General features: G+C 51.8%; 51 protein-coding genes (2 of these 51 only partly in view). 29 read left to right on the forward strand and 22 right to left on the reverse strand.

Features of this window, described 5'->3' with window-relative positions:
* The 5 genes from ACYVBJ_RS19980 to purQ all read left to right on the forward strand — a co-directional run.
* Positions 1 to 511 carry the end of a hypothetical protein gene (locus tag ACYVBJ_RS19980; RefSeq protein WP_460984073.1) on the forward strand. 638 nt of this gene lie to the left of the window's left edge, so 511 of the gene's 1149 nt are visible here — the last part of the coding sequence; its start codon lies off the left edge, out of view; the stop codon is at positions 509 to 511.
* A gap of 270 nt (positions 512 to 781) precedes the next feature.
* Positions 782 to 2425: a M1 family metallopeptidase gene (locus ACYVBJ_RS19985; protein ID WP_460984074.1), complete on the forward strand. Its 1644-nt coding sequence runs from the start codon at positions 782 to 784 to the stop codon at positions 2423 to 2425.
* Between the two features lie 48 nt (positions 2426 to 2473).
* Positions 2474 to 3214, forward strand: a complete 741-nt coding sequence (locus ACYVBJ_RS19990; protein ID WP_460984075.1) for a 5'-nucleotidase C-terminal domain-containing protein — start codon at positions 2474 to 2476, stop codon at positions 3212 to 3214.
* Positions 3192 to 4130, forward strand: a complete 939-nt coding sequence (locus ACYVBJ_RS19995; protein WP_460984076.1) for a bifunctional metallophosphatase/5'-nucleotidase — start codon at positions 3192 to 3194, stop codon at positions 4128 to 4130. The genes ACYVBJ_RS19990 and ACYVBJ_RS19995 overlap by 23 nt, the downstream gene beginning before the upstream one ends.
* Before the next feature lie 114 nt (positions 4131 to 4244).
* On the forward strand, positions 4245 to 4931 hold the full coding sequence (purQ, locus tag ACYVBJ_RS20000; protein ID WP_460984077.1) for a phosphoribosylformylglycinamidine synthase subunit PurQ: 687 nt from the start codon (positions 4245 to 4247) through the stop codon (positions 4929 to 4931).
* 156 nt (positions 4932 to 5087) lie between these two features.
* Here the strand turns inward: purQ and ACYVBJ_RS20005 are convergent, their stop codons facing one another.
* Positions 5088 to 6185 carry an alkene reductase gene (locus ACYVBJ_RS20005; protein WP_460984078.1) on the reverse strand — a complete coding sequence of 366 codons (1098 nt, stop codon included), beginning with the start codon at positions 6183 to 6185 and terminating at the stop codon, positions 5088 to 5090.
* A 93-nt stretch (positions 6186 to 6278) separates the two neighbouring features.
* Complete coding sequence (locus ACYVBJ_RS20010) at positions 6279 to 6548, reverse strand: ArsR/SmtB family transcription factor (protein WP_460976130.1); 270 nt, start codon at positions 6546 to 6548, stop codon at positions 6279 to 6281.
* A 151-nt stretch (positions 6549 to 6699) separates the two neighbouring features.
* Between ACYVBJ_RS20010 and ACYVBJ_RS20015 the strand changes: the two genes are divergently transcribed.
* From ACYVBJ_RS20015 to ACYVBJ_RS20025, 3 genes are all read left to right on the forward strand, one after another.
* On the forward strand, positions 6700 to 8331 hold the full coding sequence (locus ACYVBJ_RS20015) for a CotH kinase family protein (RefSeq protein ID WP_460984079.1): 1632 nt from the start codon (positions 6700 to 6702) through the stop codon (positions 8329 to 8331).
* Positions 8332 to 8474: 143 nt separating this feature from the next.
* A complete protein-coding gene (locus ACYVBJ_RS20020) occupies positions 8475 to 9632 on the forward strand; it encodes a glycosyltransferase family 87 protein (protein WP_460984080.1) in 1158 nt (385 codons plus the stop codon).
* Between the two features lie 78 nt (positions 9633 to 9710).
* Positions 9711 to 10613 (forward strand): glycosyltransferase family 2 protein, encoded by a 903-nt coding sequence (locus tag ACYVBJ_RS20025; RefSeq protein ID WP_460984081.1) that lies wholly within the window; start codon positions 9711 to 9713, stop codon positions 10611 to 10613.
* 92 nt (positions 10614 to 10705) lie between these two features.
* On the opposite strand, the gene ACYVBJ_RS20030 is transcribed toward ACYVBJ_RS20025, so the two are convergent.
* Positions 10706 to 11578 carry a hydroxypyruvate isomerase family protein gene (locus ACYVBJ_RS20030; RefSeq protein ID WP_460984082.1) on the reverse strand — a complete coding sequence of 291 codons (873 nt, stop codon included), beginning with the start codon at positions 11576 to 11578 and terminating at the stop codon, positions 10706 to 10708.
* 90 nt (positions 11579 to 11668) lie between these two features.
* Positions 11669 to 12424 carry a 3-keto-disaccharide hydrolase gene (locus ACYVBJ_RS20035; RefSeq protein WP_460984083.1) on the reverse strand — a complete coding sequence of 252 codons (756 nt, stop codon included), beginning with the start codon at positions 12422 to 12424 and terminating at the stop codon, positions 11669 to 11671.
* Between the two features lie 164 nt (positions 12425 to 12588).
* On the opposite strand from ACYVBJ_RS20035, the gene moeB reads away from it, so the two are divergent.
* From moeB to ACYVBJ_RS20065, 6 genes are all read left to right on the forward strand, one after another.
* Positions 12589 to 13728, forward strand: a complete 1140-nt coding sequence (gene moeB, locus ACYVBJ_RS20040) for a molybdopterin-synthase adenylyltransferase MoeB (protein ID WP_460984084.1) — start codon at positions 12589 to 12591, stop codon at positions 13726 to 13728.
* Positions 13729 to 13828: 100 nt separating this feature from the next.
* Complete coding sequence (gene panD, locus ACYVBJ_RS20045; RefSeq protein WP_460984085.1) at positions 13829 to 14182, forward strand: aspartate 1-decarboxylase; 354 nt, start codon at positions 13829 to 13831, stop codon at positions 14180 to 14182.
* A 137-nt stretch (positions 14183 to 14319) separates the two neighbouring features.
* On the forward strand, positions 14320 to 15369 hold the full coding sequence (locus ACYVBJ_RS20050; RefSeq protein WP_460984086.1) for a lysylphosphatidylglycerol synthase transmembrane domain-containing protein: 1050 nt from the start codon (positions 14320 to 14322) through the stop codon (positions 15367 to 15369).
* Between the two features lie 8 nt (positions 15370 to 15377).
* Positions 15378 to 15857, forward strand: a complete 480-nt coding sequence (gene rfaE2 / locus ACYVBJ_RS20055; RefSeq protein ID WP_460984087.1) for a D-glycero-beta-D-manno-heptose 1-phosphate adenylyltransferase — start codon at positions 15378 to 15380, stop codon at positions 15855 to 15857.
* Positions 15858 to 16134: 277 nt separating this feature from the next.
* Entirely contained in the window at positions 16135 to 16557 is a 423-nt protein-coding gene (locus tag ACYVBJ_RS20060; RefSeq protein ID WP_460984088.1) for a DUF2147 domain-containing protein, read from the forward strand.
* Between the two features lie 213 nt (positions 16558 to 16770).
* Positions 16771 to 17436 carry a zinc metallopeptidase gene (locus tag ACYVBJ_RS20065; RefSeq protein WP_460984156.1) on the forward strand — a complete coding sequence of 222 codons (666 nt, stop codon included), beginning with the start codon at positions 16771 to 16773 and terminating at the stop codon, positions 17434 to 17436.
* Between the two features lie 69 nt (positions 17437 to 17505).
* Here the strand turns inward: ACYVBJ_RS20065 and ACYVBJ_RS20070 are convergent, their stop codons facing one another.
* The gene (locus ACYVBJ_RS20070; RefSeq protein WP_460984089.1) at positions 17506 to 17904 is read right to left on the reverse strand and encodes a phage holin family protein; all 399 of its coding nucleotides are present in this window, start codon (positions 17902 to 17904) and stop codon (positions 17506 to 17508) included.
* 138 nt (positions 17905 to 18042) lie between these two features.
* Between ACYVBJ_RS20070 and ACYVBJ_RS20075 the strand changes: the two genes are divergently transcribed.
* Complete coding sequence (locus tag ACYVBJ_RS20075; protein ID WP_460984090.1) at positions 18043 to 18774, forward strand: class I SAM-dependent methyltransferase; 732 nt, start codon at positions 18043 to 18045, stop codon at positions 18772 to 18774.
* Between the two features lie 28 nt (positions 18775 to 18802).
* On the opposite strand, the gene ACYVBJ_RS20080 is transcribed toward ACYVBJ_RS20075, so the two are convergent.
* Entirely contained in the window at positions 18803 to 19768 is a 966-nt protein-coding gene (locus tag ACYVBJ_RS20080) for a hypothetical protein (RefSeq protein ID WP_460984091.1), read from the reverse strand.
* 76 nt (positions 19769 to 19844) lie between these two features.
* Positions 19845 to 21515 (reverse strand): amino acid permease, encoded by a 1671-nt coding sequence (locus ACYVBJ_RS20085; RefSeq protein ID WP_460984092.1) that lies wholly within the window; start codon positions 21513 to 21515, stop codon positions 19845 to 19847.
* A gap of 144 nt (positions 21516 to 21659) precedes the next feature.
* Here ACYVBJ_RS20085 and gldA point away from each other — a divergent pair, with 144 nt between their 5' ends.
* Positions 21660 to 22577: a gliding motility-associated ABC transporter ATP-binding subunit GldA gene (gldA, locus tag ACYVBJ_RS20090; RefSeq protein WP_460984093.1), complete on the forward strand. Its 918-nt coding sequence runs from the start codon at positions 21660 to 21662 to the stop codon at positions 22575 to 22577.
* Between the two features lie 87 nt (positions 22578 to 22664).
* Here gldA and ACYVBJ_RS20095 read toward each other — a convergent pair whose 3' ends face one another.
* The 6 genes from ACYVBJ_RS20095 to ACYVBJ_RS20120 form a co-directional block, all read right to left on the reverse strand.
* Complete coding sequence (locus ACYVBJ_RS20095) at positions 22665 to 23198, reverse strand: DUF4136 domain-containing protein (protein WP_460984094.1); 534 nt, start codon at positions 23196 to 23198, stop codon at positions 22665 to 22667.
* A 125-nt stretch (positions 23199 to 23323) separates the two neighbouring features.
* Positions 23324 to 24361: a 3-dehydroquinate synthase gene (gene aroB, locus ACYVBJ_RS20100; RefSeq protein ID WP_460984095.1), complete on the reverse strand. Its 1038-nt coding sequence runs from the start codon at positions 24359 to 24361 to the stop codon at positions 23324 to 23326.
* 240 nt (positions 24362 to 24601) lie between these two features.
* Entirely contained in the window at positions 24602 to 25738 is a 1137-nt protein-coding gene (locus ACYVBJ_RS20105; protein WP_460984096.1) for a pyridoxal phosphate-dependent aminotransferase, read from the reverse strand.
* A gap of 56 nt (positions 25739 to 25794) precedes the next feature.
* A complete protein-coding gene (locus ACYVBJ_RS20110) occupies positions 25795 to 26271 on the reverse strand; it encodes a putative periplasmic lipoprotein (RefSeq protein ID WP_460984097.1) in 477 nt (158 codons plus the stop codon).
* 27 nt (positions 26272 to 26298) lie between these two features.
* Positions 26299 to 27759, reverse strand: a complete 1461-nt coding sequence (locus ACYVBJ_RS20115; RefSeq protein WP_460984098.1) for a SusD/RagB family nutrient-binding outer membrane lipoprotein — start codon at positions 27757 to 27759, stop codon at positions 26299 to 26301.
* Between the two features lie 23 nt (positions 27760 to 27782).
* Complete coding sequence (locus tag ACYVBJ_RS20120) at positions 27783 to 30959, reverse strand: SusC/RagA family TonB-linked outer membrane protein (RefSeq protein ID WP_460984099.1); 3177 nt, start codon at positions 30957 to 30959, stop codon at positions 27783 to 27785.
* A gap of 18 nt (positions 30960 to 30977) precedes the next feature.
* Here ACYVBJ_RS20120 and ACYVBJ_RS20125 point away from each other — a divergent pair, with 18 nt between their 5' ends.
* From ACYVBJ_RS20125 to ACYVBJ_RS20140, 4 genes are all read left to right on the forward strand, one after another.
* Positions 30978 to 31256, forward strand: a complete 279-nt coding sequence (locus ACYVBJ_RS20125) for a hypothetical protein (protein WP_460984100.1) — start codon at positions 30978 to 30980, stop codon at positions 31254 to 31256.
* Positions 31257 to 31589: 333 nt separating this feature from the next.
* Positions 31590 to 34682: a SusC/RagA family TonB-linked outer membrane protein gene (locus ACYVBJ_RS20130; protein WP_460984101.1), complete on the forward strand. Its 3093-nt coding sequence runs from the start codon at positions 31590 to 31592 to the stop codon at positions 34680 to 34682.
* Between the two features lie 58 nt (positions 34683 to 34740).
* Entirely contained in the window at positions 34741 to 36273 is a 1533-nt protein-coding gene (locus ACYVBJ_RS20135) for a SusD/RagB family nutrient-binding outer membrane lipoprotein (protein WP_460984102.1), read from the forward strand.
* 19 nt (positions 36274 to 36292) lie between these two features.
* On the forward strand, positions 36293 to 37072 hold the full coding sequence (locus tag ACYVBJ_RS20140; protein WP_460984103.1) for a DUF4397 domain-containing protein: 780 nt from the start codon (positions 36293 to 36295) through the stop codon (positions 37070 to 37072).
* A 391-nt stretch (positions 37073 to 37463) separates the two neighbouring features.
* Here the strand turns inward: ACYVBJ_RS20140 and ACYVBJ_RS20145 are convergent, their stop codons facing one another.
* Entirely contained in the window at positions 37464 to 38690 is a 1227-nt protein-coding gene (locus ACYVBJ_RS20145) for a serine hydrolase domain-containing protein (RefSeq protein ID WP_460984104.1), read from the reverse strand.
* A 556-nt stretch (positions 38691 to 39246) separates the two neighbouring features.
* Between ACYVBJ_RS20145 and ACYVBJ_RS20150 the strand changes: the two genes are divergently transcribed.
* From ACYVBJ_RS20150 to ACYVBJ_RS20165, 4 genes are all read left to right on the forward strand, one after another.
* Positions 39247 to 40236: an NAD-dependent epimerase/dehydratase family protein gene (locus ACYVBJ_RS20150; protein ID WP_460984105.1), complete on the forward strand. Its 990-nt coding sequence runs from the start codon at positions 39247 to 39249 to the stop codon at positions 40234 to 40236.
* Between the two features lie 456 nt (positions 40237 to 40692).
* On the forward strand, positions 40693 to 41169 hold the full coding sequence (locus tag ACYVBJ_RS20155) for a hypothetical protein (RefSeq protein WP_460975207.1): 477 nt from the start codon (positions 40693 to 40695) through the stop codon (positions 41167 to 41169).
* Between the two features lie 516 nt (positions 41170 to 41685).
* Positions 41686 to 42093 carry a hypothetical protein gene (locus ACYVBJ_RS20160; protein ID WP_460984106.1) on the forward strand — a complete coding sequence of 136 codons (408 nt, stop codon included), beginning with the start codon at positions 41686 to 41688 and terminating at the stop codon, positions 42091 to 42093.
* Positions 42094 to 42518: 425 nt separating this feature from the next.
* Positions 42519 to 44456 (forward strand): alpha/beta fold hydrolase, encoded by a 1938-nt coding sequence (locus ACYVBJ_RS20165; protein WP_460984107.1) that lies wholly within the window; start codon positions 42519 to 42521, stop codon positions 44454 to 44456.
* A 317-nt stretch (positions 44457 to 44773) separates the two neighbouring features.
* Here the strand turns inward: ACYVBJ_RS20165 and ACYVBJ_RS20170 are convergent, their stop codons facing one another.
* Complete coding sequence (locus ACYVBJ_RS20170; protein ID WP_460984108.1) at positions 44774 to 44923, reverse strand: hypothetical protein; 150 nt, start codon at positions 44921 to 44923, stop codon at positions 44774 to 44776.
* A 392-nt stretch (positions 44924 to 45315) separates the two neighbouring features.
* Positions 45316 to 46710 carry a TIGR00341 family protein gene (locus ACYVBJ_RS20175; RefSeq protein ID WP_460984109.1) on the reverse strand — a complete coding sequence of 465 codons (1395 nt, stop codon included), beginning with the start codon at positions 46708 to 46710 and terminating at the stop codon, positions 45316 to 45318.
* A 117-nt stretch (positions 46711 to 46827) separates the two neighbouring features.
* Here ACYVBJ_RS20175 and ACYVBJ_RS20180 point away from each other — a divergent pair, with 117 nt between their 5' ends.
* Complete coding sequence (locus ACYVBJ_RS20180; RefSeq protein WP_460984110.1) at positions 46828 to 48072, forward strand: cation:proton antiporter; 1245 nt, start codon at positions 46828 to 46830, stop codon at positions 48070 to 48072.
* A gap of 13 nt (positions 48073 to 48085) precedes the next feature.
* Here ACYVBJ_RS20180 and ACYVBJ_RS20185 read toward each other — a convergent pair whose 3' ends face one another.
* Positions 48086 to 49471 (reverse strand): chloride channel protein, encoded by a 1386-nt coding sequence (locus tag ACYVBJ_RS20185; protein WP_460984111.1) that lies wholly within the window; start codon positions 49469 to 49471, stop codon positions 48086 to 48088.
* A 301-nt stretch (positions 49472 to 49772) separates the two neighbouring features.
* Between ACYVBJ_RS20185 and ACYVBJ_RS20190 the strand changes: the two genes are divergently transcribed.
* Together ACYVBJ_RS20190 and ACYVBJ_RS20195 are read left to right on the forward strand one after the other, a co-directional pair.
* Positions 49773 to 51497 (forward strand): tetratricopeptide repeat protein, encoded by a 1725-nt coding sequence (locus ACYVBJ_RS20190; RefSeq protein WP_460984112.1) that lies wholly within the window; start codon positions 49773 to 49775, stop codon positions 51495 to 51497.
* A gap of 161 nt (positions 51498 to 51658) precedes the next feature.
* Positions 51659 to 51877 (forward strand): heavy-metal-associated domain-containing protein, encoded by a 219-nt coding sequence (locus ACYVBJ_RS20195; RefSeq protein ID WP_460984113.1) that lies wholly within the window; start codon positions 51659 to 51661, stop codon positions 51875 to 51877.
* 175 nt (positions 51878 to 52052) lie between these two features.
* Here the strand turns inward: ACYVBJ_RS20195 and ACYVBJ_RS20200 are convergent, their stop codons facing one another.
* Positions 52053 to 53099 carry a glycosyltransferase family 9 protein gene (locus ACYVBJ_RS20200; protein WP_460984114.1) on the reverse strand — a complete coding sequence of 349 codons (1047 nt, stop codon included), beginning with the start codon at positions 53097 to 53099 and terminating at the stop codon, positions 52053 to 52055.
* Between the two features lie 29 nt (positions 53100 to 53128).
* On the opposite strand from ACYVBJ_RS20200, the gene ACYVBJ_RS20205 reads away from it, so the two are divergent.
* On the forward strand, positions 53129 to 54364 hold the full coding sequence (locus ACYVBJ_RS20205; protein ID WP_460984157.1) for a M16 family metallopeptidase: 1236 nt from the start codon (positions 53129 to 53131) through the stop codon (positions 54362 to 54364).
* 64 nt (positions 54365 to 54428) lie between these two features.
* Entirely contained in the window at positions 54429 to 54755 is a 327-nt protein-coding gene (locus ACYVBJ_RS20210) for a nucleotide pyrophosphohydrolase (RefSeq protein ID WP_460984115.1), read from the forward strand.
* 304 nt (positions 54756 to 55059) lie between these two features.
* Here the strand turns inward: ACYVBJ_RS20210 and ACYVBJ_RS20215 are convergent, their stop codons facing one another.
* The 4 genes from ACYVBJ_RS20215 to bshA form a co-directional block, all read right to left on the reverse strand.
* Positions 55060 to 55296, reverse strand: a complete 237-nt coding sequence (locus ACYVBJ_RS20215; RefSeq protein WP_460984116.1) for a hypothetical protein — start codon at positions 55294 to 55296, stop codon at positions 55060 to 55062.
* A 146-nt stretch (positions 55297 to 55442) separates the two neighbouring features.
* Positions 55443 to 56090: a sterol desaturase family protein gene (locus tag ACYVBJ_RS20220; RefSeq protein ID WP_460984117.1), complete on the reverse strand. Its 648-nt coding sequence runs from the start codon at positions 56088 to 56090 to the stop codon at positions 55443 to 55445.
* Between the two features lie 86 nt (positions 56091 to 56176).
* Positions 56177 to 57514, reverse strand: coding sequence for an NAD(P)/FAD-dependent oxidoreductase (locus ACYVBJ_RS20225; RefSeq protein ID WP_460984118.1), 1338 nt, complete (start codon positions 57512 to 57514; stop codon positions 56177 to 56179).
* A 90-nt stretch (positions 57515 to 57604) separates the two neighbouring features.
* Positions 57605 to 57671, reverse strand: the final stretch of a protein-coding gene (gene bshA, locus ACYVBJ_RS20230) for an N-acetyl-alpha-D-glucosaminyl L-malate synthase BshA (protein WP_460984119.1). The gene runs 1073 nt beyond the window's last position; only the last 67 of its 1140 coding nucleotides appear in the window; its start codon lies off the right edge, out of view; its stop codon occupies positions 57605 to 57607.

A 57671-nucleotide genomic window follows, 5' to 3' on the forward strand; every position in this document is an offset into this window, starting at 1 on the left:
CGGTCTCGATATTGCGTTTAATCGTACATTTCTGCTATTACATCCTACGTTGTACAACGGCACCATCCGGGCGGGATTTTCGTATCATAACCAGAGTTGGGAACGAGGTATGGGAGCCAGTACGGCCTTATTTGAAGTAGGCGTAGGTCGTGCTGCCCACGACTCGCCCCGCAGTCGGCTGATTCCGTATGTGGGCTACCGGCTCCTGACTATGGTTCCCCGCGACCGGAACGATGAACGCTACAAAGGGTATTCTCTTCTGAGTCATGCTCCAGCCATAGGGCTTATTCTTGACCTTAAGCTAGGCGATAATAGCCGACGGCCCGACCGAACCGAAACCAGCTTCTGGTTCATCCGCACAAAAGTATCGTACAGCCCGATGATTGATACCAAACCCTTCTCGGGTGGCCTGCTCAACGTACAGATTGGCCTGGGTGGTTTCGGGCGCGTCCGGAAAGTGAGCTACCGCCCCGAGCCTACGGTCATTCTCTTACCTGGTAGTCTGATTTAAAGCCGGTAAAGGTAAGGGTTCATAAAGCCCACGAAATCCAGTTACTCGTCTGACTTCTGCTCTAGAAAAATCAGCAGTTCCTCGGCGTTTTTTCGGTGTAGACAACGGAACAGATACGGTAAAAAGTAGACCGTACAGAATCAGCGTATTCTTCAGGACGTGATACGTCTTTCTTTGTCTAAGCGAAGGAAATAGGAACCAACCAGCCGGTTCCGATTGTAACTTTGTTACGTTGCCTGCTTCAGCAAAGCGGCTTCTGCTTACGTCTCTATGCGTCTGTTTAGCCTATTATGTTGCCTGCTCACCGCTTCCGGGTGGGCACAAATCCCTTCACAACCGTTTTCACACGCGGATTCGCTGCGCGGGAGTTTACGCCCCGAACGCACCAGTTATGACGTTACGTTCTACGACCTGAGCCTGAGCGTTGATCCGGCCACCCGACGTATTGAAGGCAGCAACACCATCCGGTATAAAGTTGTGAAGCCGTTTCAGCGGATGCAGGTCGACCTCTTCGCCAATATGCAGGTGAAGTCGATTACGCAGGGGAACAAATCGGTAGCTTACACCCGCGATGGCAACGCCATGTTCATCACCCTGAACGAAGCGCAGCCAACCGGCCAGATTCGCGAACTGACGATCACGTATGCCGGTAGTCCGCAGGTGGCCAAGAATGCGCCCTGGGATGGGGGGTTTGTCTGGCGTAAAGACACCACAACAGCTGCAAACGCCGATTGGGTAACGGTAGCCTGCGAAGGAGCGGGCGCTAGTTTGTGGTGGCCCAACAAAGATCACCTGTCCGACGAGCCCGATTCCATGCGCATTCGCTGCCGGGTACCCAAAGGCCTGACCTGCGTCTCGAACGGGAAGTTTGTGAGCCAGCAACCGGCGAACGGTGGTCGGCAAACGGAGTGGACCTGGTACGTGCAGTACCCCATCAACAACTACAACGTAACGCTCAACATCACCGACTACGCCCATATTCAGGATACATACATCGCGAACGATGGCCAGAAACTAGCGCTTGATTATTTCGTGCTGCCGGGTAATCGGGAAAAAGCAAAAATCCATTTTGAGCAGGTAAAGCCCATGCTGGCCTGCTACGAAACCCACTTCGGCAAATACCCCTTCTGGCAGGACGGCTACAAACTAGTCGAGACGCCGTATTGGGGCATGGAGCACCAGAGTGCAGTAGCGTACGGCAACAGGTACCATAATAATTCGTCCGGGTTCGACTTCATTATCATCCACGAAAGCGGCCACGAATATTTTGGTAACAGCCTGAGCTGCGCTGACCACGCCGAGATGTGGATTCATGAGTCGTTTACTACGTATGCCGAAGCCTTGTTTATAGAGTGCACGCAGGGATTGCCCAAAACCGCCGAGTACCTGCGAGGCCAGCGTAAGCTTATTCAAAACCGATTTCCGATGGTTGGACCGATGGGCGTAAACGCCGATCAGAAAGACACGGATATTTATTACAAGGGCTCCTGGATGCTGCACACCCTTCGCCACGCGGTCAATAATGATGCGAACTGGTTTGCTGCGATTAAAGCCCTGGCGACCGAAAAACGGTTGTCCATCGTTTCAACCGAAGAAGTCGTTACGTTCTTATGCACCAAAACTGGCCTTGACCTCAAGCCATTGTTCAATCAATATCTGTACACGGCTGCCTTGCCCGTTTTAGAGTATAAGGTAAACGCCACAGGCAGCAATGAAGTCGAGATTTCGTACCGCTGGGCTGCCGATGCAGATGGCTTTAATCTGCCGGTTCAGGTACGGGGCGGATCAGGGAGCTGGCAAACCCTTCAGCCTACCCGCCAATGGTCGACGACCAAACTCAAATCGGCAGCCGACGCCGTGACGATCAACCCCGATTATGGCCTGTTCGACCTACGGGCTATGACGGTTAACTAACGATTTGTTGAAGCGGGACCGGACTTATTTTCCGAACTTGCAGTACGTATGAAAAAACACATTTTATGGATAGCTCTGGCGAGTTTAACAGCCTGCCACTCCGGCTATCACCTCACCAACCGAACGGCTACCCGGATTGGGGTTGATTCGGTAACGGCGCAGGCCGACAGCAGCGTGGCCAATTTTCTAAGACCGTACCGGCAGGGCCTCGACAGGACCATGAATGAGGTGCTGACACGCTCCACAGCCAGTATTGAAAAAGCCCAGCCCGAAGGTCCGCTGAATGATCTGCTGACGGATGCGCTATTGCAACAGGCCGCTAAACGCTACGGCAAACCCCTCGACTGCGCCCATTTGAACTACGGCGGCATTCGGAATAACTTACCGGCGGGGAACATTACAACGGGCTCAATCTTTGAAGTGATGCCGTTCGACAATCAGCTCGTTATTCTGACCGTTAAAGGCGATATGCTGCTGCAACTGCTGAACCACTTCGCCAACGGCAACAAACTGGTGATTGGTGGGCTACGTGCCAAAGTCCACAACGAGCAGGTGCAGTCGGTTCAGTTTACGAACGGCCGGACGCTTCAGCCCAATGAGACGTATACCGTCGCCATGAGCGACTACGTAGCCGACGGGGGCGATAACGCCGGTTTTCTGAAGAATCCTGTCAAGCGCGAAACCATTAATTACCTCATCCGCGATGCCTTGATCGATTATTTCCGCGAACAGGGCAAGAGTGGTCAACCTCTTACTCCAGCTTCCGATGGACGCATCAGCATCGAATAGACGCCAGTTTTTGAAACTCATCGGCACCGCAGCCGTTGTCGGCTCGGTTACGCCCGATCTACTGGCAAATTCCCATGTCGCCAGATCAACATCGCTGACGATTCTGCACACCAATGACGTACACAGTCGGTTGGATCCGTTCCCGATGGACGGCAGCCGCAACGCCGGTAAAGGGGGCATCGCCCGCCGTGCTACGCTTATTAGGCAGATACGTAACGAACAGGTAAACGGCAGTCCGCGTCAGGTGCTGCTGTTCGACGCGGGCGACATGTTTCAGGGCACGCCGTACTTTAACCTCTACAAAGGCGAGCCCGAAATTCTGGCCATGAACCAGCTCAGCTACGATGCCGGTACGATTGGGAACCACGACTTCGACGGCGGTATCGACAATATGGTTACGCAGTTTGGCAAAGCCAGTTTCCCGATCCTGATCGCGAATTACGACTTTAAAAACACCGTACTCGACGGGCGAACAACCCCGTTCAAAATCTTTGTCAAAGACGGCATCCGGATTGGTGTGTTTGGGCTGGGGATTCAGCCAAACGGCCTAATCCCGAAGGACGCCTACCGGGAAACGAAGTACCTCGATCCGATCGAGGTCGGAAATGATATGGCAGCCCGGTTGCGGAACGAGAAAAAATGTGATTACGTTATTTGCTTGTCGCACCTTGGTTTCAAGTACGAAGAACCCACCGTTTCCGATAACGTACTGGCGGCTAAGACCCGTAATATCGACCTCATCATTGGAGGTCATACGCATACGTTCCTGAATGCCCCCGTTGCCGTGAATAACCTCGATGGCCAGCCCGTCTGGATCAATCAGGTGGGGTTTGCGGGCATTAACCTTGGTCGACTTGACCTGACGTTTGAGCGGGGTAAGGCCAGCGTATCGGGGCAGTCGGTAGAAGTGAAATAAACTCAGTACCTTTGTAATAGCTTAAAGAGCGAAAGAGATAAAGGGTGAAAGAGCGATTGGTTCTTTTTTCGCTCTTTCGCTCTTTCACCCTTTCATTCTTTATCTCGTTCTCCCATGAAATTTGGCGTTGTAGTTTTTCCCGGCTCTAACTGCGATCAGGATGCAGTGGACACGCTGGAACTGATGGACCAGGAGGTCGTTAAACTTTGGCATAAAGACCATGACCTGCAGGGCTGTGATTTTATCATCCTGCCCGGCGGTTTCTCGTACGGCGATTACCTGCGCACGGGGGCTGTAGCGCGGTTTTCGCCCATTATGAACGAGGTAATTGCCCACGCCAACCGGGGAGGTTATCTGATGGGGATCTGCAACGGCTTTCAGATTCTGGCCGAAGCCCGACTCGTGCCGGGCGTGTTGCTGCAGAATGCCAATCAGCAGTACATCTGCAAAAATATTTACCTGACGCCCCAATCCCCCGACGCCCTGCTGACGGCTGGTCTGGATCGCCCCGCTTATAAAATTCCGATGGCGCACGGCGACGGTCGGTATTTCGCTGATGCCGATACGCTTAAAGAGTTGAATGATAACGGCCAGGTCCTGTTCCGCTACTGCGACGAAACCGGTGCCATCACCAAATCGGCGAACCCCAATGGCAGTCTGGAAAATATTGCGGGCGTCACCAATAAAGGCAAGAACGTATTCGGCATGATGCCGCACCCCGAGCGGGCCGCTGACCCGGCGCTCGGCAATACCGATGGCCGACTCATTCTGGAGCAGGTACTGAAAACTGTGTTAGTATAGATTATTTCGTACAATCAGAAAGCCCCAACCTGAACAGGCTGGGGCTTTCTGGTATCAGGACGTTACGTTCTAAACAAACGTGGATTACGGACAAATAGCTGACGTGTGATCCCGCCACGGCGGACCACACGTCAGCAACCTCTACTTAGTAGTAAATTAAACCTGAGCCGGAGTCGTTTCCAGCACCGGATAATCGGTATAACCTTTTTCGCCGGGGGTGTAAAACGTCGAGAAATCGGGTTGGTTCAGCTCAGCAGCCGTTTTTAAGCGCTCAACCAGGTCAGGGTTGGCAATAAACGGACGGCCAAAGGCAACCAAATCGGCCCGTCCACTTTGCAGGGCGTCTTCGGCCCGATCTGCATCGTAGCCGCCACTCAAAATAACAGTGCCATTAAAGGTACTGCGGATGGCTTCCACAATAGCCGGATCAACGGCCGGAGCACCCATCGACGCGTGATCGACCAGGTGTACGTACACGACATAATCCGACAGCTTCTCCGCTACGTAATGATAAATAACATCGTCTTCGGGTGAGTACGGCATGTCGTTGAAAACACCATAAGGCGACAGGCGAATGCCGGTCCGATCCTTTCCAATAGCGTTGCTAACGGCTTCGGCTACTTCGAGGGCGAAACGGGCGTTGTTTTCAGCCGAGCCACCGTATTCATCGGTGCGTTGGTTCGAACTCGGCCGCAGGAACTGCTCAATCAGATAGCCATTGGCTCCGTGCAGCTCGACGCCGTCGAATCCGGCTGCAATGGCATTCTTTGCCGCCTGTACAAACTCCTGAATCACTTCTTTAACCTCTTCGGTCGACAAAGCGCGTGGTTCGGCATGGTCCTGCATACCGTGCGTATCGGTATAAATCTGCCCGCTGGCCGTAATGGCCGAAGGAGCGATCACCTGGCTGTTTTCGTGCATATTCACGGGGTGGCTGATACGTCCCGTGTGCATTAGCTGCGCAAAAATCTGTCCATGTTTCGCGTGTACGGCGTCGGTTACCTTCTTCCAGCCTGCTACCTGCTCAGGAGTATAAAGGCCCGGCACCCGTGCGTATCCGTTACCATTGGGCGAAGGAGCAATTCCTTCAGAAATGATCAACCCGGCCGAAGCACGTTGTTCGTAGTAGGTTGCCATGATGTCAGTTACGCTGTGATCCGTGGTCGCCCGGTTCCGGGTCATTGGGGCCATCACGATGTGGTTCTGGAGCGTTAGGCTGCCCAGTTTTGCTTCCGAAAACAGTTTTTGTGCCATGAGCTGTGTGCTGTGTTGTCGAGATTTGTATTGTGAGATCGAGCAGAGAACGCAGCCATTTATTTAAAAGTTTAAATGTATTGAAGAAAAAACTCAGGCGAGTTTTTCCAAAAAGCCCGAAAGCTGCTGAAGCGATTCTTTGTTCAGCGATAGGTGCAGGTTTCGTCCTTCTTTCTGAGCGTTCACTAATCCACTCTCTGTCAACTGCTTAACATGGTGCGAAACGCAGGGCTGCGACAATCCGGTCATCTCCTGAATATCCGTGCAGGTCAACGTACCTTTGCGCGACAACTCCATTAAAATTGATAATCTATATTTATCAGCAATAGCACCGGTAGCTTTTTCAACGAAGCGATGTTCCATACAAGTGGTGAGTTAGCCGCCGAAGCGACCGATCTGTTTACGGTTCCGTTCACAAACCTAACAAAAGTTGGCGATTGAAGGTGCCAGGTCTGTTTCTGTCTTGTTTTAATGGTATTTTTATGTAAAACCTGAAATCTGTCTAATTCTACCTATGCGATTTCGTTTTGTGTGGTTATTGCTCGGCATCAGTACGTTCCCATTATCGTCCTCTGGTCAGTCGTTTACGGCATCTGCTCTGCCCATTATTCTGATCAACACAAATGGCCGGAACATTCCCGACGAGCCCAAAATTGTAGCCGACTTACAGATCATTGACAACGGCGCTGGCAAAGTCAACAACCTCACCGATAAACCCGCCTTTACTTGCCGAATCGGCATTGAAATGCGGGGCGCTTCGTCCCAAGATTTGTTTCCGAAAAAACCATACGGCATCGAACTGCGCGACAGCACGGGCGTAAATTCGGTGAACGTATCGCTGCTGGGTATGCCCGCCGAAGCCGACTGGGTATTGAACGCTACGTACAGCGACAAGACACTTATCCGGGAAACGCTAACGTATGACCTGAACCGGCAGATGAGTCCGTATTACACGCCCCGATACCGCTACTGCGAAGTCGTGTTGAATGGCCGTTACGACGGCATCTATATCCTGTTTGAGAAAATTAAACGGGACAAAAACCGCGTCAACATCAGCAGCATCAAGAAAACGGACGTGGCGGGTGACGCGCTGACGGGTGGCTATATTTTCAAAATTGACAAGACAGAGGGGTCCCCCTCGCGGAGCTGGCTATCGCCCTATACCGGTCCAAGGGGTCAACCTATCCTGATTCAGATTGACCGGCCAAAACCGGAAGATTTGGCGGAAGAGCAGTTTCAGTACGTAAAAAAATACATAACTGATTTTGAAAATGCCCTTCGGGGCGATCAGTTTCAGGATTCGGCGGTTGGGTATCGCAAGTACATCAACGTCGATTCCTTTGTCGATTACATGCTGCTGAATGAGGTTAGTAAAAACCAGGATGGCATGCGCTTGAGCGCGTTTTTCTACAAAGACCGGGCGTCGAAAGGCGGTAAACTGACGATGGGCCCCATCTGGGATTTTAATATCACCTACGGCAATGCTGACTATTGCAATGGCAACTCACCACAGGGCTGGGTCCACGATTATAATACGATCTGCCCCGCCGATTCCTATCAGATGCCATTCTGGTGGAATCGACTGCTGAACGATAAAGCCTTTGCCAATGCCGTTCGGACCAAATACCAGACACTGCGCAAAACGGTGCTCAACACCGAACGCATTCAACGCTACGTCGATTCGGTAGCCGTCGTCCTGACCGAACCGCGCACCCGTAATTTTCAGCGGTGGCCGGTCATTGGTACGTATGTCTGGCCGAACGGCTACGTTGGCCAAACGTATCAGCAGGAGGTCGACTACCTGAAAGAGTGGGTTCGCCAGCGGCTAAACTGGCTGGACACGGCCATGCTCTCGCTGGGAGCAATGCCCTTAGCCAATGAACCACAGGCTCAGTTCGAGTTGATCATTCGTCCAAACCCCTCCTCCGGTGACGTTACGTTACAATACCGTTTACCCCGTCCAACCAGCCTGCGGCTAACCCTGACCGATGAAACCGGGCGCATAGTCCGTCAGTTCGACTGGCCAAACCAGCCAGCCGGTGAACATCAGCAAACGCTTCGCGACCTACCCGCCGAACCCGGTGCCTATATCCTACAGATTGAGTCAGAGGGCCAACTGCTCAGCCGCAAAGTGCTTCGGCTGTAAGGTCAGCTTATTCAGTTAAGACGTAATACACAGATACGCTCTCAGCCAACGTACGGCGCAACGACCATAGCTTACGTAACGCAGTACGCTATATTCTTGACGCCGACGCTTATTTTTGCTTTTTCTACCTGATCTCTTGCCCCGTGACGTTAAACTTTACCAGGTCGATTTTCAGCAATTTAAAATTTATAGTGGGCGTTTATGCCGCGCTGGCTCTGCTGGCGAGTATTAAACTTGTCTTTTTTGAAGGTTCGGGTGTTTACAGCATCTTTTATTATTCCCTCTACCATCTGATCGACGGAAAAAGTCTGTATGCCAGTTACCCCGCTGAATACGTTGACCACTACCATTACGCCCCTACGTTTGCGGCTCTCTTCGCGCCGGTGTTCGCCCTCCCCTACTCAGTTGGTCTTTTTCTGTGGCAGCCCATGTTTGCAGCCGTCTGGGTGTACGCGATCTACCGAATGCCGTTGACACATTCGCAGAAAGTGGTTGCTTACTGGTTTTGCCTCCACGAATTGTTTACGTCCCTCGTCAACAGCCAGACAAATCCGCTTATCGCGGCTATCTCGCTATTTACGTTTTTATGTCTGGAGAAAAAGCAACCGCTATGGGCAGCTTTTTTTATCATATTGGGTGCCAATATCAAGATCTACAGCCTGGTAGCCGGTGGCTTGTTTCTTCTGTATCCGCAGAAGGTCCGCTTTTTACTATATGCCGTATTGTGGGCGGTTGTCTTTGCCTTAACTCCGCTCCTGTTCACGCCTGCCGACAAGTTAATCTGGCAGTACGGCCAGTGGGTTAATCAACTGCTGATCAAATCCGATGTCGATAAGTGGGTCAATACGTCGATTCACCGCCTTGTTCACCAGACTATCTCACCCGACATTTCGACCTCCGCGATTATTGGCGCGGGTGTGCTGCTGTTCTGCACGGTTTATGTTCGTATCAACCGGTACAAAGAACAGACCTTTAGGCTGCTGATGGTGGCCTCGGTCCTTTTGTTTCAGGTTATTTTTAATCCCGTGTCTGAATCACCGACGTACATTACGGCGGTCACGGGCGTGATGTGCTGGTGGGTCTGTAGCCCGCAAAACTGGCTGGACCGCCTGCTGCTGGCGAGTTGCTTTGTGTTTACGGTCATGTCGCCGAGTGATGTGTTTCCGGCTGTGTTACGGGAGCAGTTTGTCAAACCATACGTACTAAAAGCGCTCCCCTGCGTGCTGATCTGGTTTCGCCTTATCTACCTGATGCATGTACCCTCCCAGTCTCAGTTGGTGTTACGTTCTGCCCAATCGTAGCTAAAAGTTTCGGGATTACATCGACCTTTGCAACGGCTTATACCCGTAACACGGGCTTATTATCTGTTTTCAGTCACCATGACAATCAGCGGTTTTTCATACGTACGTAACGGAATTCAATACCAATATCCGTTTTTAGAATCGATTCAGTCAATCCTGCCGATCTGCGACGAATTCGTTATTGCGGTGGGCGACTCGCACGACGGAACTCGTGAAGCGATCGAAGCGCTCAACAGCCCGAAGATCAAAATTATAGATACTGTCTGGGACGATGAATTGAGGCAGGGCGGGAAAATCTTTGCCCAACAGTCGAACCTTGCTTTAGCCGCTTGCCAGGGTGACTGGCTCTTTCATATCCAAGCCGACGAAATCATTCACGAAAACGATTTGCCGACCATTAAAGCAGCCATTGAAGAAGCTGACGGTGATCCGCAAGTTGAGGGCATCCTCTTTGACTTCTTCAATTTCTACGGAAGTTATAAGTACCTCAACGGAAGCCGCTACCAGCATACGAAAGAGATTCGCATATTCCGGAATGGGCTGGATGCGTTTTCGTACCGCGACTCACAGGGGTTTCGACGTTATAAAAACGCAACTCAGCGGGCGAGCGGCCATAAAGGCGAAAAACTGCATGTGCGCTACATCGGCGTGCCAGTGTACCATTACAGCTACGTTCGGCATCCAGAAGCTATGCTTCAGAAGACCCAAATCTTCGCCCATTACTACATGGACGATCAACAGTATGCCAAGGTATTTGAGGGCAGTAAGGCGTTCGATTATTATCACATCGAGCGAATTATTCCGTTTACGGGCACGCACCCGGCCGTTATGTCGGAACTTGTCAAGCACGGCAACTACGATTTCGATCCTAACAAAATCAACAAGGATATGCCGCTAAAAAAACGCGTCGCCTATTGGTTGGATAACCTCTTAGGCCGACGCGTTGGCGAATACAAAAACTATAAACTTATAAGGGGTTAGAAGCGAGGAGACAGGAGCGAGAATTTATCAAGCTGGTCTTTTTTGCGCCAGTCTTCTCACTCCTGTCTGCTCGCTCCTATCTACGCTAAAAGCTATACATCACACAGCAGTACCGCTTCTTTAAGGCTGGTTAGCGGATCACGTTTCGGAATAAACTCCTGCGATACGTAGCCTTTGAAGCCGGTATCGACAATGGCTTTCATAATGGCGGGGTAATTCAGTTCCTGCGTCTCGTCGATCTCGTTGCGACCGGGATTACCGCCCGTATGGTAGTGACCAATGTATTTATTGTGGGCGCGGATGGTCCGGATGATATCGCCCTCCATGATCTGCATGTGGTAGATGTCGTACAGCAGCTTGAAGTTCTCGGAACCAACGCGTTTGCACAGGTCTACGCCCCAGGCCGTGTGATCGCACATGTAATCTTTGTGATCCACTTTGCTGTTGAGCAACTCCATAATCATCGTGATTCCGTACTTCTCAGCGCTGGGCATCAGTCGTTTGAGGCCTTTCGCACAGTTTTCGAGCCCCTGCTCGTCGCTCATCCCCCGCCGATTTCCCGAAAAGCAGATAACGGAAGTAAGACCCGCTTCTTTCAGTTTTGGGAAAATGGCTTCGTAGCTGGCGACCAGTTCGTCGTGGAACTTCGGGTCGTTGAACCCATCGTTAATACCTTTGCCCGCACCCTGGGGCAGCGCACTGGTCAGGCCATATTTCTTTAAAACAGGCCATTCGTCGGGACCGGTTAGCTCAATGGATTTGATGCCAATGTCTTTAGCAGCTTTGCAAAGGTCTTCCAGCGGTATTTTACTATAACACCACCGACAAACCGAGTGATTGATGCGCCCCTTCAACATAGGAGCGCCCGATTCAGTGTGCATCATAGAGCGGGCAAAGGAGTCAGTGAGCACCGGCAGTGTGAGTGCAGTGCCCGTCAGGGTTTTTAGAACGTTTCGACGTATCATAATGAGTGAAAGAGTGAATGAGTGAAAGAGCGAATGAATAGATGAAGACTAAATTCGCTCTTTCACTCATTCACTCTTTCACTCTATTAATCATAGTTCGCGGATCCGGATGTTACGGTACCAGACTTTATCGCCGTGATCCTGCAATGCCAGATGACCGGTTGTGTACTTGTTAAAGCCTTCCCACCCCTTAAATTTACTCTGAGCGACCATGGCATCCCATTCCGGACCGCTGGCGGTGTATTCCGCGATCTTCTTGCCGTTCAGGTAATGCTCTACTTTGCCGTTGTTGATTACCAGACGCGCCTTGTTCCACTCCCCGGCGGGTTTGGCCGCGTTCGGCGTAATTGGCTTTTGCAGATCATAGAGCGCCCCAGCCGTCCGGTTGCCATCGCGGCCCTGCTTGGCGTCCGGGTGGCGTTCGTTATCGAGCACCTGCATTTCGGGGCCGGTCTGATACGTGGCTTTGTACTTCGGATCTTCGTGCACGTGATAAATAACACCGCTATTACCTCCCTCAGCAATTTTCCACTCCAGTTCCAGCTCAAAATTACCGTATTCTTTGTCGGTCACCAGATCACCGGCTCCACCAGACGCCAAATGAATAGCTCCGTTATCAACTGTCCACTTATCGGAAACGGGCTGGCCACTTTTCAGATACGTATGCCAGCCGCTTAGTGATTTCCCATCGAACAGCGATTCCCACTTCCCTTTTTTGGGCTTAACGGCCGACCCGTCCGATCCATCAGTGCGGGTTACTTTTCCCGGATTAGCGTAAGTAAGGCTGAGGTTGCAAGTCAGTGCGAGGGCCAAAAGTCCGGCCACGGAAAGACGTTGGTAGTTCATTGTCGAGAAACGTTAGGATTTTGTCGGGACAATACTAACGAAAAAACCGATAGGCAGTGCGTTCACAAAATATTTAAGCGCTTCTGTAAATTCAGGCAATTTTAGAGACTATTATTCTGTTGGATTATTGCAACATCGATTTGGGTTGCTCAACGAAGACCAGTATGGAAGCGACGACCTTGATACCCGCCGAAAAACAACGCTATCAGAAACACCTGAATCTGCCGGAAATTGGTACAGAAGGCCAATTGCGGCTCAAAAATGCCCGTGTGCTGGTGGTGGGTGCGGGTGGATTGGGCTGTCCCGTTCTGTTGTACCTCACGGCCGCTGGGGTGGGCACCATTGGCCTTATTGACCCGGATGTTGTCGACCTCAGTAATCTTCAGCGGCAGGTGCTGTATACGACGGACGAAGTAGGCAAGCCCAAAGCGAAAGTCGCCGTTAGCCACCTGAATCGGCTGAATCCTGATCTGACGTTTGATACGTATACCATGGCGCTGGAGATCGGAAATGCCCGCGCCATCATTGAGGCTTATGACATTGTCGTCGACTGTACCGACAACTTCAAGGTTCGGTACCTGGTCAATGACGTGTGCGTACTGCTCAACAAGCCGTTTGTGTACGGTGCTATCCATCGTTTTGAAGGGCAGGTGGCCGTCCTGAACGCTGACCTGGGCGATGGCCGTCGCGGGCCTACGTATCGCTGCCTGTTTCCGGAACACCCCAACGAGATCGAAATTCCAAACTGCAACGACACGGGCGTGCTGGGCGTGCTTCCCGGTGTTATCGGTACGTATCAGGCCAACGAAGTCATTAAACTCATCACCGGAATTGGCCAGTCGCTGAGCGAACACTTATTTATGGTCGATCTGCTGGCGATGAGTCAGCAAAAAATTAAGATTAAACGCCAGGCCGACGCGCACGAACTGGCCCAACAGGGGCTGGCATCGGCCGGTACCCAATCGGCGCGGGTTAACACCGCTCCTCAAAAGATGTCGGTTCACGAGCTGGCTGACCGGCTGGCACAGGGCGAAAACTTATTCCTGCTGGACGTTCGTGAGCGGCCTGAATACGAACTTTGCCACCTGACGGATGCCGTGCTGATTCCAGTCGGTATGATTCCCAACAACCGCAAACGGATTCCCACCGACCGGCCCGTGGTTGTGTACTGCCACCACGGAATTCGGTCGGCGAACGTCGTGCAGTATCTGTACACGCAGGACGGGCTAACGAATCTGTTCAACCTCGACGGGGGCATTAATGCGTGGGCGCGTGACATTGAGCCCGAAATGGCCGTGTATTAATCCCGGAACCAAGCCTTGCCCCGCACTGTTCTGAGGGCAATCACGGATCAATGAGCCGCCCGTAAACCGGTTCTGAACCGTGCGTTCCACCTATCTTATCATGTTCGTCAACGTACTTAAATCGAAACTCCACCGCGTCAGAGTTACGCAGGCAGAACTCAATTACGTCGGAAGCATCACCATCGATGAAGACCTTATGGATGCGGCTGGCCTGTTTGAAAATGAACAGGTTCACGTCGTCAACAATAACAACGGAGAGCGACTCATCACGTACGTCATTAAAGGCGAGCGGGGGTCAGGCATTATCTGTTTGAATGGAGCCGCGGCCCGACGCGCTCAGGTCGGCGATATTGTTATTATCATTTCGTACGCCATGATGACGCCCGAGGAAGCAAAGAGCTTTAAACCAACCGTTGTGTTTCCGGACGATGCCAACCAGCTCGTGCGCGTTTAGCCGATTCATCAATTGATAACCCCGGTATCATGGAAACTCCGTTACTTTGTGGCGGAGTTTTTTGCTTGGGTTCGTTCAGGGCATTCCAGTATCCTGTTCGAGCGCTACCAAAGACGGCTTACGGGCTGCGACTGTGTATGAATCTGAAAAATATCGTTAAATACCTCGTTTCATTAGCCATTGCGGGTGGGCTGCTTTGGTTTACGTTTCAGCAGAGTCACCTTGATGCCGCCGACTTATGGGCCAGGATCAGCGCGGCCGATTACCGCTGGGTACTCGTGTCAGCGGTGTTAACCATTGTCGCTCACTGGAGCCGGGCCGAGCGCTGGCGAATTTTACTGGAGCCCGTGGTGCCCCAGCGGCCAACCGCAGTCGATGCCACCACCAGCGTACTGACCGGCTATCTGGCGAATCTTGCCTTACCCCGCGCCGGTGAAGTAGCCCGCTGCGGTACGTTGTACCGACTAGCCAACGTACCGGTTAACGTAAGTTTTGGGACCGTGGTCGCCGAGCGTTTATTCGACGTACTCATGCTGCTGATCTTACTGGCGGCTACGTTTATTTTGGAGTTCGACCGGCTGAGCCAGTTCTTCATGGAGTTTTTAGGTGGTAAGCTGCCCAAGGGGTCAAGCGGATCGGGCTTACTGATTCTGGCGGGTGCTGTCGTATTGGGAGTTGGCCTATTAGCCTGGTTCCTGTTCAACCGGTACCGCGACGCCCTGGGCCGACATCCGCTTTATCAGAAAGTCAGTGCGTTTCTAACCGGTTTACTCGCAGGGCTGCTGAGCGTCCGGAAACTACGTCGGCCCGGTGCCTTCCTGGCCCATACAGTCCTGATCTGGACTTTGTATTACCTGATGTCCTATACCTTGTTCTTTGCCATGCCCGCCACCGCGAACCTGGGCCCATTGGCCGGGTTGACCATTTTAGTGGTGGGATCGTTAGGCATGGCCGCTCCTACACCGGGCGGCATCGGATCGTTTCACCTGCTGGTGGGCCAGGTTGCCCTGCTATATGGCCTGACCAGCCAGGACGGTCAGGTGCTGGCTACGTTCATCCACGGCGTGTCTACGCTCATGATCATCATTCTGGGAATAATCAGCTTACTGGTTGTGCTGCTCCGACGGAATAAAGCCACCCAGGAAGCCGACGTCTTAAACGACCCCAAAGCCATTAAACTAGGGTAACGTAACGTATGACCGAGTCAAAGATTCTTTCCCGCGCCGAGGCCATTCGTCAGGCAGATCAGTGGCGAGCCGAAGGCCAGCGCATTGTGTTCACCAATGGCTGCTTCGACATTGTTCACCTCGGCCACATCGATTACCTGGAGAAAGCGCGCAGCCTGGGCGACCGGATGATTTTGGGGCTCAACACCGATGCTTCCGTTAGCTGCATCAAAGGACCACTGCGGCCCGTTGTCAACGAATATGCCCGTGCCCGGCTCATGGCTGCTCTTCAATTTGTCGACGCCGTTACGCTGTTTAGCGAATCTACTCCGCTGGAACTGATTGAAGCCGTTCGGCCCGATATTCTCGTTAAAGGTAATGACTATACAATTGACACCATCGTTGGAGCTGATTTTGTGCTGGCACGCGGTGGTAAAGTCGAAACTGTGGCGCTCATACCTGGCTACTCGACCACCAGGCTAATCGAACGTATCAAACAAAGTTACTAGCTCCGGTTGACGCTACGACCTCGTTTATTGCTGATCGGTCGTTTGCAACCGGTCTCGGAAAAACAATGGAAAATTTATGCAGTATGGCCGTTTAAAAAGTTTAGCCTACAACTTCAATAGGATTTAACAATTACGCTTCTTATTTTTAAGTCCCTGTTAGGCAACTCAGCTCATGTTGCAGTGGGGTACCCATTGAATTAAGTTTAACTATTACGTCGATAATCCAGTTTTGAGTAGTAGTAAATATAGTGTTATCCTGTAAACCGGCAACGTAACAATGATTAGGCAACTACACCGAAGTCACATATGGGCGTCTCTGTTCTTCCTGATCCTGTGGCCAGTATCTGGACGATCATCAGCTGACCGCACGGGCGACCAGATTCTGGGTCGATGGCTGTTTCCTTCCAAGGGCTCAAGCGTAGATGTTTACCGGCTGGGTAGTCATTACTTTGCCCGGGTCGCGGAGGTTGACCAGGCAGGTCAGAGGAACTATGGCCTGGCCAAAGATAAAGTCTTGATCAGCAATCTGGCGTTCAATGGTCGGGTGTGGACCGATGGTGAACTGATTCATCCGAAAACGGGCACGGCACTGGATGTTGAACTGCGTATGTCGGATCAGCAGACCATGACAGTAACCTTGTACAAGGGCATCAAACTTCTGCATAAGAAATTTGACATGACTCGAAAATCGACCTTATAACCATCCTCTTTTCTTACCAAAAACTGTCTAGCCTGATCTATTTATATAGGTCAGGCTAGACGATTTTTGACATGTCAAGTGGTTTCCAGACTTGATAAATGGTACATACAGCGGGAGACTTTTTCGATTGAATAGTTGTTTTACTAGTAACCGGGCTCTAAGTTGCCCACTTTACGCAAACTATTAACCTGACCAACGATGATTTGGATTATCATGATTGTGATCTTCGGCGCCAGCGCTTTTGTGAGCTGGCGATTGCGAAGTAAGTTTAACGAATACTCTCAGGTTGGCTTAAGCAACGGCATGAGCGGTGCGGAAGTAGCCCAGACGATGTTACGTCAGAATGGCATTTACGACGTACGGGTTATGTCCGTTGAAGGAATGCTGACTGACCACTATAACCCGCAGGATAAAACGGTTAATCTGAGTGCCGATGTGTACTATGGCCGGAGCGTAGCCGCTGCCGCCGTAGCCGCCCACGAATGTGGTCACGCCGTTCAGCATCAGGTAGCCTACGGCCCTTTACAGTTCCGTTCGGCAATGGTGCCTGTATTAACCGTATCATCGCGTTATATGCAATGGGTGCTGCTGGCGGGTGTACTGCTGCTGAACTCTACGCCCATTCCGTTAGCTGTCGGCGTAGCGTTATTCGCGCTGACAACCTTGTTCAGTTTTGTTACGTTACCGGTCGAGTTTGACGCCAGCCGCCGGGCGCTGGCCTGGATTCAGACGAACGGGGTCGTTAACCAACGCGAATATGGACTTGCCAAAGACGCGCTCTGGTGGGCGGCTATGACCTATGTCGTTGCTGCATTGGGTTCCTTAGCTACGTTGCTGTACTACGCCAGCCTATTGATGGGTGGCCGTCGGAGCGACTAAGAAGATTAACGTATAAGCCAAAAAGCCCCATCGGTGTCGGTGGGGCTTTTTTAGTTTGGGGTAACCCGGTCAACTGAGCCGCAGCGATGAAAGCATATTCACTACGTACCCTGATTCGACCATCTCCTGGGTTGGTGCCGAGCGGTCAATCAGTGTGCCTGCAACGGCTACCGCCAGGGCAATGACCAGAGCTGGCCAGAAGCCAACAATTGTGAAACTATCCAGAAAGCTGTCGATCAGTTTGAGCAGAATTGCCGTCACGACAACCCGAATTACGCCCGTCAGCAGAAAGAACGTAATCAGATTCAAGGGAAACCGGATAATCCAGCCGATGAAAAAGTTCAGTAAACCCAGCAGTACCGCAATCAGCAGAGCGGTACCAAAGTTTTTTACATCAATTTGGGGCATCAGGTAGGCCAGCCCGAAAATAACGGCGGCATCCAGCAGCAAGTGCAAAATAAGGTTCATACAGTCGTAATACGTAGTCAGTTCGTTTGAACAACTGTTTCAGCGATGGATGGTTTATAAAGTTGTTACCGAAACGGTAGTATAACCTTATGGCTCAACAAACTATTTACGACGGATACACACTAACGAACTGCTCTTATGCACCGGATCTGCATTGTTTTTTTGGTATTACTCACAGCTTGCGGCCAGAGCGCATCGCAGCAACAGGCAGTACGTTCGTCTCCTGCGGATTCCGCCAAGGTTTATCGGTTTGGTGAGGCCAGCCGCGATGGCATTGGCAAAATCTATCAGGGACGGGAAATTGCGCAGGTCATGGGTCATCTCGGCGCTTCCTGGCTCGACCGGCCCGAACGGGAACGCGAAGAACGTACCGACCTACTGCTGGACGCGCTAGACCTGAAGCCCACGGATGTAGTGGCCGATATCGGCGCGGGGACCGGTTTTTTTACCTTTCTGATGGCGCCCAAGGTGCCGCAGGGCAAGGTACTTGCCGTTGATATTCAGCCTGAAATGATCGACTACCTGAACGCGGGAAAGACGAAACGAAACCTTACGAACGTACAACCCGTGCTGGGTACCGAATCGGACCCCAAACTAGCCGCCAACCGCATCGATCTGGCCATACTAATTGATGCGTACCATGAATTCTCATATCCGCAGGAGATGATGAAACACATTGCCTCGGCGCTGAAGCCAGGCGGCCGAATCGTTCTGGTCGAGTACCGGGCTGAAGACCCGAACGTACCCATCAAGGAACTGCATAAATTAAGCGTAGCGCAGGCCACCAAAGAAATGAAGGCCATTGGCCTCCGACTTCTCAAAAACGACAAGCGCTTACCTCAGCAGCACATCATGTTCTTTGGAAAATAACCAAGTGCAGCTAGTCCGTGCCTGCCTGTCATTTCCGTTTATAGAAATACAAAACCTGTGGTGTCCACCAATTCAACGCTTCCGAAGTGGTGTAATATCCGGCTTTATGGGCGGACCAGGTGATTGCCTCGCCCTGGGGCTCTTCAGCTAAGGGTTCAAACACCGGAGGGCGTTTTAAGGCATCCACCACCGACTCGTCCTGATTCCGCGTGTAATAAAACGCGGCTGTGTATGTCCGAATCAAAAGTTCGCTCCCGTCGGGCGAAAAATCAGCCGCCGTTACGCTTCTGAACGGAATTGCCAGTACACGCTCCGGCCTGGTTGGCGTTGATACCGATTGTGGATAAGCCGCTTTGTACACAACGCACTGCTCGTCTTTGGAGAGGATATACAGGTCGCGCGACCGTGGGTCTACCAGTATGGCTTCGGCATTTTTAGGTCCGTCGGGCAGTTGAAAGCTCAGCCTGTCGGCTCCGGTAATACGTCCGACGAATGGTAGTTCACGCCCCTTCAGCGTCGGCTCCGGAAAGCGGTAGATGATTTTTTCGGAATAACGTAATCGATTGTCGCCGATGTCAGCTACGTAGATGTACGACTGCCCGGCAACCGGTCCCGGTCCCACGGCTATATCCTCCCAGTCGCGGTTGGTGGCTCCTTCAATGATGAACCGGGCCACAATGGTCCCGTCCTCGCTCAGCAGAAAAATCGTGTTGGTGTTGCCGGAATCAGCATGCGTCCATAAATAACCGGGATTCTGCTGGCTGGGGGCTAGTCCCGAAGTTTCTTCTAAGTCACTGTCGTCCAGAATAGCTATGGGTTCCGGCTCGGCAAAGTGCATGGTATCTGTCCGAACGTCGGCCAGTGAGTAACTCACCCACGGCAGCTGGGGCTGATTGGCCACCACCGCAGGCTCCGTAGCTGGCGAGTCCGGTGCCTGATGACAGTTTATCAGCAGAGTCGCCAGACCTGCCAGGATAAATCGGGTACAGTTCATGATGGGTAGCGCACGCAAATCCCGCTCCAGCTTTTAGCGTAACGTAATAAAGGCGGCTATATCGTCAGCGAATCGGTTAGGGGGTGACTAGTTCTTTAGGTGCCAGCTTACTCTTACGAAATCCGTACGAGAAATAGATAACCAGCCCGATTGCTAACCAGACCAGAAAAATGGCCCAGTTCGTGATGCCCAGCTCGGTCATCAAATACAGGTTTGTCAGGATACCCAACACGGGCAGTAGAGAAAAATTACGCTGAAAACCCAGTACCGACAGCACCGCCCAGGTTGTCCAGAACACGAACAGCAGCGGCTTTTCTTCGGCAGCGTGTAGCATTCCGCCCGCGTAGACCGCATAACTGAATACCAGCAGAAACCCGATACCAATCAGGTACTTGCCATTGACGTACGGCACCCGAAACTTCGACTGTTCGGATATTCCTTTCGCATCCAGATAAAGAATGCCCCCGCAAACCAGAATAAAGGCAAAGAACGTACCTACGCTGGTGAGGTCGATAAAGAACTGCATATCCAGAAACAGCGACGGTACTGCCACCAATACGCCCGTGATAATGGTCGCGAACGATGGGGTACGATATTTTGGGTGAATTTGCGAGAACTTAGGCCAGAGTAACCCATCGCGACTCATCGTCATCCAGATGCGCGGCTGACCCAGTTGATACGCCAACAAGGCGCTGGTAATGGCCACAACGGCACTCACCGAAATGATACCAGCCATAAAATTCAGATTCAGTTTCTGGAATACGTAGGCCAGCGGATCGTCGACACCGAGTTCCTTGAAATTGACCATACCCGTCAGCACGAGCGTAATCAAAACGTAGAGAACCGTGCAGATGACCAGACAGTAGATCATGGCGCGGGGCAGATCGCGCTGCGGGTTCCGGCACTCCTCGGCCGTCGTTGAAATGGAGTCGAAACCGATAAACGCAAAAAACACCGATGCTACCCCGCTTAGTACGCCCCCTACCCCGTTCGGTGCAAACGGCGACCAGTTAGCGGGTTTTACGTAGAAAGCGCCAACGGCAATGACAACCCCGATCACCACCAGTTTGAGCACCACCAGCAGGTTACTGGCGTTACGTGATTCTTTAATACCGATATACACCAGGGCCGTAATCAACACCGTGATCATACCGGCGGGTAAATCCAGAATCAGCCGTAGGCCACCCAAATCAGGGGCAACTTCATAGGCGCTGGCCAGTGCCTTTACGTTTTCGGGCAGTGAGGAAGCTCCCACCCCGGCGGCCTGTACCTGCTCGTAGGCCCGATGCGCTGACCCATAATCCGTTGATAGCCAGCCGGGGAATTTAACCCCAAAGCCAGCAAGCATTGACGTGAAGTATTCGGACCAGGAGATGGCGACCACCATGTTCGAAACCGCATATTCCAATATCAGGGCCCAGCCGATCACCCAGGCAAAAATCTCTCCGAACGCTACGTAGGCGTAGGTATAGGCACTACCACTTACCGGAACGGTACTGGCAAACTGGGCGTAGCTAAGGGCGGTAAATACACAGGCAATCGCCGTAAACACGAACAGTAACGACACTGCCGGTCCGCCATTGAAACTAGCCCGGCCAATCGTACTGAAAATTCCAGCGCCAATAATGGCGGCAATGCCCAATGAAGTCAGATCCCGAACGCCCAGCACTTTCATTAGATTCGATGCGTTGTGTTTGTCCGCATCAGTGACCGCCTGCGTCACGGTTTTTCTACGAAATATTGACATGTATAAATGGCGAAAAGCAGTGTCTATTGATGTTAAACCGCTAAAAATAGGGATACTTTCCCATACTTTGTGTGTTACTTTCGCATTCGCAATACGCCAATTAGCGATCGTTACGCGTTACTGATTTACTATCCTTCGTACAGCATGTCTATTCGGGTACAAAACCTGACTAAAGAATACGGGAATCAACGGGCTGTCAATCAGATTTCCCTGACGGTACAGCCGGGCGAAATCGTCGGCTTTCTGGGCCCCAACGGCGCGGGCAAATCGACGACGATGAAAATCGCGACGGGCTATCTGCCGCCCACCGACGGTACGGTTGAGGTCAACGGTTTCGATGTGCGGACGCAGCCAATGGCCGTTCGCCGGAGCGTTGGCTACCTGCCCGAGCACAACCCCCTGTATCTGGACCTGTACGTTAAGGAATACCTGCGATTTGCCGGTTCGTTGCATGATCTACGGGGTACTAACCTCACCCAGCGGATCGCTGCGATGATTGACCTCGTTGGTTTAGAGCGTGAGCAGCACAAACGTATCGGGCAGCTATCCAAAGGCTACCGGCAACGGGTGGGATTGGCCCAGGCGTTACTGCACGATCCGCCGGTGTTGATTCTCGATGAACCCACAACGGGCCTGGACCCGAATCAACTCGCCGAAATCCGGCAGGTAATTCGGGAGGCTGGCCGTAACAAGACCGTTCTGTTCTCTACCCATATCATGCAGGAAGTCGAGGCCATCTGCGACCGGGTGATCATCATCAATCGCGGTCAGATTGTGGCCGACAGTCCGTTGAGCCAGCTACGTAGTACGTCGGCGGAAGAACGCGTGGTGGTGGTGGCTGAATTTGAAAGTGAGCTAATGGCTCCTGAGCTTTTATCAACCGTACCCGGTGTCGAACGGGTTGAATCATTGGGTAATGCTCAGTATCGCATCACGGCGAGCCCGAATACAGACCTACGAGCCGCTATTTTCCGGCTGGCGGCCGACCAACGCCTTACACTGGTGGGCTTACGCCAGCAGGAAAGCTCCCTGGAAGGTATATTTAAAGAGCTGACGAAGTAAATACAGCAAAAACTGGTGAATAGCTAAGGAGCTGCTCGTTGGCCTTCCCTTATCTATTCACCAGTTTTATACTCGGGACCAGAAAATCTACCGCGCCGTCGCCATGAGCGGATACTGGTCGAAGATCGATCGGACGATTCCTTTGAAGTAATTATTCTTGAAGTTCTGATTCCGCATCATCTTGGAGGCATATCCTTTCCAGATAACCTGATACGACTCGGCATCGATCAGCGAGATCATCAGCGTGCCTTCATCCAGATTGTAGTCAATGCGCTTGTAGGTCGCATCATCGTCTTCGCGGACAACCCAATCCTTGATAACTGGCTGCTGATAGCCCCGGAACCGCAGGTCAGACCGGAAGATGTTGTATGAAATGAGCAGATTGGGATTTCGGTTACTTACGCGATACCCCCGCGCTTCCATCTGATGCCGGATGGCATCCTGAATATCGGAGCAGAGCAACGTCGAGTCGACAAACTCGCACTCTAAAAAGTTAAACGATTCGTAATTCTTGAAGTGCCCTTCGTAACTATAATCATGCTCGACAAATAACCGACTGGGCGAGCAGCCAGCCATGGCAATGACCGCTACCGTAAACAGAATTCCAATGCACTTTTTCATACTCCAGTTCGTAAAAGTTTTCAATGAATAACTTATCGTTTAAATGAATAGTAGTGCTAAGCTTCCCGTCGAACTCAAATATAAACGCAAATGTTTGGCAAACAATAGTGTAGCGCCAAATTTTATTACTTATTGAGGCCCCGGTAGAACTCCAGTCCACGGCGCATTTCGGCGGCTGTTACGGGCACATCGAACGCGCAGTTTCCGGCCCCTTCCAGCAACGCCATCCGCACCTGATTTCCCCGGTTTTTTTTATCCTGTAGGGTTAAAGCCAGAATGGGTTCCAGGTCCGAATCGGTTAGTCGTACATTTCCATATACGGAAAACAAATACTCTTCGATTTGTGCCAGCAAGATTTCGTCAATCATCTTTTTATGGTAAGCGATAAACGCTTCGGCAACCATCCCGACGGCAATGGCTTCGCCATGCAGGAGCCGCTTGCGGGGCTGGGTTAAAAAGTAAGTTTCGACTGCGTGACCCAGCGTATGACCGAAATTAAGAATCTTCCGCAGTCCTTTTTCGGTTGGGTCCTGCTCAACTACCCGTTGTTTCACGGCGACCGAGTGGGCAACCAGTTCGCGCCAGTCCTGCTCGTCCAGGTCGCGTCGGCGAATTTCTTCCCACATGGCGGCATCGGCAATCAGGCAATGTTTAATCACCTCAGCAAAGCCCGAGCGGAGTTCGCGTTCGGGAAGCGTTTGCAGGAAAACGGGGTCGATCAGTACGGCGTCTGGATGCCGGAACACGCCGATGTGATTCTTGAACCCTCGAAAATCGATGCCTAATTTACCACCCACGCTGGCGTCGACCTGCGACAGTAACGTTGTCGGTAGTTGCGCGAAGGCGATACCCCGTTTGTACGTAGCGGCACAGAACCCGCCCATATCTCCAATGACCCCCCCACCCAGGTTCAGCACCAACGCATGCCGGTCGAAATTAGCCCGCGTGAGCGCATCCCAGATCAGTTCACAGGTAGCCAGGTGTTTCTGTTCTTCACCGGCTTTGATGCGCACCAGCGTATGCTTGGGCAGCAAGGATTTAAGCTCAGGGTAGCAAAACCGAAGCGTGTGGTTATCGGCAATGACGGCAATAGCCGAAAAATCATGGGTAGCCAGAAAAGTAGGCAGGCTCTCGGCCAGCGGGGCAATGTGAAGGGTAGACATGCAACAAAGTTACGGAACGCGGCCGGTTCACCGATAGTGGATGAAGCGGGTTTGCCCAACTCCGTGCAACAATGTTTATCTGATCAATCGCGATGCCTAAGTTCACGATTGAACCGCTTATCTGTAAATCAATAAATGCTGACAGGTAATATATAGAAGCGGGGAAGTTAGCGTGCGAAAGCCTGCGAAAATGAATTAGCAAACCTCATCACGTCAACCTCCCCGCTTCTGATAACGGGTTTAAGAAACTATTTTCAGCCCTTCGGCGAAAGCCTGCATCTGCGGCATAGTACCGAGGCTGACGCGGCACCAGTATTGTCCGTCGAACTTCCACTGCCGGATGCTTACACCCTGGCTCATCATCTTACTGACGAAATCTTCGCCTTTCATCCGGATCGGGAACAGCACAAAGTTTGTACCCGACGGCAGATACGTATAGCCGTTGGTCTTCAGCGTTTCGTATAGATATTCGCGGGATTCGAGGCCCTTCGACAGCGAGTACTTGATAAACTCTTCATCTTTATAACAGGCTAAGCCCGCCCGCAGCGTAGTCATGGTCAGTCCGCCGGGGCCACCGCCCCACTTGCTGATGGCTGCCAGCGTATCGGGTTGTCCAACCAGATAACCCAGCCGCAACCCCGCCATGCCGTAGATTTTGGAGAAGGTGCGGGCCACCAGGACGTTCTGACCTTTTTTCACGTTTTCCAGTACGGTAAACTTCGCCGGATCACTCGTGTAGTGAATATACGCTTCGTCGACAAACACGGGTTTCTTCGCCGATACGCGATCTACGAACGCCCGCAAAGCCACCGGATCAATCGTTACGCCGGTCGGGTTGTTGGGGTTGTTTACGTACACCAGGCTGGTGTTGTCACCCATGCGTTTTTCCATCTCGGCGAGGTTATGGTCGTAGCTGCCAGCCGTCAGCGGCACTTTCTCCCACTTGGCCCCGTGCTGAACAGCTGCCCGCATGAGCTGTTCGTAGGTCGGATCAGCCGAAATGATTGTGCCCCCCGGTTTCGCGTAGCTGTAGTGCATGGCAGCGGCTACGAGCAGCGAACCGGAGCCGGGAGCTAGCAGAATCTGCTCTTCGGCAACGCCTTCCTGCTCGGCAATCAGTTTGCGCAACTGCGCCCCGTACTGCATCGGGTACAGATACCCGTCCTGCGCAGCTTCCGTAATGGCTTTCAAGGCCTTTGGCGACGGGCCATACGGATTTTCGTTTGCTGATAACCGGGCTTTCAGCATGCCTTTCGGTGGGTCAACCGGAGCCGCTGACGCATCCAGCCAGGGTTCACAGTAGCCAGCCTGCGCAGTGGCCAGACCTAATCCAGATAACACGCTGGCCCGTAGCCAGTCACGACGATTGATAGACATTTCGTTGCTTATTGATTGGTTATTAACACGAATAGACGTAATGAATTGAATAGCCACTAGTTAACGGCCTGCACCCGCGACAGTCGGCTGAATGCCTGCCCTTTGTATTCGCCTGTCCAGGTGAGCAGTACGCTGCTTCCTGCTTGCGGGGACGTAATACCCAGCTCAGCCCAGCTTTTGGAGATACTGGCTTTGCCAGCGCCATCCGTTTTCAGTTCGGCCAGGGCGGTTCCGTCGCGTTTGGTCAGTTTGATCGCCAGCGACGTAACGGGTATGGAGTCGATACCTATTTTGTTATTGAGGATACCACTCTTGTCGAGTTCGTAAATTCGCACGGCCAGCGTAACTGGACCGCTGCTTTTCTGGGAAACGACCGGTTCGGCATTTTGACCACCGCCATCGCCGGTTGCATTGTCAATTACCACTAGAACCGGAGCCGCCACCCGGTCGACGAAGGGGTCGGCTACTTTGGTGCAGCCGGCCAGGCTCGCCAGTACCGCTGCACTGCTGATTAATAGCTTATATCGTTTCATCACTTGCGTTTCGGTTAATGGAACAGGTTACTTTTCAGCCCACCACAGTTTGGTTTTCATGCTATCGTCGCCCCCGTTCAGGGTTACGCCTTTCCGAACGTTAGCGTCGTTGAGCGAATACTCCGAGGTGGGATACTTAATGCGGGTGGGTAGCACACCATCATTCTCGAAAATGGATCGGGGGTCTTTGGCGGGGAATACGGGCAGGCCGGTTCGGCGGTACTCGGTCCAGGCTTCAATCCCCTGTCCGAATAGGGCCAGCCACTTCTGCTCCATAATTTTCTCCTTGGAAGCTTTGCCTACCGTCTTCAGGTAATCATCTGTGACTTTCAGGCCGTACTGATCGAACGAAGCCGCAATGCCTTTTTCGAAATACCCCTGCGCGTCGCTGGTAATGTCGCCATCGAAGGCCGCTTCGGCCAGTGTCAGATTCAATTCCGCGTAAGTCATCAGCACGCTGGGCGTAGTTGGCTGCATGAAATAGGTACCCAGCATCGAACTCGTGCCGAGATACGTGGTCGCAATGGCATCGGGCAACCCATTGGCGTGACCCACATATTTGCCGTCTTTGTTGGGCTGGGCGTAGACCGTTACGCGGGCATCACCCAGTTCATTCAGCTTGTCGATCAACGTCTTGCTCACGTTCCAGTCTGTCCGGCTGCCGAATACCATCACCTCATTCCACTCATTGTTGCTGGGTCGGGTGGCAGTATGCTTAAGCGTCGCATTATCGGCGTTGCTGGTGAAGATGGGATACGTAGCGGCATCGGCCAGAATTTCGGCCAGGATGGCTTTCGACTCCGCCGGTTTTTTTGCAGCCTGTCGATTCGCCAGTCGGATACGTAGTGAATTGGCAAACTTTTTCCACTTCAGAATATCCCCTCCGTACAGAATATCACCCGAAACGGCCGGTCCCGTTACGCTTAGTTTCTCGTTAGCCGTTTTCAGATCCGCCAGCATACCGGCGTACACCTTGTCCATCGTATCGTAAGCCGGGGTGTAAATGGGCGCATCGGCGGTTCCTTTAATGGCTTCTCCATAGGGTACAGCTCCGTATACGTCCGTCAGCAGCGAATACACCCAGGTGCGCATCACCAGACCGATCCCTTCGTAGTTCGGGTTGGGGTACTTGCCACCTGCTGCGGAGAGCGTAATGATCCGCTGGAAATTCACCAGCCCATCGTTGTAAAAGCCTTTCCAGTTGTTGTTGTACAAAGCCACCGATACGCCGTAATTATCGCCCTCATTCGAGTAGATGTTCCGGGTCAGGTACTGCATCCAGAGCATAGCTCCATCGAGGTTTAGTCGCTCGAAGCGGATATTGCTGCCCCAGTAGCGGTCAATGGACGCTTCCAGCGCGTACGGCAGCAGGTACTGCGGTCCTACGGCAGTAGGGTTATTGGGGTCCACATTCATCGTGTCGAATTCCTTTGTGCAGGACCCAACCGTCAGAAGTGTGGCTATAGAGAGAAGAATGATTCGTTTCATACGGAATGCGATAGAATGACGCGTTAGAATCCCAGATTCAGGTTAACACCCAGGCTGCGGCTACTGGGCAACTCGCCGTACGCGAACCCTTGCGAGTTGGCTCCGAACCGGTCGGCTTCGGGGTCGATGTGAGTTGTATTCTTGAACAACATGAGCACGTTACGTCCCACTAGTGAAATCTTTGCCGAGCGGATCTTAACCCGATTCAGCAACGTAGCGGGCAATTGATACCCCAGTGTTACCTCGCGGAGCTTTACATAGCTCGCGTCAAAAATGGCGGCTTCGTGGTACCGGCGGGGGTTGTTATAGCCATAGAGTGCGCTGGCGGGTACAATCGTGGTGTTGGGAACGTAACGGGGCTGCTCGGCACTACCGACGTTAACGACGCCTTTCCCGATAATACCTTCCTCGCGGCCAACGGCGGTTTCAGCATATTGACCTGTCCAGCGGGCCGTACCCGTCCCCTCATCGAACAGGCTCCCACCCGACCGTATGTCGACCAGCGCCGACAGCATAATGCCTTTGAGGCTGAAGGTATTCTGCCAGCCGCCCGTCCAGTTCGGCTGAATGTTGCCCAGCACGCGGGGAGTTGACGACACGACCGGATAGCCGTTGGCCCCGTAGATGACTTGCCCGTCGGGCGCGTGTTCGAACCCGATGCCAAACAACGTACCGTAGGGCTGACCGACACGGGCTTCCGAGTTCAGGCCCTGGCGACTGTAGAGGACGTAGGTAGTCAGCCCCTCGGCCAGTTCAAGCACTTTGTTGCGGTTGCGGGCAAAGTTCAGCGCCGTTTCCCACGTAAAGCCGTTGGGCAGGCGAACCGGCGAGCCAGTCAAAACAATTTCAACCCCGGTGTTCGCGATTTTTCCGGCGTTCAGGATGCGGGAATCGTAGCCGCTGGCTTTCGAGATTTCGACGCCCAGAATCTGGTTCCGCGACACCTGATTGTAATACGTTACGTCAAGCCCAATCCGGCCTTTCAGAAATCGCAGATCCAGCCCCAGCTCAGTACCGGTTGTGATTTCGGGCTTGAGCGTCGAATTGGAAATCTTTTTGTTCTCGAAGAACTCAGGCACGGAGCCGTTCCAGGAGCCGTTCGCCCGGAAGGTTTGCAGCAGCTGATACGGATCGGCATCGTTTCCGACCTGTGCCCAGCTAGCGCGTACCTTGGCAAACGACAATACCCGGCTTTGCAGGTTCAGCAGCTCGCTCAGCACTCCGCTCACCGATACCGACGGATAAAAATACGAGCGTGCTTCGGCGGGTAGTGTACTCGACCAGTCGTTGCGGGCTGTTGCGTTCAGGAACAGCGAATTCCGCCAGCCAAACTCAGCCGACCCGAACAGGCTGTTCACCTGCGACTTCTCGATGGCGCTCTCGGCCGTGTTCTGACTCGGGTTGGCGTTCCCCGCGTTATACACCCCATCGACAACCAACTGACCAACTTTCAGGTAATTCCGCTTGTAATAATTGGTCCGCTGAATGCCCCCCGCCTGAGCGTTGATCGTCAAATCGCTCGTAATCGCTTTGTTGAACGTATACATGAAATCGCTGTTCGTTTCCTGCCGACGTAACACTTCTTCCGAATAGGAACCGGGCGTACTGTTTCCGTTACGTACCCGCTCGAAGTTTAGCACATTGATCCGCGTATCGGTCCAGACATCCGTTCCCGAACGCAGCATCAGGCTCAGAGACGGCAGAATCCTGTAGTTCAGCGCAATGTTGCCAACCAGCCGATCTTTATCGTTCCCATACGGCAGTTTCAACTGGGAGAAATACGGGTTGGTGAAGAAGGTGTGCTGCCAGTTCGGCGGATCGGTGTCGGCGGGTTTACCCGGCAAAGCCCGGTTGATGCTGATGTTCTGATACGCTTCGTAGTCGCGCAACCGGGCCCACGATACGTGCCGGTGCGACCAGATAAACTGCTGCCCTTCGGTATATCCCCGGTTGTCGGAGCCCGACTTGATGTATTCAGTCGACAGACTTACGTTCAGCTTCGGAGTGAAGTTATAGCCGGAGTTAAATTTGAAATTATTCCGGTGAAAATCGTTGTAGTACATGATTCCCTGCTGGTCTAACCGCCCGATACTCAGCCGAAAATTGCCTTTGTCGTTCGCGCCCGAGATCGCAATGTTGTTGGTAAACGTTTTGCCCGTTGCCCAGTATTCGTCGTAGTTGTTAGGTTGTGGAGTCAGCGGGGCCACCCCGGTACCGGTCCACCACTGGCGTACCAGCCGCCCATCCAGGGGAGCGCCCCAGCTTTCGTCGGTCCCTTCGGTGCCACTTAGTGGTGCATTCGGTCCGTAGGCCGCGCGGTACTGGCTCACTTCGAGTGGATCAGTTATGGCTCCGCTCCATCCGTCCGTATACCAGGTTCGGTAGCCGTTGCCTCCGCCGTAGGTATTCTGAAAATTGGGTTTTATCCAGGGCCGCTCGAACGTAGTGTTCGAATTGATTTCGACCCCAATGCCTTTAGTACCTGACCCGTTTTTGGTAGTCACCAGAATAACCCCGTTGGCCGCCCGCGACCCGTACAGCGCAGCCGCATTCGGTCCTTTCAAGACGGTTAGTTCCTGAATATTATCGGGATTAATTTCCGATAAGCCCGAGCCGAACTGCTTATCGAACGTCTGCTGAATGGGCACGCCATCAATGACCACCAGCGGCTGGTTGTTACCCGATACCGACGACGCCCCCCGAATCTGCACCGTTGAGCCACTGCCTGGCCCACCATTGCTGCTGATGCGCAGTCCGGCCACTTTACCCGACAAGCCGTTCACTACGTTCGTGGCGCGGGCTTCGGTTAGCTGCTGCCCTTTGATCTCCTGCACGCCGTAGCCCAGCGATTTTACTTCTTTTTTGACCCCAAATGCGGTTACAACCACTTCCGAAAGCGCCCGCACATCGGGCCGGAGTGTAAAATCGAGTACGCCCCGACTGCCTACGTTAACTTCTTCGGTGGTGAACCCAATTGAGCTAAACGTCACAACGGCTCCGTCGCCGGGCACACTGAGCGTATACTTTCCTTTTGCGTCGGTGGTTGTTCCCAGGGTTGTCCCCTTCAGAACTACGTTCACCCCCGGCAAAGGGCCCTCTTCGGCCGAAACGACCGTACCGGTCAGCAGCCGGTTTTGTGCCTGAGCCGCCAGCCCTACACAACACCAGACGAACGCATAAATCAGTAGCCTTTTTCGCATGATACGTTAGATTAGGTTATGACAAATACGTTGCTCCCGGTTGCCGGAACAGTGCCGAATACTGGCCGCCCGATCCGAACCGCCCGAACGAACCGGGCGCAACGCAACTGCCCTCGCAGGCTTTATGGCCTACGGGTGAACTACAGAAATAAATGCAGACAAAGAAGACGTACTCTGATTGCTCCGGCGGATAAACTCCAGCCAGGCAATCGATTCAGGGTGGGTTACCAACCGGGTGTCGCCTATAGGGCGCTGACCAGCTATGAACCCATTCTTCAGGCCGTTGATGATGGATAACGGTGCTGAAGAGCGACTACCTACTCCACAAGTGCGGCCAGTGAGCAGGTAGATTATGAAGTTTGTTCTGTTGTACTATTTTAGTGAATCAAATATAAGTAGTTTTATCAAATGCCAAATACTATTTTGAAGAATTTCCATTGAACATTCTAAAAATTTTACTTAACTATAAATAATCAAAATATAATACTATTCGATGCGTAAATTAAATCTTGATTAAGTACAAACGAAAATTGTTTCTATAGTTCAGGTCGATTAGTTGCTTCTTTACTCGTTTCGGGGCAATTTTGAATTTATTTTCGTCTACTTTTTAACTAAACCACTCCTCTGCTTATGCAATTAGTTTTACGAAGTATGTTTCTGGTGCTGTTCAGTCTGGCAATGCACCTGGCAACATACGCTCAGAATCGCACAATCACGGGTAAAGTCATCGCTGTAGAAGACAATGTCGCCATTCCGGGAGCCAGTGTAGTGGTTCGGGGTACCACCCGCGGTACCACTACCGATGCAAACGGGAACTTCCGCATCCAGGCCGATAAAGGTCAGGTCTTGCGGGTTAGCTTCATCGGCACCACCACGCAGGACGTAACGATCGGCAACGCCGACGTCATAAACGTGTCCCTGAAGCAGGAAGCCAACGCCCTGAACGAAGTGGTCGTAACGGCACTCGGTATCAAGCGGGAAAAACGTCAGCTTGGCTATGCCGTAACCGAAGTAGGCGGGCAGGAGCTAGCCCAGACCCAGCGCGACAATTTCCTGAATGCCCTGCAGGGCCGCGTACCAGGCGTACAGGTGGCGACCACCAGCGGTCTGCCGGGTTCGTCGTCGCAGGTCGTTATCCGGGGGATCAACTCCATCAGCGGTAACAACCAGCCCCTGTTCGTCATCGACGGAATGCCCATCAGCAACCGCACGGCGGAGAGCAATAACTTTGTGGCCTCGAAAAACTCCAGTACGTCGTTTGAAAACCGGACGGTTGATTTCAGCAACCGCGCTGCCGACCTGAACCCGAACGATATTGAAAGCATCACCGTCCTGAAAGGTCCCGAAGCCGCTGCGCTCTACGGCGTTGAAGCCGCTAATGGTGCCATTTTAATCACGACCAAGAAAGGACGTAACGGGCAGGGCCGCGTGAGCTATACCAACAGCTTTACCTGGCAGCAGATTACCCAGAACCGCCTGCCGCAGGTACAGCAGGTGTATTCGCAGGGAACGAACGGTACCGCGCAGAACAACACATTCAACTACTTCGGACCGGCGTACCCCGAAGGCACGCAGTTCTACGACAACGTCAACAACTTCCTGCAAACGGGTTTCGGTCAGCGGCACAACCTGTCGTTCGACGGCGGAACGGATCGCTACACCTACCGGCTGTCGGCGGGGTACACCAGCACGAAGGGCGTTATTCCGACCACGCAGTACGACCGGCTGAACCTGACGCTGGCCGGAACGGCGAAGATCAGCGACAAACTGACGGCTGAATCGACTATCCAGTACATCAACACCGCGAATACGAAAGTGTCGAAGGGCCAGAACAGCTTTCTGCTGGGTATGCTGCAGTGGCCGGCGAACAACGACATGAGCAACTACCTGAACGTAGACGGGACGCGCCGACGCATTACGGGCAGCGCTGAAATCGAGAACCCGTATTTCGACGTAAACAAAAATCAGCTCACCGACCGGGGCGACCGGGCCATCACGAACATCGGCCTCAACTACGCAGCGACCGACTGGCTGACGTTCAACGGCCGGGTGGGTCTGGACGTGTACTCGACCCAATACCTGATTAAGTACCATCCCGAATCGAACCGGGCGGGCGGCACCATCGGCGGCTCGCTGGACCAGTCGACGGATAACAATCGGACGCTGACCGTGCAGTATTTTGCTACGGCGAAAAAGCAGTTCAACAAACTAAGCACCTCGTTCCGGGTTGGGCAGGCCATCTACGATTACCGCTACAACGCCCTCTCAACGCGCGGTGAGAAGTTCCTCGACCCGAATTTCACGAGCATCAACAACACCGACCCGCTCACCCAGAAATCGCTGTCGGCTCTCCAGCAACGGCGGCTCATCGGCGTGTTTGGCGACCTGACACTGGGCTATAACGACCTCTTCTTCCTGACCGTAACCGGCCGCAATGACTGGTCGAGTACGTTCCCGAAAGAAAGCCGCTCGTTCTTCTACCCCTCGGCTTCGGCCAGCTTTGTCTTCACTGAACTGGTACCCGAAGGCCGTTTCCGCAACGCACTGAGTTACGGTAAATTCCGGATTTCGGCGGCTCAGGTCGGGAAAGAAGCACCCGTTTATGCTACGTCGCAGGCCTACGAAAGCCAGACAACTACGGGCGGTGGTTTCAGCTACGGCTTTACGGCTCCCAATCCGTTCCTGGTGCCGGAAAAAGTAAACTCGTTTGAAACGGGTATCGAACTGAAGTTCTTCAACGGCCGGCTGGGCCTCGACGCGGCTTATTACTGCACCAAGAGTACGAACCAGATCATTAAAGACCTGCGCATCAGCTACGGCACCGGGTTTATCCTGAAAACCATCAACACGGGCGATCTCTGGAACGATGGGGTTGAGATTTCGCTGAACGCCGAGCCGGTTCGGAGCGGTAACTTCAACTGGAACACCACCCTGAATTTTACCAAAACAAACAGCCGACTCCTGAGCCTGCCTGTGGGTCTGACCGAATTCTACAACTCGGATACGTGGGTGTATCGGAACATCCGCAACGGCGTTCGCGTGGGTGGGCCGCTGACATCGCTCACTGGCGATACCTACGTGCGTAATAACCAGGGCCAGATTCTGATTAACCCCCTGACGGGCCTGCCATATATCGAAACCGCCTGGAAACAGGTCGCCAACCGGAATCCGGATTTCGTGCTGGGTTTCCTGAATACGTTCACCATCAAGAACAACCTGTCGCTGAGCTTCCTGCTGGACATCCGCAAAGGTGGCGACGTATACAACGCGACGGAAGAATTCATGTTCCGCCAGGGGCTGAGCAAAAACACCCTCGACCGGACAACGCCCCGTGTGATCAACGGTGTGCTGAAAGACGGGCTGGAAAATACGGCTACGCCAACCAAAAACACGGTTCAGCTTATTCCGTATTACAACAGCGAATACTACACCGCCTTTGCGGATGAGGACTTCATTGAGCGGAATATAAACTGGATGCGCGTGAAAGACGTAACGCTGCGGTATAACCTGCCCGCTTCCCTGCTGAACCGGTCGCGGGCGTTCAAGACCGCCAGCGTGTTCTTTACCGGCACCGATCTGCTGCTGCTGACGAACTACACGGGTGGCGACCCCGGCGTAAACGCGAGCAACTCCGTAACGGGCGGCTCGGGCGGTTTTGGTATCGACTTTGGCAACCTGCCCCTGCCCCGAACCTACAACGTCGGGTTGACGATTGGACTTTAATACAGTAAACAACGTTGGCCGGGGTACCCGGTACCGTGGCAAAAAGCGAACTCTTAAAATGAATTATAAAAAACTTTCCGGCCTGGTGTTGACCGGGCTCGCCCTGACGCTGAGCAGTTGCGACAAGTATTTAGACATCAACAAAAACCCGAATAACCCCGATCAGGTAGAAGCCGCCCTGCTGCTGGCGCCCATTGAGGTGAACTACGCGCTGGGTGTTCAGTTCGACGCCCGCGTGATTGGCCGTTACGTACAGAACTGGCAGTCGTACCTGGCCAACGATGTGTGGGATTTGCACGGTTACGCCAGCGCATCTGACGTTGGGGGCGAAATCTGGCGGGATGTCTACTGGAAAGGCGGACGCAACCTCGTTAATCTTATCAATGATGCTCGCGCGAACGAAAAATGGGATTATCTCGGCGTTGGCTTAATTATGAAAGCCTGGGGATGGCAGATGCTGACGGACATTCACGGCGAGATTATCCTCAATCAGGCATTTGATCTGGACCCGCAGAAAAACCAGTTCGATTACGACACGCAGGAAGCTGCCTACGCCGAAGTAGTCCGGCTGCTGAATGAGGCCATTCCGTACCTGAACCGCACCGATGGCAAAGTATCGCAGGCGCAGCTATCGCGGGGTGACATCATGTACAAGGGCGACCGGGCCAAATGGAAGAAGTTTGCCTACGGCCTACTGGCGATGAACGCACACCATCTGTCGAAAAAGGCGTCGTATGATCCCAACAAGGTAATCGCTTATGTCGACAGCTCGTTCGCCAGCAATGCCGATGACGCCCTGATGCCGTTCAACGGAAACAGCACCGCCGATGCCAGCTTCTTTGGCCCCACGCGGCAGAACCTCCAGGTGTTTGGCCAGTCGGATTTTATCCTACGCTTAATGGACGGCCGAGTATTTAATGGGGTAAAAGATCCACGTACCTCTCTCATGCTGACGCCAAGCGGTGACGGTACGTACCGGGGCCTGGCACCAGGTACCGGCCAATCGACGGCCGCCAGTATTCCCGAAGCGGCCCGGGTGCTGAGCCCCTGGGGTACGCCACTGAACAGCGTTCCGGCAGCGGGCACAACGGGTAAGTACGTCTTTACCGACAAAGGGCCGTTCCCGATGATGACCTACGCCCAGTTGCAGTTCATCAAAGCCGAAGCCGCCTTCATCAAGGGCGATAAGGCTACGGCGCTGGCGGCTTACCGCAAAGGTATCGAGGCCCACATGACTTTCACCGGCGTACCGGCCGCTGACCGCGCTACGTATCTGGCTAATCCGGTGGTTGTTCCGGCCGATGCGGCTGCGCTGACGCTGAACCAGATCATGCTGCAAAAATACATTGCGCAGTGGGGCTGGGGTTTCCTGGAGCAGTGGTCCGACCTGCGCCGGTACAACTACAGCAGCGACGTATTTACGAGCTTCCAGCTGCCGCAGACGTTTTCCAGCAACAACAACGGCAAACCGGCTCAGCGGCTGCGCCCCCGCTACAACTCGGAATATGTCTGGAACATCGACGCCCTGAACAAGATCGGCGGTCTGGCCCTCGATTACAACACGAAACCGGTCTGGTTTACGCAGCCCTAATCACGAACTCATTCTTACCATGACATACCGACATTTTTCAGTTTTTCTGCTGGTTATGGCCAGCCTGCTTGGCTGGTCGTGCGAGCGCAATACCTTGACCGTTCCCTCCACACCAGTGCCCGCGGGAGCGCGGATCAAGCTCGTTCATGCCGCACCCGACGCGCCGGGGGTGAACCTGTTTATCAATAACGAGAAAATCAGCGCGGCCATCCCGACCGGAGCCATCAGCACCAGCGCGGGCACCGGCACCCCGGCTCCCATTACGTTTGGCAGTACGTTTCCGGGCGTATCGGCCAACTATGCCATCGTTACGTCGGGTCAGGTATCTGTTTCGCTGACAGCACCCGCTACCACGACAGCCACCAGCCCCACGACGGTGTACGCCCAGTCGCTGACCCTGGACGACAACAAGTATTATTCGCTGTTGCTGATGGGTACCGGACCGCAGCCGGAAGTGCAGTTGCTGAACGACGATTTCAGCAGCGCTACCGACCCCAACAAGTTCTACGTCCGGTTCGTTAACCTGATTCCCGGTGCCACCGCCTACGATTTACTGTTGTCGGATGGGACAAAACTGGTCTCGAACGTTACGTATAAAACGGTGTCACCGTTTGTGGGTGTTGACATCAAAAACAACGCATCGTTCCTGTTCCGGGTAGCGGGCGCGACAGCCAACGTAACAACCGCCCTTACCTATACCGGCACCACCTCGGGTCGGGTGCTGACGGTCTTTGCGCAGGGAGTAGTCGGCAAAACCGGCACGCAGGCCCCTAAGCTGACGGCCTACGTAAACCGGTAATGCGTACTACTTTTTCCGAATAAAAGTCCCTCGGTGAATAAATCGCCGAGGGACTTTTTGTACGTGGCGCACCATTTCAGCCAACTAACACTCGTTCAAGGTAGCTACTGCGGACTCCCTGCACTTTCTTCCCCAGACGTACCTCTATTGAACCTCGCTCTCCTCAAAGGTGAGGGGTAATTAAACGCAATACGTACCTCAAACCGGTATAATACTGAATTTGACTTGCGATTGCGTCTCTACACACTGATGTGCCCCGGTGATCGTCGAGGTTTATAAAGCTACAACTGACGAACAGCCCGGTCAGCCCACCCAGCAGGAACAGCGTGTAAAAACGAACCCGTTCATTGTACGAGGTTTGAAAGATAGTTGTCCAGAACGAAGACACCCTTTATTTAGAATTGACGATCTGAGCGGCTTTAAGAGCTGTTTTCTGCAACCCAAACCCCAGCTCCAGAAAATCAGCATTGCTTTCGTCGGGTGTGCTGCCTATTTTGAAAAACGTGGCGACCACCAGCGTCGTTGTCTTCGTATCCGGATTGTAGCGCAGGTTCGACAGGTAACTCAAATGAGCACCGTCATGACCGTAGCCCAGCCCCTCAGTATAGGTCAACCCAAGTCCGTACACGCCGTGCAATGCGTCGGCTACCTCCATCTGTTTCATCTGCGCTACCGTTTGGGCAGTAAGTCCCGCCCGACCCGTTAACAGCAATTCCATCCAGCGGGTGACATCAGCGGGGGTCGATACAAGGCTGCCTTCACTGACGTGGGTCGACATGTTGTCTTCCGACGTATTGATCGGACTCTGGCCCGGTACGTACAGATACGACTCTACAGAAGGGTCTTTCATGCGCGTTTCGGCTCCCTGCCACACGTTATACGTATCGGTTAGGCGTAAGGGCTCCAGAAATCGGGTTCTGATAAAATCACTGTAGGTCATGCCCGAGGCCTGTTCAATGATTTTGCCCAGCAGATTATAGCCTGTATTGGAGTAGCCAAACGTAGTACCCGGCGTAAAATTCGATAATCCGTTTTGAGCCACCACGCCAATCAGTTCGTCGAAGGTGAAGGTATGCGTATCCTGCTTGAGGTCTTCGCGGACATAATCAACGTAGCGTTTGCCAGCGTAGGGTTGCTTTCCGGTCGAAGGAATGTCCTGATTGGTAACGTCGAACACGCCCGCCCGGTGCTGAAGCAGTTGTTTGATGGTAATCTGACTTTTATATGGAATAGCATAAGCCGGAGAATTCGGCAGGTGGGTCGAAATAAAGTCAGTAATGGCCAGTTTACCCTCCTGCTGAAGAAGCATAATGGCGGCTGCAGTAAAGGTTTTGGAAATACTGGCAATCCGGAAGTGGGTAGTTGGCTGAACCGGCGATTCTAGGTTGCTGGATACCAGGTACGAACCCCCGGGGCTGTTGACCATCAGAAAAAATCCGCCTTTGTTTGGCTGGAGCGGCCATTTCTGCCCCAGGCTATGATAAAGGCTATCGGTGAGTTGCTGAAGCTGCGCCTGGGCGTTAGTTGGAGCCAGATGATCCGCTATAAAACAGGACTGAAGCGTGGAACCGACCAGGACGAGAATGGCAACCAGCGCAGAATATAACGGACGTTTCATAATAATATGATTTAATAAAAAGACGAAAAACCGCTCCCGAATAAGCCTCAGAAAGCGATTCAGGCGGCTTCACTATTACCCTTACTGAATTGGAGTCGCCGAAATTTTTACTAAAAAGCAGGTACAGCCCTCCTTCGAACGGATCGAAAATGGCCTGGATTTATAAGAATTGGCCTTTGAATGATGCGTAGCTCAGCCTGAACGGTCAGGCTGAGCTACGAGTTAACTAGCAGATTCCGCAAGCTTTTTTATCCTTACGCCACTAGTTGCAAGTAAGGTATCTACCCCCTCTTCGAAGAATACGCTGGGATTATATTCTGGATACGACTCTTATTCATCGATTGACGCGGTTAAATATTCCTCTGAATTACAACTGGTTATAAATCTATGACGATTAGTTACATATACTACACAAATACTTTTTAATTTTAGTAAAACTTGCGCCAACTTACTTTCGTACGTATACAACCTACTACTACATGCTCGGAATTTGGCCCGGTTTGGCAACCAGGCCTTCGCGATTCCGATCTTAGTAGCTACTCCTGGTTATGCATTGATGAAAACGGTCTTGTTAACGGGTGCCAATGGTTTTCTAGGTGGGCATCTGTGTCGTCAGTTGCTTAGTCGGGGTTATGCCGTGCGTGCGTTTGTTCGGCCAAAGAGCGACCTACGGGCTTTGGCCGGCTTACCTTTAGATATTTGGCTGGGCGATCTCCGCGATACAGACCATGTACGGGCGGCAACCTACGGCTGCGATCTGGTGGTCCACGCGGGGGCCTTAGCGCAGGTGAACCCAGCTCGGTCTAAAGACGTAGTAGCGGTTAATATTGGTGGTACGGCCGCTGTCCTGGCCGCGGCTATCGAAGCCGGTGTAGAACGGTTTGTCTTTGTGGGAACGGCCAACGTATTTGGTTTTGGAACAAAAGAGTGTCCGGGCAATGAGCAGCGCCCATATATGGGCAACCGGTACGGTCTGGATTATATGGATAGCAAACGAGCGGCTACCGATTTGGTATTGCAAGCGGTTCGAGATTATCAACTGCCCGCCGTTCTGGTGCATCCTACGTTCATGCTGGGACCTCTTGATTACAAAATCACCTCCAACGCGCTGCTGCTGGCGCTGTGTCGGCGACAAATCAAGGGCATTCCCGCTGGCGGCAAGAACTACGTACATGTGGCCGACGTAGCAACGGCTACCGTCAATGCGCTGACCATGGGACGTATTGGTGAGTCGTATATTCTGGGTAATGCGAATCTGAGCTACCGCGAAGCGTTTGCCCTGATGGCGGAGGTTACTCACACTCGTCCGCCCACCCTTTCCATTCCTCCGGTTTTGACATCGGCAGTCGGCCAACTACTGGACTGGAAAACCAAGTTAATTGGCCAACCCGCCCAACTTAATTCAGCAATGGTAGCCGTAGCGAACGACGGCCATTATTTCAGCGTCAGTAAAGCTGTCAGTGAACTCAATTTACCGCAAACGCCCATTCGGGTCGCTGTTCAGGAAGCGTTTACCTGGTTTCAGCAGCACGATCTTTTAAGGTAGCCTGGGCGGTTATGCTAAACGTCTGTTTTTTTTGTAGATTACGTCTATACACCGCTTAGTCAATTAAAGCGTTTTGCCTTGTTTGTGTTATCAGCTTCCAACTGCTTTGCTACAAATTCCCTGGTAGATGGTTGCTTTGAGGGTAGTTACGTAACTACATATAGTTGGTTTTCAGCAAGATATAATTCCGTGAAGCTGCGCCCTTTACAATGTTGGGCGGGATGCTGTTCTGGCTACGCGCTCCCTTTCCTGTTCTGGCACGGCTTGCAGTAGCGTAGTGGGTCGGCTTGGTGCTGGCGCTAGTTGTGGACACGGCAGAAACAAGCCCGTGGGGTGCTAGGCAAAGTCGGCACGAGCGTCCTGTTCGATGGCGACAAACACGCCGGGCGGTAAGGAAAGGGCGACAATTCGGACTTGGTGGGCATATATACTTTAAAGCAATCAGATGAATAGAGCATGGACCTATCAGAACGAATTGATAAATTGTTAAATGATACCGCCAATGAAGACTACTGGCTTCTTACCTTGGAAGACCCCGACAATCAATATCCCGTTTTACAACGGGCCGCAGCTTACGGTCTGATTATTATCAATGAGCATACATACGAACTTACCCAAAAGGGACACGAAGCCTTAAGGGCGGGAGGCTTTGAAAAGTGGCTAAAGCTGATCGAACACCAGAATAAACCAAACCAAAATATTCACGTCGGCGGCCCCGTAATTGGTTCGCAGATTGGTCATGGCTCCTCTTTGCGAGATTTGAACAGCCAATCCCCCGCAATAAACGCAGCTCCACAACAAGCCCAGCCAAGAGAAAACCCTATCAAAAAATCAGACCATTCCATTTGGGACAAGATTAAGTATGTTTCGGTAATTGTTGGGGGTGTGAGTGCTTTAATTGTGGGGTTAGCGAAAGTATTTGGGTGGTGGTGATATTCGACTCACTACCATTAAGTACATCGCCAATTACACGCTCGTAGATTGCATAGTTCTGACTCTCGTTCATAGGCGGCATAGCCTGAATCTGTTTCATCATTTGCCGTTCCTGTTTCGTTGGCGGCTTTTTCGTTCGTTTACGGGGGTCATTCGGGCGACTTTCGGCAGTTTCCATTGTCGTGAATTTTTGGTTTCTTGTGAGTCATTCAGGCACGGTCAGCAGTGGGCTTGGTCGTGCTCTTTGCGAAGGCACCCAACAACTGAAGTGTGTCAAGGCTCGCTACGCTCACCAGACAGCACTTCACGGCGTTGGGTGAACTCAACAGCCAATAACGTAGTGGTCGGCTTGCGTGCGACAGGCTGCGCGTCCCAACGGGGTAGCTTTTTGGCTCTTGGGTCGGCTTCGGTCGACACGAGAAACGCCCCACTTAGTCAGCTTTTAAAAAGTGGATTTTTGACGTAGCGTTCGACAGAGGTGAACGCCGACTCTAATTACCATTTATCCGACAAAGAATGAATAATAAACTTGATGAATGGATAACTGAAATTCAAGCAACCACTGATCCAGAGAAAGCCTATATTAACTTTTTCATGTATGGTGGAGGAACTGATGAATCAGCAATTAGAGCAAACAAGGATGGACTTCTTCTTTTCGCTCAGCGCCTTATCAAAGCGGCTAATGAAATGGACAAGGTTGCAGAAGGGCAGACTGTCCCAATTAGCGATGATTATGCGGAGTGGATTGACTCAGGAAGTGAAATTGGATTTCATTATGTTCAAAAAGTAAGTGGTTATATTAACACTGACGACCAAGAAACTTGGAAGGATAGAATTGAAAAGTATTTCATTTTTGCCATGTTTGTTGGCGCTATAGGCATTTTCGTTTTGGGACTATGGACACTTGTTAATTTTTTTCGATAGCCTTTTCAATCATTATAGGCAGCTTCCCGTTGACAGGAAGCACGTCCCGCAGGCGAGTTTGCAGCCCAACATGATGAGTGTGTAAAGGTTTAGGTATGTTCGTTTCAGTGAGTGACTCGCCCACCATCAACACTCATGGTCGTTGGGTGGCCCGTCCATGCGTGGCTTCCATTTCGGGGTTCCGTGTGACAGGTTGCACGTCTCGCGGGGCAAGTTTAGTGCTTCAAAATCCAGCTTTCGGGCGACAATTTGAACGCCCCGCATGGGCTAGTTTGGGCTTCCATTTCGGCGTTTCGGTCGACACGAGAAACGCCCCGGCTAGGTTAGTTGGACAAAGATTGTTTAGTATGTCCATCCCTTAAATTTTCTTAAGCAGGCAACCCCAAACAGGAATTTGGCATTATGAGAGTAAACAAGCTCAAACGATGAATAAGATTTGCGTCTGGTTAGTCCTATTAGTCAATCTGTCGGTAAGCGCACAAAGTAGGTTGTCAACTGCACAACCAGTCAAGGTAGGTTTTCGGACAATAAAAGCGTATGACACTACCCGGAGTTTTGACACAACCCACACGGACAGCCTACGCTTTCGCCCCGTTAAGATTGATCTATTTTACCCGGCAATAGTACAGCATAATCAAAAACCACTGCCTTACGGTTTCTTTTTCAATCTTTATGGCTTGCGGGTGAATTTTAAATCTTCGGCTGATTCCTGCCGAAAAGAAGGGTATGAGTTAGCAAAATACTGGAGTTATGGGGCTGGGCTTGATTCTGTATCTTATCTTTTAGAAGCGACCACCAATAGTTATGAATTGGCACCACAATTAACGGGACGATTTCCGCTCGTTTTATACTGTCCGGGTTATAATGGTATGAGTTATGAAAACATTGCTTTACTCGAACAGTTGGCCGCATCGGGGTATTTGGTTGCCTCAGTTAGTTCAGTAGGAAAGTTTCCGGGGGTTATGACAATGGATTCAACTGATATTATTGAGCAAGTACAGGATGCCCGCTTTGCTCGTCAATACCTACAAAACGTATTCTCTACTATTCCTGAAAAAGTGGCGGTTGTTGGCTACAGTTGGGGAGGACTGGCCGCCAGTATTGTAGCCATGAGGGAACCAGATATTCGGGCCGTTATTTCCTTAGATGGTTCAGAAAATTATATATACGGAACCGATAAAGCTGACGACGAACATTTCAACTTGATTAGGCAAGCTGATTATTTTACGCCCAGTAAGCTGTACGCTCCGTACTTATACATTAGTAGCGGACGTGAAGGTACAGAGGAGCCGGAAGACTCAGTTTTTGTCATGGCAGCAGGGATAACGGCTCCGATTAAACAATACGTCCGTTTGTTGGCTACAGCTCATGAAGATTTCTCGTATGTGCCTTATTTAGCTACGCAATTAAAAAAAGACAGGGCCATTGCTCTAACTGCCTATCCATTAATAAAACGCTTAGTAACTAACTGGTTAGGCGAATTTATTCAATCAAAACCTTCTTTTAACGATAGTTTACAGCGATTGTTGGTACAACAGTCTACTTTGCTTACTTTGTCCCGCCCTGAAAGAAGACCCCTGAACCGCCTTCCGCCTTTCACCTTATCCGGCAACCTTACCGATACAATAGGTAAGCCGCTTTCTTACGCCAACATTGGTATAGTACGAGGCAGTCAGGGTACAGTTAGCCGTGAAAATGGCTCTTTCTATTGGCAGACCCAAGGAGCTACCCAAACCGACACCGTTCGGTTTTCGTTAGTCGGCTATCAATCTCAGGACTGGCCGGTTCTTAAATTAATACAAATGGCAAAGACTGGTCCATTGACTATAAAATTAAGCCACCAAATACGAACCTTGTCAGACGTGATTGTAAAGGCTAACCGGCCTATCAGAAAGATATTAGGCAATTCTACCGAATCAAAGTTTTTAAATGCCGGTTTTGACGGGGGGCAGTTAGGCACTCAGATAGGAATTCGTGTTAGTGCTCGTAAAAATCCAACGTACATCGAGAAGGTTGATTTCCATATTTCCTACAATCGGTACGACAGTTTAACTGTTCGCTTAAATATCTACCAAATAGAAAAAAATACACCAGTAAACAACTTGATGAATAGGCCCGCTATTATCAAGCTCGGTAAACAAACTGGTCGAATTACTTTTGATTTGACTGACCAGCCAATAGAGATTAATGGTGATGTATTAGTAGCCGTTGAATTGCTGGATGGAAAGGGAGGGTCAGATCGAGGGCTTTATCTATCAGCGGGTGTACTGAATGGCTCTACTTATTATAGGCGTTCCAGTCAAGGCAACTGGCGACAAGGTAAAGGAATGGGTGTAGGGATGCGAGTAGCAGTACAGTACTGATGAGTGGTGCCAGACATTTACGAAAATGCTCGTGTGCCGTGTCGCGGGCGACAGGCAACTTTTTGGCTCGTTAGTCAGGTTGCGGTCGACATCAGAATCGCCGGAGTCAGTTAATGCCTTAACAATAAAGACCGCTAAGGGAATACTGATCTTTATTTCTTTTGGTTTAGATTCAATCAGTTGAGCAATTTCGATAAGTGAAATGGCACTGATGTAGCGGACATTGTTTCCACTCAGAATTTTGGTGATTCTTGGGTCGTTATTTTCTGGTTTTATATAAGCATTGAGAAAAATATGGGTGTCCAGAATATAGGCTTTCATTGCTTCAAATCCTCATCAAATAAGGTATCCGACATGAAGGCTAAATGCCGCCCCGTGCCGAGTTTCACTTTAGGACGCCCATCAGGTTTTGTAATGGGTACCGTATTTTTAATAGGCTTTGGCTTCGATTTAGTTTCTGCCTTCATGTAAAGAGCGGTTTGTCAGCTAAAATTACAATAAAAAAGGGATAAATCAGTGTAGTCACTGGGAATAGGCGAAAATGTATGTAGCTCACTAACAGCAAGTTATAGGCACCTCCTGAAAAACTTGACGAATTCAACACGAAGCAGGCCTTTTATAATTCCTGCACGTTCATGACAAAACACACCCCAGACAAAACTCTACACAGCCAGATTATAAGGAGGCCTGCTTTCCGCTCTAAGTGGGCTTAAACATTACGTTGTTCTGGATTATCCAGCAAGCCTATTTTGCATAAGCAGGTTAACAATTCTCATAGGGTCGGTATTTTAATCTTGCTAACTCTGACGGCTACATAATTGATAGACATACTGTAACGAAGAAAGGCTGGTGAAACCGCTTATTCCACAATCAGCTTAATCCGTTTGCTTTTAGTGCGGGTCTGCAGCCAACGCTCAATCCGCCTACGTTCGGCGGGAGTGTGTCGACGCAGAAATTTAGCGTAAACCAGCATCACCGTATCGGGCGTAGAGCGGTTAGCATTTATCACTAACGAACGGGCAGCAGTAAACGTCTGCACATCAGGCATCAGCGTTTTTAGTTCGTTACGTAAGTCGGCTACAGGTAGCCGCGAGGTCTGAGTCAGTTCGATGTACCGGCGCAACGAGTCGATGGTTTGGTCCTTGCGGGCAATCGACGACTGACTGTACTGGATCACCTGGTCGGCAATGGTCGTTTTGAGCGCATCTACGTCGATATCTTCGGTTTTAAAATTTCCCTGTTTCACTACCAGTCGCGTATCGTCCAGACCGTAGGGAAGCATTTTTGAACGAAGTAAGTTAATAGAGTCCGACGGTAAAGGTTCGCCTACCATCGTCAGCTCGAGTCTGGACTGATGGCGGTTGTAATGCGCGGTGAAACTAACCACCTGCCGGTAAGCAAATGTGCATTCGTTGGTAACGAACCGTTTGGCTGCCTGTTCAAAAATGGTTTTACGGACGATCTGGTAAGCAAGATACGTACTGGGCAGCAGCACAATTAGCACAGCCACCCAGATGGTCGTGCGTACCCGCCGTTCTACCTCCCGCGTCGGATACGCTTTCTGATGGTACCCCAGAAACCGCACAATCAGATACGTAGCTAAGCTGATGCAGATGCTGTTGATGAGAAACAAATAAAAGGCACCAGCGAAATAGTAGCCGTTGAGGGTGGCGATGCCGTAGCCCGCTGTGCAAAGGGGTGGCATGAGGGCCGTGGCAATGGCGACACCCGGCACGACGTTCGTTATTTTCTCCCGGCGCGAACCGGCCACAATGCCCGCCAGACCGCCAAAAAAAGCGATGAAAGCGTCCCAGACCGACGGTGATGTGCGGGCTAGTAATTCGGACTGCGCGATGTGCAGTGGACTGATAAGAAAGTAAACGGTAGAGGTTAACAGGCTGATGAATACGGCGATGCTGAGGTTTTTTAACGCCCGACCAATCATGTCCAGGTCATTGACGCCGATGCCCAGCCCAATACCCATGATTGGCCCCATCAGGGGCGAAATAAGCATAGCCCCGATAATGACGGCCGTTGAATTAACGTTCAGGCCTATAGAGGCAATGAAAATAGCGAAGATGAGCGTCCAGAGGTTGATGCCCCGAAATTCGATGCCCCGGCTAATGGACTGCGTGATGGCCTCTTCGTCGTCTTTGTCTTCTTCCAAACTGAAGCGGTCCCGAAGGAACCGGCCGAAGCGAGTCAGCGCATCGGTCTTTTGGGTACGAGGTACATTAGGGTCACCAACCAGCATATTCGGTAAATGCGTTAAATAAAGCGATATTTGCCGCTTGCCGAACCCCGTTCGGCAAAACGGTATTGCCCTTTCTTAAACGGAAAATAAACGTTTTCGATGTAATTCTTTATGTCCATGGACTTATTTACCCTGATTACCCTGCTGATTGTGGTGGCAGCCGGGTTTTCCTATCTCAATACCCGCTTTCTAAAACTTCCCGACGCCATCGGCGTCATGACGCTGTCTTTGCTGTTTTCCCTGCTACTGATCAGCCTGAACGCCGTTTACCCGGTCTGGTTCCGGGTAGTTCGGCAAACGGTGGAACAAGTTGATTTTGGTCGGGTATTGTTCGACGTCATGCTTAGTTTCCTTTTGTTTGCCGGAGCGTTTCATACCGATGCGGCTCAGCTTCGGGTTGAGCGCCGGTCTGTGATGCTGTTTGCCCTGGTAGGGGTGCTGATTAGTGCCTTCCTCGTCGGTACGGGTTTATACTACCTGACCGGGTGGATGGGATTTTCACTGTCGTATCCGCTTTGTTTGTTGTTTGGCACGCTTATTTCACCTACTGACCCCATTGCTGTGCTGGGTATACTGGCCAAATTCAAGCTGCCCGAAAACGTCAAGCTTAACATCGTCGGCGAGTCATTGTTTAACGACGGGGTAGGCGTCGTGCTATTTGCCACCATCTACCGGATCGTCGTTGAAGGAACCGATAGTATCAGTGTAGGTGCAATTGGTCTGACTTTTCTCGAAGAAGCCGGGGGGGGACTGTTGTTTGGGTTAGCACTCGGTTATGGCATGTTTCGACTGCTGCGTTCCATAAACCACTACCAAACCGAAGTTATCATTACTATAGCAGGCGTGATGGGCGGCTACCTCCTGGCGCAACGGCTCCATATTTCCGGACCACTGGCAATGGTGGTGGCGGGTCTCTTCGTAGGCGACCATGCCCGCGAACACGCCATGAGTCGCCAGACCGAGGATTATATCGACAAATTCTGGGAATTGATGGATAGCATTCTAAACGCACTACTTTTCGTACTTATTGGCCTGGAACTCCTTATTATTGATTTTCGATCATCATACTGGCCCATTTGTGTATCCGTGATCGGTTTAGTACTGGGGGCCAGGTTTCTTTCCATCTGGGTACCGTATCGGCTGGCCCGCCCCTGGCTCGACCTCGACGACAAAGCTCCCGTAATGCTGACCTGGGGTGGGCTGCGCGGAGGCCTCTCTATCGCAATGGCCCTCTCCATTCCGGGCACCCTGCCTCAAAAAGACTTAATTGTTACCATCACCTACGCCGTAGTGCTATTTTCGGTCATTGGGCAGGGGCTGACGATGGAGAGGCTCATCCGGCGGTTGTATCCCGACGGTTAACGCCAAATCGCATTTATCGGCTGATTTGATCCGTCTTGTCTGCTTGCGCGATGGCCTCCCGCACAAAGCCTTCTTTCAGGTGTTCGTAGAACGAAACAGGATCCAGCAGCGAGGCCGCACCCTGCGCCATTAGTCCGCCTAATAATAACTGAAAGATGGCCGAATGGCGGTCTGTCATCTCCAGCACGAGAATAGCGGCTGTGAAGGGGGATCGCACTACGCCCGTCAGAAAACTGACCATGCTGACTAATATTATGAGATTATGGTCGACGGGGGCAATCTGCAGGAGCCGGGCCAGCGCATCGCCGAGGATAGCTCCAGCGCTCAACGACGTAGCAAAGATGCCCCCCGCCCCGCCACCGCTATAACTAAGGGCCATGCCCGCAAACCGCACGCCAAACAGATACCAGGGGGTTTGATACGTATTCTGAAACAACAGGCGATTAATGATGGGCTTGCCTGTACCCACGGCATCGCTGCCCACCCAAAATGCCAACCCAGCCAGCAACAAGCCGCAGCCAACTACCCAACCCAGTTGCTCGGTGGGCCGACGGAAGCGTCGGCGGTACGCGTTCAACCACAAAAGCGTTTTGGCAAACACGGCCCCAGCCAACCCACATACCAAAGCGACTCCGATTACTACGCCCAGTATCAAGCCGGTTGATACACTTACCTTCGGAAAGCCAAGATACAGATACGGACCCAGAATAGCCTGGGCCGTCATACCGGCAATAATAACGGCGGTAAATACGGCGGTGCGGAAGCGGGTGATATGCGTTTGCGTCAGCTCTTCCACTACGAAGACAATCCCGCCGAGGGGCGTATTAAACGCGGCAGCCAGCCCAGCCGCCCCGCCCGTGACGAGGGCAATCTGCCGCGACAACTGTGGCCATCCCGCTGGTTGCAGTCGGTTAATGGCCCGAAAAATAGCGGCTGATATCTGAATAGTCGGACCCTCCCGGCCAATAACCCCTCCACCCAACAGCAGGATAACACTGCTCAGTACTTTCACTACCGCGACCCGCACACTAAGCAGATAGGCCGTATGATAGTGCCGGACCGGATTGGATAGTTCGATACCGGCCATAACCTGCGGAATGCCACTGCCCCGTGCAGCCGGGGCAAACCAATGAACCAGCGCCCAGGCCAGCACGAAAGCCACTGGCGTCAGGCCAAAGGCTAGCCAGGGGTAGGCCCTCAGCCAGTTAAAACTGGTTTGTTCAGCCCAGACAAACAGCTTTTCGTAGCCTACAGCCGCCAGACCTGTTAGCAGCGACGCAACCCAGAAGGGAAAGCTTTGCAAAATCAGTCGGCGGATGCGCTCCGAATATAGTCGGCTAATCAGGTGCTGGTCTAGCCAAGCCAGCACCTGCGCATATTGGGATGGTTTGTGGGTCATCTAGAGGGAATACAGTCAATGAGTAAACACAAAACCAGCCAGATGGATTAATTACACTGGTTTTCTAAGTGGTTTATACGTTTTATAGCCTGAATACAGACCGCAAGGTAAGTGATACGGAGGTGAGCAAATGGGTTAGCGAGCCGGATCAATTAAGGTAGTCTCAGTTTCTGAATAACAACTCTTCTAAACCAATTCTAAGCAGAATTTAAGTAATTTCTTAATTCTCCGGGCTAATTTGTCCATCTCGTTCACCAACAGTTGTTGAGCGTAGAAATAGTACTTACTCTAATCAACGTATATGAAAACGTACATAACTCTTTTCCTGGCGGGCGCTGTAACAGCAGCTCTTGCCCAAACGCCAACCTCCACTCCCGATGCGACTACGCTGATGAACATGGGCAGGTTTGGAGAAGCTAAAGCGCTGCTGACACGAAGTGCGCAGCAGAACCCATCAATGCAGGCGAATTTCGACGCAGGATATGGCTATCTGCGCGCTGGTCAGCCCGATTCAGCCCGTTTCTGGTTTGAGAAAGGCCTTCCGATGGATGAAAAGCGGGTGCCGCTCAACGAAACTGGTTTAGCGATCAGCTATCTGGTACAAAATAATATGACCGATGCCAGCCCGAAGCTTGAGGAAGTCATTAAGAAAAGCAAAGGCAAAAACGCCGACATTCTGTATCGCATCGGCGAAGCCTACACCGGCTACCTCACGCCCGACAGCGGTTCCATCAAACCTCAGTATCCGAAAGCTGTTGATGCAGCCAAAGCGATTGACTACCTGAACCAGGCCGCCGACCGCGACAAAAAAAATGCGGCTGTACAACTAGCCCTCGGCGATGCGTATTATCTTAATAAAAATGCCGGTACGGCCGTTACGCGTTATGAAAGTGCGATGGAACTAGGCATGATGCCCGCACGGGTCTATCAGCGGATTGGGGACATCTTCTGGCAGGGCCGCAATCTAAACTTAGCTGTCGATAACTATAAGAAAGCGATCGAAGCGAATCCAAGCTATGCACCTGCCTATCGGCAGCTATCCGAATTATATTTCTTAGTGAATCGCTACAAGGACGCGGCTACGTATGCCGACCAGTACGTAAGCGTATCGAAAGATACACGTCCTGAAACCTTGCTGCGGCAGGCCCAGTTTCACTTTCTGGCCAAAGACTACCAGCGTGCCGTAGCCCTGATCGACAGTAACCGCACCGTGCTGGCTCAGAACCCGATCGTATACCGGATCCAGGGGTGGGCCTACTCGTCGCTCAAGCAACCCCGGCAAGCGATTGAAAATATCAATACATTTCTGGAAAAAGCTCCGGACAAAGCCATGTACGATGACTATAAATATCTGGGTCAGGCGTATCTGGGCATTGAAAATCCCGGCAGCGACTCTCTAAAAGCCATTAATGATTCGCTGGGAATCACGTATCTTGAGAAAGCGGCTCCCTTCGATACAACTGATAACCTGTACGGCGATATTGCTAAGTACTACTACCGGGCAAAAAAACACCCGCAGGCAGTAGCTACGCTCGACTCAGCCGCTAAACATGGCTTCAAGGCCGACGTGCAGGATTTGTTCCGCTACGGCATGAGCAACTACACGCTCGGATTCGGGCGCGATAGCCTTGGCAAGCTGGTGCGCGATACAACTCGTTTTGCCCTGGCTGACTCGGCCCTGGCCCTGGCCCAGAAAGGGTCTCCGGACTATGCCCCAACGGTGCTGTACCGGGCTAAAGCGAACTATTATGCTTACACGCCGGAAGAAGCCGTACGTAACGGTAAGGCAAAGCCGTATTTCGAGCAGTTCATCAGCATGGTCGAAGGCAAAGAGGAAGATCGAAACCGGTATAAGAAAGACCTGGCGCTGGCCTTTAAATACCTGATTTCCTATCACGAACTGGTCACTAAAGACGAAAGTGCACGTAACGAGTGGCTCAAGAAGGGACTTGCTTTATTACCAGGTAACAAAGACCTGGCTAAGATCGCCACTACCGATACAGACGACTCGTCCGCAGATCAGTAAGTTTTTCCGAATCAGACCGGATGTAAATCGCCACCGGAAACCGGGCTTCGGTGGCGATTTTACCGGCTCGTTTGCCCTGGTCAGTCTACAATAAAAACTAATCACTTCAGTTACTACCTGACACTCAACAGTTATAGCTGATAAAGACGTTGCTCAAGACTATGAAGACCCTCATGTTCAAAACTACGCTGACCGACGCTGACAGCGTAGCCGCTGTAACTCCTTTCCTCAACGCCATTGAGCCACTCGATGGCTTTTCCGTAGAAACCGACCACCCCGACCATCTGTTAACCGTTCAGACGGTCGATAACCGCGTCAGCAACGAAGTAGTCCAGGCAGTTGAGCGGGCAGGTTACCGAGCGGAAGTAGTAAAGGATTAGTGAAAATATTGGTGAGGGCTTGAGCCGGGTTGTCACACAATACCAGTAAGTTGAGGCTTCAGGAAAAGCTATAGACAACCCAAACCAACGCAGTCAGTTTTTAGCTGTTGGTATGCACGTAATAGCAATTTGTTAGTAGTCTTACTTTCTGGATATACTCCAGATTCGTCCGGGCTCACGAACGACTTTCTAACCCTATCGGTTTAAGAAGAGCTTTGGTAGGGATACTCCAGGCACAGCGGTAATGGCCCAGTGGACAAGCGGTTCGGCCGTGCAGTGTACAGGGTTTACATTCGAGCACCTCCTGCGTTTGAACGATCTGCGATACGTCGGCCAGCGGTCCGAAACCAAACTCCGGTACCGTTGAGCAGAAAACGGCCGTTGTAGGGGCGTTCACCGCAGAGCACAGGTGCAGTGGAGCGGAATCATTTACGTAGTTCATTACCGCCTGCTGCTGCAAAGCCGCCGACTGCACCAGCGTCAGTTTACCCGCCAGATTTATTACGTTTCCGCTACGTCCCGACAACGCAATTATCGCGTCACAGGCCGATCGATCGGTGGGCGCACCGAGCAGGTACACGGTCAGCGTGTCGGGCAGCAGCTTGATTAAGTGAACCCAGCGCTCAGCGGGGTATTGCTTGGTGAACCAGACCGACATGGGCGCAATGCACACGTAAGGCCGTTCCCGATACGTCCGCACAGCGTCGTAGTCGGCCGGGGACGGATACAGTTTAGGGCGGGTCCGTTCAGTGCCCACGGCAAGCCCACGAAACGGTGGCGGAAGCGCCCGAATCAGGTCAGCATTACGGTCTACTTCGTGGACACCGGGCTCGATGCGGTGCGGAACCCGGTCCGTGAAAAAGCGCGAGAACGGATTTTTGGTAAAGCCAATGGTAAATTTAGCGTTCGATAAGGCAGTTAATAAACCCGTCGACCCGTACCGTTGCAAATTGATCAATACGTCGTACTGCCGGGACCGGATAGTCTGTAAAATCTGCCATAGACTGCTATACTTCGCTTCCTTTTTATCCCATACCAGCACCTCGTCCAGAAAAGGATGATTCGCGAACAGACTCTCATTACCTTTACGAACCAGCACATCCAGCTTGACATGGGGTAAGGCCGCGTGCAGTTGTTCGAGCAGCGCCGTAGCCAGAATAACATCGCCGATAAAAGCGGTTTGAATGATCAGGAACCGGGGTGGATTAGTTGCGGTTATCATTAGTACGCTGGATGCGTCAATTGCTAATAATGGAAGATTACGAAGTATATACCCTACCCAACGGAATTCGCATTGCTCATAAACAAATACCGCACACGCAGATTGCCCACTGCGGTATTATGCTCGATATTGGAAGCCGCGATGAACAGCCCCACCAACAGGGGTTAGCCCATTTCTGGGAACATATGGCGTTCAAAGGTACGGAGAAACGAAAGTCGTACCACATTATTACCCGGCTAGAAACGGTAGGGGGCGAACTGAACGCATATACAACGAAAGAAAAAGTTTGCTTCCATGCTTCGGTATTAGGAGCTCACTTCGAAAAAGCTACTGAATTACTAGCCGACATTACCTTTCATTCGGTATTTCCCGAAAAGCAGATTGAACGCGAACGGGGTGTTATTCTGGAAGAGATGGCGATGTACTACGACTCGCCGGAAGATGCGATACAGGATGATTTCGACGAACTGGTTTTCCCGAATCACGCCCTGGGCGGTAATATTCTCGGCACTACTGAAACGGTCAGTTCATTCCGGCGCGAAGACCTGCAGCAGTTTATCGCCGAAAACTACGACACCAGCCGGATTGTCTTTGCGTCGGTAAGCAATATGCCGTTCAAACAGGTGGTTAAAGTGGCCGAAAAATACCTGCATGACGTACCAACCCAGCACTCAAGCCGTCAGCGTAAAACCCCAACGGACTACGTTCCCCGGCAAACCCGCGTCGAACGACCCATTACGCAGGCTCAGTGTGCACTTGGCCGACCCGCTTATGGGCTGACCGACCCGCGTCGACTGCCGTTTTTTATGCTGGTGAATCTCCTCGGCGGACCCGGTATGAACTCGCGGCTTAACCTGAACTTACGCGAAAAGTATGGCCTGGTCTATTCGATCGACGCCAGCTACACACCTTACCTGGACACGGGCTTCCTGGGTATCTATTTTGGCACAGATCCTAAGAAAGTCGACAAAGCGCACAGCCTGATCATAAAGGAGCTGAAGCGGCTGCGTGAGCAGCCGTTAACCACGCTTCAACTTCACCAGACGAAAGAACAACTAGTTGGGCAGCTGGCTATGGCCGAAGAAAGCAACAATAGTTTTATGCTGATGATGGCCAAGAGCTTACTCGACATCGACCGGGTGGAGGCCCTCAACGACATCTTCAACGACATCAAAGCGGTAACCGCCGGGCAGTTGCAAGGCCTTGCGCAGGAAGCCTTCGTAGAAGATCAGTTCAGTTCGCTTACGTTTGTACCCGAGAAATAGTTGGCTGTTACGCGTTTGCCTGTTCGTTTGCGGGCCATATTTGCAACACACACAAACACGTACCATGACCCTACAGGACGCGCAGACCACCGTCGACAATTGGATCAAAACCGTTGGCGTTCGCTACTTCAACGAGTTGACCAACATGGCTATGCTGACCGAAGAAGTTGGCGAGGTAGCCCGCATCATCGCCCGGCGTTACGGGGAGCAGTCCGAAAAAGAGTCGGATAAAAACAAGGACCTCGGCGACGAGATGGCGGATGTGCTTTGGGTACTTATTTGCCTGGCCAATCAGACCGGGGTAAACTTAACCGAAGCCTTCGAGAAGAACCTGGAAAAGAAAAACATTCGGGACGCCACCCGGCACCTCAACAACGACAAGCTATTGTAGCATAATGCAGTATTTTCGGGTAGCAGAAGTCCGCACTCTTGTTTTGCTGACGTGCGCGATAGAGCTGTAAACTCCATGAAAAAGCCGGTCCTGAGCTAGAACCGGCTTTTTGATTACCAACCTATAATGTAAAATCTACTTTACCGTGTGTTACCTGTCAGCATCAGTTTGGAACGCTTATAGTAGACAAAGTCCCGTTTTGTAATTAACTAATGTTCATGAACCCCATTAATTAATAAATTTAATAATATATTCTCTACCGAATGAGTATGCGACAGGCTTTTGGTACGTATAAGCGATCCAATTACTGAACTCGCTGGATATCCGGGTGAAACGACTGCCACGAGTGACAGAACCCCTGATACGCCTTTTTGATAGGAGTCAGCTTTCTTTCGTTAATGAACCAGCCGTACAGCGCCCTCGCCAGGTCCGGACCGGGTGCTTTATCCTGATCAGTGAATTGGCTGCTGGTACAGCTAACCGTAATCATTGCTGGCTGACAACCCACCATGTCGCGAACCTCGTGATAATAACCAATCAACAATCGGGTATGCCGTTGCTTCGCCCACCGACTTGTCTATTGGCTGACGCATTCCAAATAACTACCCAGATCAGGCGTATACAAACAGAACGCCCTGCTTACTACCAGTAAACAAGGCGTTCGAGAATCTGGTGTATCTGAAAGCGTTACTTCTGGAATGACCCAAATATGTAGTCCCAGAAAGGCGATGAAACCCCGTAATTGCTCTCCGGATTTTTGTAGTGGTGAACACTGTGGTTGATCCACAACTGCTTCAGGAAATTCCTGGGTGGTGCGTAGGCGTGCACAATAAAGTGCGTGGCCAGGTAACCCGAGTAACCAACCAGAAACCCCGGGAAGAACGCGTAGGCGGCTTCGCCCATTAGCAGGAAGAATAAACCGAAGAAAGCACCGGCCACAATAATAGCCAGGGCCGGTGGCATCGCCAGCCGGGTTTTGTCTTTTGGATACTCGTGGTGAACACCGTGGAATGTATACTGAATCTTGGCACGCTGGGGCGTCGACGGCTCCAGATGATACAGGTACCGGTGTAAAACGTATTCAAACAAGGTGAACGAAAACAAACCCACGACGAATAAAGCCGCGATCACACCGGCACCCATGTCGGTATACGTGAACGCGTACCATCCCAGAAAAACTGACAAAACCAGCCACATCGAGATCGGCACCATAATGTGCGTACGCGATAAGGCCTCCAGAATCGGATTATCGAACAGTTGCTTGGTTCCGCTGTTTTTAGGCCGGGTTTTACCGTGACCGGCCATAGTTCTTAATTTTTCAGTAGTTTCTTCCATAAAGCTGTATTCGATTGTTGGCGCGAAATTACGATGAAAAGTGATTTGACTGTTCCAGATAGTAAACCTATTTTACTACCTTTTCATTACGTTTTACTAACTTCAAGCTGATCAGAAAGTTTTTCATGCATTTCCGATATATCACCTTTGGGCAACTTCTGACGAATGATGAGTCGGAGTGAGTTATTGTAGGTTAAGTAGTTGAACATCCAGTTTATAAAGATGGCCAGTCGGTTTTTGACGCCAACGATAGACATCAGGTGCACAAACAACCACGTTAGCCAGGCAAAAAATCCCTGAAACTTCAGAAAAGGCAAATCGACCACGGCCAGCCCCCGCCCAATCGTTGCCATCGTTCCCAAATCACGGTACGTAAATTCGTCTAATGGCTCGTTACGGATCAGATGCAGGAGATTTTTAGCCAGATGTTTTCCCTGCTGAATGGCGGGTTGAGCCACCTGTGGATGACCATTCGGCCATTTCTCTTCGGTCATCATTGCTACGTCGCCAATTGCGAATACGTCGGTAAATCCCTGCACCTGGCTGTACCGGTTTACCATCACGCGACCACCCCGCCCGATCACCTCAGCCGGTAAACCCGCCAGCGGATTCGCTTTTACGCCGGCCGCCCAGATCAGGTTATTTGTGCGAAGCGTTGAGCCATCATTCATAGTTACGGTACGTCCATCGAAGTCTTTGACCCGCGTATTCAACCGAACGTTTACGCCTAGCTTTTGCAGATACTCCAGCGAGTGGGTCTGCGAAGGCAGCGACATAGGCCCCAACAGTTCAGCCCCTGATTCGATGAGGTAAATGTCCATCATCTTAAAATCGAGTTCGGGGTAATCGCGGGGCAGCACCGTCTTGCGCATTTCGGCCAGAGTACCGCAGAGTTCAACCCCCGTTGGTCCCCCACCCACCACCACTACGTCCATGAGCCCCTCGCGCTCATCTTCGGTCTCGACACTTAAGGCATCCTCGAAGTTCTGCAGCATCCGGTTCCGGAGCGCAATAGCTTCCGCTACCGATTTCATCGGCAGTGCTTTGGCAATGATGTTCTGCTGGTTGAAAAAATTGGTGTCAGCCCCGGTTGCCATCACCAGATAATCATACTCAATGGGACCCAGTTCGGTATCGACCTGTTTGTCGGCCGTCCGAATCCCCGTTACGTTCGTTACCCGGATGTGAACGTTCTTGCAGTTGCCAAACACGGCCCGCAGCGGAAACAAAATCGAATTGGCCTCCAGCCCCGCCGTAGCCACCTGGTAGTACAGCGGCTGAAACTCATGGTAATTGTGCTTGTTAATCAGCACAACCTGAAATTCCTTCCGGCGCGACAATTTACGAGCCAGCTTCAGCCCGCCAAAGCCTGCGCCAACGATAACTACCCGGGTTCGGTCTGTGCGGGGAATATTTGGGTTCATAGATCTGAGTTGCGCTAAACGGTGTACGGAAAATTAGGTATACAAACTAAAGCACTCGCAGTTCGTAAATCAGAAATTCCTGCTGATTGTTTACGACACCAGCGCCCGTGATTCCTGCAACACACGCTCGTAATAGGCTTCGTACTGGGGCAAGATA

It is taken from the genome of Spirosoma fluminis, from assembly GCF_054778895.1.

Coding starts and splice junctions, on each gene's coding strand:
- ACYVBJ_RS19985 (WP_460984074.1), top strand. CDS start 782: ATGCGTCTGTTTAGCCTATTATGTTGCCTGCTCACCGCTTCCGGGTGG.
- ACYVBJ_RS19990 (WP_460984075.1), top strand. CDS start 2,474: ATGAAAAAACACATTTTATGGATAGCTCTGGCGAGTTTAACAGCCTGC.
- ACYVBJ_RS19995 (WP_460984076.1), top strand. CDS start 3,192: ATGGACGCATCAGCATCGAATAGACGCCAGTTTTTGAAACTCATCGGC.
- purQ (WP_460984077.1), top strand. CDS start 4,245: ATGAAATTTGGCGTTGTAGTTTTTCCCGGCTCTAACTGCGATCAGGAT.
- ACYVBJ_RS20005 (WP_460984078.1), bottom strand. CDS start 6,185: ATGGCACAAAAACTGTTTTCGGAAGCAAAACTGGGCAGCCTAACGCTC.
- ACYVBJ_RS20010 (WP_460976130.1), bottom strand. CDS start 6,548: ATGGAACATCGCTTCGTTGAAAAAGCTACCGGTGCTATTGCTGATAAA.
- ACYVBJ_RS20015 (WP_460984079.1), top strand. CDS start 6,700: ATGCGATTTCGTTTTGTGTGGTTATTGCTCGGCATCAGTACGTTCCCA.
- ACYVBJ_RS20025 (WP_460984081.1), top strand. CDS start 9,711: ATGACAATCAGCGGTTTTTCATACGTACGTAACGGAATTCAATACCAA.
- ACYVBJ_RS20030 (WP_460984082.1), bottom strand. CDS start 11,578: ATGATACGTCGAAACGTTCTAAAAACCCTGACGGGCACTGCACTCACA.
- ACYVBJ_RS20035 (WP_460984083.1), bottom strand. CDS start 12,424: ATGAACTACCAACGTCTTTCCGTGGCCGGACTTTTGGCCCTCGCACTG.
- moeB (WP_460984084.1), top strand. CDS start 12,589: ATGGAAGCGACGACCTTGATACCCGCCGAAAAACAACGCTATCAGAAA.
- panD (WP_460984085.1), top strand. CDS start 13,829: ATGTTCGTCAACGTACTTAAATCGAAACTCCACCGCGTCAGAGTTACG.
- ACYVBJ_RS20050 (WP_460984086.1), top strand. CDS start 14,320: ATGAATCTGAAAAATATCGTTAAATACCTCGTTTCATTAGCCATTGCG.
- rfaE2 (WP_460984087.1), top strand. CDS start 15,378: ATGACCGAGTCAAAGATTCTTTCCCGCGCCGAGGCCATTCGTCAGGCA.
- ACYVBJ_RS20060 (WP_460984088.1), top strand. CDS start 16,135: ATGATTAGGCAACTACACCGAAGTCACATATGGGCGTCTCTGTTCTTC.
- ACYVBJ_RS20065 (WP_460984156.1), top strand. CDS start 16,771: ATGATTGTGATCTTCGGCGCCAGCGCTTTTGTGAGCTGGCGATTGCGA.
- ACYVBJ_RS20070 (WP_460984089.1), bottom strand. CDS start 17,904: ATGAACCTTATTTTGCACTTGCTGCTGGATGCCGCCGTTATTTTCGGG.
- ACYVBJ_RS20075 (WP_460984090.1), top strand. CDS start 18,043: ATGCACCGGATCTGCATTGTTTTTTTGGTATTACTCACAGCTTGCGGC.
- ACYVBJ_RS20080 (WP_460984091.1), bottom strand. CDS start 19,768: ATGAACTGTACCCGATTTATCCTGGCAGGTCTGGCGACTCTGCTGATA.
- ACYVBJ_RS20085 (WP_460984092.1), bottom strand. CDS start 21,515: ATGTCAATATTTCGTAGAAAAACCGTGACGCAGGCGGTCACTGATGCG.
- gldA (WP_460984093.1), top strand. CDS start 21,660: ATGTCTATTCGGGTACAAAACCTGACTAAAGAATACGGGAATCAACGG.
- ACYVBJ_RS20095 (WP_460984094.1), bottom strand. CDS start 23,198: ATGAAAAAGTGCATTGGAATTCTGTTTACGGTAGCGGTCATTGCCATG.
- aroB (WP_460984095.1), bottom strand. CDS start 24,361: ATGTCTACCCTTCACATTGCCCCGCTGGCCGAGAGCCTGCCTACTTTT.
- ACYVBJ_RS20105 (WP_460984096.1), bottom strand. CDS start 25,738: ATGTCTATCAATCGTCGTGACTGGCTACGGGCCAGCGTGTTATCTGGA.
- ACYVBJ_RS20110 (WP_460984097.1), bottom strand. CDS start 26,271: ATGAAACGATATAAGCTATTAATCAGCAGTGCAGCGGTACTGGCGAGC.
- ACYVBJ_RS20115 (WP_460984098.1), bottom strand. CDS start 27,759: ATGAAACGAATCATTCTTCTCTCTATAGCCACACTTCTGACGGTTGGG.
- ACYVBJ_RS20120 (WP_460984099.1), bottom strand. CDS start 30,959: ATGCGAAAAAGGCTACTGATTTATGCGTTCGTCTGGTGTTGTGTAGGG.
- ACYVBJ_RS20125 (WP_460984100.1), top strand. CDS start 30,978: ATGACAAATACGTTGCTCCCGGTTGCCGGAACAGTGCCGAATACTGGC.
- ACYVBJ_RS20130 (WP_460984101.1), top strand. CDS start 31,590: ATGCAATTAGTTTTACGAAGTATGTTTCTGGTGCTGTTCAGTCTGGCA.
- ACYVBJ_RS20135 (WP_460984102.1), top strand. CDS start 34,741: ATGAATTATAAAAAACTTTCCGGCCTGGTGTTGACCGGGCTCGCCCTG.
- ACYVBJ_RS20140 (WP_460984103.1), top strand. CDS start 36,293: ATGACATACCGACATTTTTCAGTTTTTCTGCTGGTTATGGCCAGCCTG.
- ACYVBJ_RS20145 (WP_460984104.1), bottom strand. CDS start 38,690: ATGAAACGTCCGTTATATTCTGCGCTGGTTGCCATTCTCGTCCTGGTC.
- ACYVBJ_RS20150 (WP_460984105.1), top strand. CDS start 39,247: ATGAAAACGGTCTTGTTAACGGGTGCCAATGGTTTTCTAGGTGGGCAT.
- ACYVBJ_RS20155 (WP_460975207.1), top strand. CDS start 40,693: ATGGACCTATCAGAACGAATTGATAAATTGTTAAATGATACCGCCAAT.
- ACYVBJ_RS20160 (WP_460984106.1), top strand. CDS start 41,686: ATGAATAATAAACTTGATGAATGGATAACTGAAATTCAAGCAACCACT.
- ACYVBJ_RS20165 (WP_460984107.1), top strand. CDS start 42,519: ATGAATAAGATTTGCGTCTGGTTAGTCCTATTAGTCAATCTGTCGGTA.
- ACYVBJ_RS20170 (WP_460984108.1), bottom strand. CDS start 44,923: ATGAAGGCAGAAACTAAATCGAAGCCAAAGCCTATTAAAAATACGGTA.
- ACYVBJ_RS20175 (WP_460984109.1), bottom strand. CDS start 46,710: ATGCTGGTTGGTGACCCTAATGTACCTCGTACCCAAAAGACCGATGCG.
- ACYVBJ_RS20180 (WP_460984110.1), top strand. CDS start 46,828: ATGGACTTATTTACCCTGATTACCCTGCTGATTGTGGTGGCAGCCGGG.
- ACYVBJ_RS20185 (WP_460984111.1), bottom strand. CDS start 49,471: ATGACCCACAAACCATCCCAATATGCGCAGGTGCTGGCTTGGCTAGAC.
- ACYVBJ_RS20190 (WP_460984112.1), top strand. CDS start 49,773: ATGAAAACGTACATAACTCTTTTCCTGGCGGGCGCTGTAACAGCAGCT.
- ACYVBJ_RS20195 (WP_460984113.1), top strand. CDS start 51,659: ATGAAGACCCTCATGTTCAAAACTACGCTGACCGACGCTGACAGCGTA.
- ACYVBJ_RS20200 (WP_460984114.1), bottom strand. CDS start 53,099: ATGATAACCGCAACTAATCCACCCCGGTTCCTGATCATTCAAACCGCT.
- ACYVBJ_RS20205 (WP_460984157.1), top strand. CDS start 53,129: ATGGAAGATTACGAAGTATATACCCTACCCAACGGAATTCGCATTGCT.
- ACYVBJ_RS20210 (WP_460984115.1), top strand. CDS start 54,429: ATGACCCTACAGGACGCGCAGACCACCGTCGACAATTGGATCAAAACC.
- ACYVBJ_RS20220 (WP_460984117.1), bottom strand. CDS start 56,090: ATGGAAGAAACTACTGAAAAATTAAGAACTATGGCCGGTCACGGTAAA.
- ACYVBJ_RS20225 (WP_460984118.1), bottom strand. CDS start 57,514: ATGAACCCAAATATTCCCCGCACAGACCGAACCCGGGTAGTTATCGTT.